The following is a 57,671-nucleotide window of genomic DNA, read 5'->3' as shown; positions in this document are numbered from 1 at the left end:
CACGGCCGGCACACCCTTGAACAAAGGAGATCGACCATGTGGTATTTCGCCTGGATTCTCGGCGCCGGCCTCGCCTCGACGGTGGCCATCCTCAACGGCATGTGGTTCGAAGCCCGCGAGCAGAACCGTATCGAGAAAGAAAATCGTCGCTGAGCTGTAAAAAAACCTTGCCGCCTTGGCCTTCACACGGTATCTTAGGCGGCTCCTTCGGGGTGTAGCTCAGTCTGGTAGAGCGCTACGTTCGGGACGTAGAGGTCGCAGGTTCGAATCCTGTCTCCCCGACCACTCAAGTGGTCGCATTGAAGCCTGGTGAAGTCGTCCAGGCTTTTTTGTTCCCTGAAGTGGCACTGCTTCGGCAGTGTGAAGAAAACAACATTCACCCCTTGCCGCCATCGGGGTGAATCGCTAGAATAGGCGGCTCCCTTCGGGGTGTAGCTCAGTCTGGTAGAGCGCTACGTTCGGGACGTAGAGGTCGCAGGTTCGAATCCTGTCTCCCCGACCACTTCGGTGGTCACCAAGAAGCCTGGAAGACATCACTGTCCTCCGGGTTTTTTTGTGCCAAGCGCCGGGCCACCCGCATGACGGGACCTTGCCCGGCAGCGCACGTACAATGGCCGCGCTGCCGGCCCACCTGCAGCCCCCACCCCCACCTGCCGCTTCGGCGTAGACCGATGCCGGCGCTGCATGCCGTTGCTGCGGCGTGCGACACCTGCAAGGACCACCGATGAGTTCCTCCACTTCCGATTCGCCGTCGCTGCTGCACGGTCGCGTCCTCGCGTTTGCCGCGATCCTGCTGGCAGCGGTCAACCTGCGCACGGCGGTCACCTCGATCACCCCGCTGCTGGACGTGCTCGGCCAGCAGTTCGGCTTCGGCACCACCATGACCGGCGTGCTGGGCATGCTGCCGACCGCCTCGTTCGCGCTGTTCGGCGTGGCTACGCCGGCACTGGCGCGGCGCCTCGGCCTGGAGCGCACCACCCTGCTGGCGATGGTGATGGCGATGGCCGGCCTGCTGCTGCGCTCCAGCGCCGGCAACGTCGGCACGCTGTTGCTGGGTTCGGTGCTGGCGCTGGCCGGCATGGGCATCGGCAACGTGGTCGTGCCGCCGCTGGTGAAGCGTTACTTCGCCAACAAGGTCGGCACCATGAGTACGCTCTACATCAGTGTGCTGCAGCTGGGCACGATGCTGCCGGCGCTGCTCGCGGTGCCGATGGCCAACGCTGCCGGCTGGCGCGTGTCGCTGGGCATGTGGGCGCTGCTGGCACTGGCCGCCGCACTGCCCTGGCTGGTGCTGGCCAAGCGCGCGCCGAAGCCGCAGGCCGACGCCACCGACCCCACCGCGCAGCCGCATGGCAAGGTCTGGCGCACGTCGCTGGGCTGGAGCATGACGCTCATGTTCGGCATGACCTCGCTGATGACCTACTCGATGTTCACCTGGCTGCCGCGCATCGTGGTCGAGGCCGGTGGCACGCCCGCGTTCGGCGGCGTGATGGTGGCCGTGTTCTCGGCACTGGGCCTGCTACCGTCGCTGGTCATCCCGTCGATGGCGGTGCGCCTGCAGAACCCGTTCCCGCTGGTGCTGATCGGCTTCTTCTCGTTCGTGATCGCCTTCACCGGCCTGCTGCTGGCACCGATGAAGGCCCCGCTGCTGTGGGCCTGCCTGCTCGGCGTCGGTCCGTCCACCTTCCCGCTGGCGCTGACCCTGATCAACCTGCGCACCCGCACCCCCACCGGCTCGGCGGCGCTGTCCGGGTTCATGCAGGGTGTGGGCTACAGCTTCAGCTGCCTGGGGCCGTTCCTGGTCGGCTGGCTGCACACCGTCAGCGACGGCTGGACGATCCCGTTCAGCTTCCTGTTCGGCTGCGCCACCCTGATGCTGTGCGCTTCCTGGGTGGCCTGCAAGCCGCGCAAGCTGGAAGACCTCTGGTAAGCCGCATGGGGCCAGCAACCGGCCCCACCTACCGCTCGTCAGCCCGTTTGCGCATTTTGACGCCGGGCTGACAATTCCGGGCGGATAGTGCCCACGAATGCCCATCCTTGCCGCGTGCCGGCATCGGGCATGGGGGCGGCAGCGCCGCCCAGGCCACCACTCGGTGCGCGGGGGACTCTCGTTTCAGACAAGACATTGCAGGTCGCTGTCCTGGTTCCGCCCATCCCTGCTGGATGGGAGTTCGCGAGGGGAGTGACGCAGGCCACGGCCACCCCAAAATCTGGCATGTGATGTGCGTCACATTTTTCAGGTTGTCTGGTTCGGAAGCCAAGGGGGTCCCCAATGGTTGTCCACCGCCGGCTGGCGCTCTGCGTCGGCCTTGCCTGTACCGCCCTGGCCTGGGCCAGCAGTGCTGCCCCGCCCGACCGCGAGGCGGCCCTGGCCGAGATCGGCCGCTACCGCGACCAGGCCCGCTGGCTGGATGCCCTCGGCGCCATCGAGCGCGCCAGCCAGCAGCAGCCCAACGACGATCTGCTGTTCAAGCTGCGCGTACTGACCCTGGGCGACATCGGCAATGCGTGGCGCGCCTGGGCGCTGTACCAGCAGCGCCCGCAGCTGTTCGACGCTGCACAGAAGCAGCGCATCGAAGGCGACTACCTGGCCAAGCTGGTGGTCTGGAGCCTGGCCTACAGCAGCAGCGAAGACAGCCGGCTGGAAGAGGCCGAATCAACCCTGGCGCGCATGCAGCGCTACCTGGGCGCCGAAGGCACTCCACCCGCGCAGGCGCCACTGCGCATCCGCATGGACCGGCTGATCCTGCTCAACCGGCTGGGCCGCCATGCGCAGGTGCGCGAGGAAGCCCGCGCACTGCAGACCGAAGGCCATGCCCTGCCCGACTATGTGCTGCCCGCAGTGGGCGATTCGCTGATGGGCACCCTGCACCCGGAGGAAGCCATTCCGGTGCTGCAGGCAGCGGTCGCTGGCGATCCAACGCGCGACGCCTCGCATTCGGAACTGGCATACGCCTACCTGGAAAGCGAGCAGCAGGAAAAGGCCGTCGACCTGCTGCAGGCGTGGCGCGACAAGGAACCTGCCTGGCGCTGGAGCAATGGGAAGTCGCCGTATCCAAACTGGTCGCGCTACGAGGCCGACCTCAACCTGGCGATGGTGCGCGCCTACAGCGGTGACCTGCCCACCGCGCAGCGCGATCTGGAATCGATGGTCGACATCGCACCGGGCAACGGCGGCCTGCAGAGTGCGCTGGGCAGTGTCTACATGATGCGCGGCTGGCCACGCAGGGCGCTGCAGCGGCAACAGATGGCGCATGCGCTGGACCCGCGCGACATCGAGCCACGGCTGGGCATGCAGGAAGCCTACGTCGCTCTGCAGCGTGATGACCTGGCGCGACCGCTGCACGACGATCTGGTCGCACGCTACCCCACCCAGCCCGCCGTCGAACGCATGGACCAGGCCTGGCGCGCGCATCGCGGTTGGCAGCTGAAGGCATGGACCGACATCGGACGCAGTTCCGGCGGTGGTGGCACCTCGCCGCTGGGCAACGATGATCGCCGCTATGGCATGGAGGTCCAGACACCCGTACTCGACGATCGCTGGCGGCTGTTCGCCTTCGCCGACCGGCGCTCGGTCGATTTCCAGGACCAGCGCATCGACCCGCTGTGGCTGGGCGCGGGCGTACGCTACCGCTTCGGCCGGCTGGATGCGGAAGCGGCCGTGCTGCGCGCCAACGACCACATTGGCGATACCGGCCTGCGCGTCGGCGTGGGCTGGCAGTTCAACGACTACTGGCATGCCGGACTGATTGCCGCACGCAATGATCCGGAGGCATCGATGCAGGCGCGCGTGGCCGGCATCACCGCTGACAGCGTCAGTGCGCAGGTCGACTATCGGCGCAGCGAACGCACGCACTGGGTGTTCGGCGCCAGTCGCTTCCGTTACGACGATGGCAACCATCGCGAACTGTTCAGCACCGCACTTGAACAGCGCCTGCTGACCCGCCCACGGTGGCTGATCGATGGCCTGGCCAGTGCCTACACCAGTCGTGGCAGCCGCGACGATGCCCCCTACTTCAACCCGAAGCGCGACCGCATGGTCGAGATCGGCCTGCGCATCGACCAGCAACTGTGGCGCCACTACGAACGCCACTTCCGGCACCGGCTGACCGTCTCGCTGGGTGACTACTGGCAGGACGGCTTCGGCAGTGCGCTGGTGCCGTCGGTGTCGTACATGCACGAGTGGCAGCTGGGCCAGGGCCGCGTGTTCGAGTATGGCGTGCGCTGGTCGCGGCCGGTCTACGACGGCCATCGCGAACGCCATATCGGCTTCGAAGCCGCACTGCGCTGGGGAGACTGACATGACCCGCATCCTGCGCCTGATCGTGCTCCTGCTGCTGTCGGCTGCGCCGCCGACCTTCGCGCAGCAGGCCCTGCATCTCGATGCGATCGACAACGGCCTGCTGATCCTCAGCTACCACGACATCCGCGACCAGGTCGCAGCCAAGGGGGATGCCGATACCTATGCGGTGAGCACGCAGAACTTCGCCGCCCACCTGGACTGGCTGGGGGCACACGGTTACCACCCGGTGTCGCTGTCGCAGGTGATCGCGGCCTCGCAGGGGCGCGCCACGCTGCCTCCAAAACCGGTACTGCTGACCTTCGATGACGGCCTGCGCAGCGTCTACGACAAGGCCTTCCCGCTGCTGCAGGCCTACCGCTATCCGGCGCTGGTGGCGGTGATCACCGACTACGTGGACATGGCACCGGGCCGCACCATCGACTATGGCTACCGCCCGTTCGGCCGCGACGACTTCATCACCTGGGCACAGCTGAAGCAGATGCACGACAGCGGCCTGATCGAGGTGGCCAGCCATACCGACGATCTGCACCACGGGGTGCTTGCCAACCCGCAGGGAAATTCCACCCCTGCTGTCGTGACCCGCATCTACCGACCTGCCACGCACAGCTACGAGAGCGAGCCACAGTACGAGCAGCGCCTGCGCGCCGATCTCGGCCGCAGCGTGCAACGCATCCAGCAGCACCTGGGCGTGCGCCCGCGCGCCATCGTCTGGCCCTATGCCGCCTACAACCAGCTGAGCAACGACATTGCCGAGCAGCTGGGCATGCCAGTGTCCTTCGATCTGGAAGGCCGCAGCACGCCGGTGGCCAGCGACCTGCATGGCCTGGCGCGCTTCCTGGTCAGCGACAACCCGACCGTGGAGGCGCTGGCCTACGAACTGCGCCGCGACGTCGCGCTCGATGGCATCCGTGCCCTGCAGATCGACCTGGATGATGTGTACGACCCCGACCCCGCACAGCAGGCGCGCAATCTGGATGCGCTGATCGAGCGGGTCAAGCGCGTCGCGCCGACGCACGTCTACCTGCAGGCGTTCGCCGATCCGGACGGCAACAACACCGCCGATGCACTGTACTTCCCGAACCGCCACATGCCGATGCGCGCGGACCTGTTCAGCCGCGTTGCCTGGCAGCTGAAATCGCGTGCGGGGGTGAAGGTCTACGCATGGCTGCCGGTGCTCGGCTTCGAGCTGCCCGACCCGGCGCAGCGCAAGGCGCTGGCGATCCGCAACGGCGATGCCGATGGCATGTACCGGCTGGATTTCACCAACCCGCGAGCGCGCCAGATCATGCTCGACATCTACGAGGACCTGGCGGTCAACTCGTACCTCGAGGGCCTGCTGTTCCATGACGATGGCTATCTGCGCGACACCGAGCTGCCCACGCTGGCGGCCGGCGATGGAGGCAGCGCACGCACGCAGGCATTGATCGACTTCACCCTGGCACTGCGCAACAGCGCGCAGCACTGGCGGCCGAAGCTGGCCACGGTGCGCAACCTGTACGCCGAACCGGTGCTGCGCCCACAGAGCGAAGCCTGGTTCGCGCAGCGCCTGGACCTGTTCAACAAGGCCTACGACCAGACCGCACTGATGGCGATGCCGTGGATGGAAGGCAGCAAGCATCCGGAACGCTGGCTCGACCAGCTGTTGGGCGCGGTGCGTGCGCATGATCCACAGCTGCAGCACACCCTGTTCGAACTGCAGACCGTCGACTGGCGCAGCGGGCAACCGATTCCCGCCGAGCGCCTGCGCGCGCAGATCCGCCAGCTGCAGGCGCAGGGCGTGCACCACTTCGCCTGGTACCCGGACGACTTCATCGCCGACCAGCCCTCCACCCGCGATGCCCGCGCGGCGATGTCCGCCGGCAACTTCCCGTACCCGGAGAAGTGACATGGACATGCATCCGTTGCTGCAGGTCCTGTTCCAGTTCGCCTTCTACTACCCGATGGTGATGGCGTTCTTCTGGATGTCGGGCGGCCTGTATTACTACTTCCGGCGCGAACGCCATTCGCGTCCACGCAACGACCCGCCGCTGATGGTCGATCCACCGTTCGCGAGCCTGCTGATTCCCTGTCACAACGAGTCCGCGAACCTCGACGACACGCTCGGCGCGGCGCTGGCACAGCGCTACCCGGCCGACTACGAAGTGATCGCCATCGACGACGGCAGCAGCGACGACACCGGTGCGCGGCTGGACGCCCTGGCGGCAAATCACCCACGGCTGCGCGTGCTGCACCTGGACCGCAACCTGGGCAAGGCCAATGCGCTGCGCATGGGTGCACTCGCCGCGCGTTCGGAGTACCTGGTGTGCATCGACGGCGACGCGATGCTGGAGGAGCACGCGCTGCACTGGATGATCTGGCACCTGGTAAGCGGCAACCGGGTCGGCGCGGTGACCGGCAATCCGCGCATCCGCAACCGCTCCACCCTGCTCGGACGCCTGCAGGTGGCCGAGTTCTCCTCGATCATCGGCATGATCAAGCGCGCGCAGCGGGTATACGGGCGCATATTCACCATCTCCGGCGTGATCGCCGGCTTCCGTCGTACCGCGCTGCACCAGGTCGGCTGGTGGTCGGACGACATGGTGACCGAAGACATCGACATCAGCTGGCGCCTGCAGCGGGCGCACTGGGACATTCGCTACGAACCCAACGCACTGTGCTTCATCCTGATGCCGGAAACGCTGAAGGGGCTGTGGAGGCAGCGGCTGCGCTGGGCCCAGGGTGGCGTGGAGGTGATGCTGCGCCACGCCCGCTCGCTGCTGCACTGGAAGGAGCGGCGCATGTGGGGCGTACTGCTGGAGTACGTGCTGAGCGTGATCTGGGCTTACACCATGTTGTTCATCGTGGTGCTGTGGGCGCTGGGCAAGTTCATCGAACTGCCGCCGCAGCTGCATATCGCCAGCCTGCTGCCGGAATGGCACGGCGTGATCCTGGCCCTGGTCTGCCTGCTGCAGTTCGCCAGCAGCCTGATCATCGACCGTCGTTACGAAACACAGATTGGACGCAACTACTTCTGGGTCATCTGGTACCCGATGGCGTACTGGTTGATCAGCCTTTCCACCACCCTGGTGGCGTTGCCGAAAACCCTGCTGCGCCGTCGCAGCAAGCGCGCCACCTGGACCAGTCCCGATCGGGGGATCCGATGAACGCACAACGCCCGTCCAACCGCTACGACTCGCGGATGATCCGCAAGCCGCATCGCCAACCACGCTTCCAGCGCACTGCCTGGGGCTTCGTCACCCTCGCGTTCTGGGGGTTCTACTTCTACCTGTGGGCACCGTTGGTGACCCTGCTCTCGTGGCTGATCGGCGGGCAGATGGCCTGGCAGCAGCTGTACGAGCGCAAGAACCAGTTCGACCCCTATGTGCTGGTGGCGCTGCCGCTGATGCTGCTGTGTGCCAGCGTGCTGCTGATCGGCTGGGCCGAGTACAACCGCGCGCGCTTCCGCGGCCACGACCGGCGCCTGCCGCGCCCGCTGGCCAGCCTCAACGAAGTGGCCGCCGACCTGGGGGCCAGCACCGGGCTGGCCGAGCGCCTGCTCGGCTGCAAGGCCGCCACGCTGCACATGGACGATCACGCGCGGCCGATCGGCATCCGCCGCGAGGTGGTGTAACCCGACAACCCGGTGGGTGCCGACCCTGGTCGGCACTTGCTTTGGTAGATGCCGACCCTGGTCGGCACCGGGGTCTACCGCGAAGAGCATCCACGCACGGCGTGGATCTACGTGCGCGTCTGCCCTTCACCGCGCACGACGAACCGTTCGACGGTGAGTGCTTCCAGGCCCATCGGGCCGTAGGCGTGCAGGCGCGTGGTGGAAATACCGATCTCGCTGCCCAGGCCCAACTGCCCACCATCGGAAAAGCGCGATGAGGCATTCACCATCACCACCGCCGAACGCAGCGCGTTGACGAAGCGCTCGGCGTGGACCGCGTCTTCGGTCGCAATCACTTCGGTATGGTCGGAGGTATAACGGCGGATGTGCGCGATGGCCGCATCGAGGTCATCCACCACCCGCACGGCCAGCACCAGATCCAGGAACTCGGCGGCGTAATCCGCATCGGTGGCTGCGTTGCTACCCGGCAGCAACGGCTGCGCAGCCGCGTCGGCGCGCAGCTCCACGCCGCGCTCGCCGAGCGCCTGTGCCACGCGCGGCAGGAACGCTTCGGCCACATCGCGGTGCACCAGCAGGGTCTCCAGCGAATTGCAGGCCGACGGACGACTGCACTTTCCGTCCACCAGCAGATCGATGGCTTTGCCGAGGTCGGCGCTGGCATCCACGAACAGGTGGCAGACACCCTTGTAGTGCTTGATCACCGGCACCCGCGCATGTTCGGCAACGAAGCGGATCAGGCCTTCGCCGCCGCGCGGAATCGCCAGATCGATCAGTTCATGCAGCTGCAGCAGTTCCAGCATCGCTTCGCGGCGCAGGTCGGTCAGCACGGTCACCGCCGCCGGTGGCACGCTATTGGTCTTAAGCGCGCCCGCCAACGCCTGGGCGATGGCTGTGTTGGAATGGATCGCTTCGGAGCCACCGCGCAGGATCACGCCATTGCCGGCCTTCAGGCACAGCGCAGCCGCTTCGGCGGTCACGTTCGGGCGCGCCTCATAGATCATTGCGATCACACCCAGCGGCACGCGTACCTTCTGCACGCGGATGCCGTTTGGACGCACATCGTCGCGGGTGATCTGGCCGACGGGATCGGGCAGCGCGGCGACCTCACGCACGGCTTCGGCCATCGCGAACAGGCGTGCCGGGTCCAGCGCCAGGCGGTCGAGCATGGCGCTGCCAACGCCCTTGTCGCGCGCGGCGGCGAGGTCACGTGCATTACCGGCAAGGATCAGCCCGGCATTCACTTCCAGCGCCTGTGCCATGGCCAGCAGCAGCGTGCGGCGGGCCGCACTGTCGAGGCCGGCAACGTTCTGGGCCGCGTCACGGCAGGCACGCGCCTGCGTTTCGATGTCGCTCATCGGGGAGTCCTTCAAACCGGTCATGGCAGCACCAGATCGTCGCGATGGACGACGCTGCCGCCGTAGTTGTAGCCCAGCACGGCCTCGATGTCGCGCGAATGGCGGCCGGCGATCCGGCGCACATCATCGGCCGCGTACTGGCTGACGCCGCGCGCGACGCAGACACGGCCCTGCGGCGCGTTCCAGCACACCTGCACCATGTCGCCACGGCGGAACACGCCCTCCGCGCCGGTGATGCCACCGGGCAGCAGCGAGGCGCCCTTCTCGCGCATGGCCTGCGCCGCGCCGGCATCGATCACGATCGCGCCCTCGACCAGCGGCGCGTGCCGCAGCCAGTGCTTGCGTGCGGCCTCGCGGCTGCGTGCGGCGTGGATACGGGTACCGAACAGGCGATCCTGCGCCAGCGCGCGCACCACGTCGCCACTGCGGCCATTGAACAGATAGGTTTCTATGCCGAGGCGACCGGCCTTCGCCGCCGCCTCCAGCTTGGTGCGCATGCCGCCGGTACCAGCGCGCGAGCCGGCGCCACCGGCCATCGCCAGCACCTCGTCACTCAGTTCCGGCACGTCGTGCAATGGCCGCGCGTCGGCCACGGTGCGCGGGTCGGCGCTGTACAGGCCGTCAATGTCAGTGGCGATGAACAGTGCATCGGCATCGACCAGCGCCGCCACGGTCGCGGCCAGGTTGTCGTTGTCGCCGAGCTTGAGCTCGTCCACCGACACGGTGTCGTTCTCGTTGACCACCGGCAACGCACCCAGCCGCAGCAGTTCGTTGAGGGTAGCGCGTGCGTTGAGGTAGCGGCGGCGGTTGCGCAGGTCGTCGTGGGTCAGCAGCACCTGCGCCACCGGGCGCTCGAAGAAGCGCTGCCAGAGCCCGATCAGCTGGGCCTGGCCGAGCGCGGCCAGCGCCTGCCGCGCCGCCATCGCCGCGCCGGGCTCATCGGCCCGCGGCAGGATCGCGCGCCCGGCAGCGACCGCGCCGGACGATACGATCACTACCTCACGCCCGGCCAGTACATTGGCAGAGACGAACTGTGCCAGGCCCAGCGCGTGGCGTGGCGACAGGCCGCCGCCATCGGCTGCCAGCAGGCTGCTGCCGACCTTCAGCACTGCACGCCGCCATGGTGGCAGCGCTTGTTCGGGGAACGGCGAGGCGACGTGGGCAGCGTGCTGGATCATCGGTCAGGCTCTCAGCGAGTGTTCCATTCGTGCACGGTCAGGTCGGAGGCCTGCATCGTCACCAGCGGATCGGTGGCGACGATGGCCTGTGCCTGCGCCAGGCTGTCCACGTTGCACAGCACATAGGCGCCACCGCTGCCATCGGCGAAGCCGCCGGTCAGCTGCAGCTTTCCCTGCGCCTGCAACGCATCGAGGAAGTCACGATGCGGCTGCACGGCGGCGGCATTGAAACCGGGCCGGCGCATGGCCAACACCAGGTAGACCGTGCCCGCCATCAGGACAGCGCCTGCCAGCGCGCGCGCAGTTCATCCAGGCGCAGGTCGGCTGCCGAACCCGGCGACACGCGAGCGGCCAGGCTGCCTTCCGGCGTGCGCCCCTGCCCTGCACTATCGGCACCGGCCGCAGCGGCCTTGTAGGCCTCGCGGAACGGCACACCAGCCACGGCCGCTTCCACGGCAACGTCGGTGGCATACATGCCCGAGTCGATCGCTGCGCGCAGCCTGTCGTCACGCCACTCCAGATTGGCCAGCAGCGCCGGCAGCAGCTCCAGCGCGGCCAGGCCACGGCCGAAGCCATGGAAGATGGCGCCCTTGGACGACTGCAGGTCGCGATGGTAGCCCGACGGCAGCGACAGCAGCTGCTCGATCTCGGTGCGCGCGGCGGCGACGCTGGCATGGGTGGCGCGCATCAGCTCGATCACATCCGGGTTGCGCTTGTTGGGCATGATCGAGCTGCCGGTGGTGTACTGCGCCGGCAGTGCGACGAAGCCGAACTCGGCGCTGGTGAACAGCGACAGGTCCCAGGCGATGCGGCGCAGGTCCAGGGTGGCACCACCCAGTGCTTCCAGCGCGGCCAGCTCGAACTTGCCCCGCGACAGCTGCGCGTAGATCGGCGAGATCTGCATGCGCGCGAAACCGAGCGCAGCCGTGGTGTGTTCGCGGTCCAGCGGCAGATTGACGCCATAACCGGCGGCGGTGCCCAGCGGGTTGGCATCGATCAGTGCATGGGTGTCACGGGCGCGGATGGCATTGTCGATGAAGGCCTCGGACCAGCCCGCCCACCACATGCCGGCCGAGGACACCACGGCACGCTGGATGTGGGTATAGCCGGGTATCGGCAGGTCCTTCTCGGCCTGCGCACGGTCCAGCGCGACCTTGGCCACTTCGGCGCTGAGCTGCGCCACGCGCTGCAGCTTCTCTTTCAGCCACAGGCGGGTGGCCACCAGGATCTGGTCGTTGCGGCTGCGGCCGGTGTGGATCTTGCGGCCGGCGTCGCCGAGGCGTTCGGTCAACCGCGCTTCGATCGCCGAGTGGCCATCTTCGTACTGCGTATCCAGCACGAAGCGGCCTTCGCGGAAGTCCTGCGCCAGGATCTCCAGTTCGCGCAGCAGGCCTTCCAGCTCGTCGGCGCTGAGGATGCCGATGTGCTGCAGGCCTTGTGCATGCGCGGCGCTGGCGGCGATGTCGTGCAGGAAGAATTCGCGATCGAGGATCACGTCGTCGCCGGCGAGGAAGGTCTGGATCTGGGCGTCGACGGCGACGCCGGGCTTCTGCCAAAGAAGGTCTGCCATGGGGGCTCCGGAATACGTGTTCAGTGCGGGATCGACGTCAGTTCGTCGATGCCCAGCGCGAGGTTGAGGTTCTGCATGGCCTGGGTGGCCGCGCCCTTGAGCAGGTTGTCCAGGGTCGCCACCACCACGACCCGCTTGCCGCCCGGGGCCAGGGTGAAGCCACCGACCTGGGCACCGTGGCGACCGGCAATGCGGCTGACCCACGGCGCTTCATCCACCACTTCGATCAAGGGTTCGCCGGCATAGGCCTGCTGGAAGCGCTCGACGATCTGCTCGCGGGTCTGCACCCGGTTCAGCCACAGATTGGCGGTGAGCGTGATGCCACGGAAATGCGGCGCGACGTGCGGCATGAACTCGACCGCCACGCCCAGCTGCACGGACACTTCGCGCTCGTGCACGTGGTTGGTCAGCGCATACGGCATCAGGTTGTCGGCCAGCAGTTCAACGTTGTTCTTGTCCGACGGCGTGGTACCGGCACCGGAGTAGCCGGAGACACCGAAGCACTGCGGCGGACCGGCCAGCAGGTCCAGCAGCGGATGCACCGCCAGCTGCATTGCCGTGGCATAGCAGCCCGGGTTGCTGATGTGCTTCTGGCCGTTGTAGCGGCCGCGGGTCAGCTCCGGCAGGCCGTAGTACCAGCTGTTGTCGAAGCGGTAGTCGGCCGAGAGATCGACGATGACAGTGTCCGGCTTCGCGGTTTCAAGCGCGGCCACGAACGGCGCGGCCAGGCCATTGGGCAGGGCCAGGATCACCGCATCCACGCCCTTGGCGGCCACCGCGTCGGCGTCCAGGTTCTCGTACTGCAGGTCACCCTGGAATTCCGGATGGTGATCGGACAGGCGCTGCCCGGCGCGCTCGCGCGAGGAGACGAAAGCCAGTTTCAGCCGCGGATGGGCGGCCACCAGCTTGATCAGCTCGGCACCGGTATGGCCGCGGGCACCGACGATACCCAGGGTAAAAGTCGAATCGTTCATGCGTGACTGTCCAGGCGGTACTGCAGATGGCGCTTCACGCCCTGCCATTCCGCATCGATGATGGAGAAGATGACGGTGTCGCGCGGCGTGCCGTCGGCATGCCGCTTGTGGTTGCGCAGCACGCCGTCCTGCTTGGCGCCGAGGCGGGCGATGGCGGTACGCGAAGTAAAGTTGAACCAGCTGGTTTCCAGCACCACGCTGATGCAGCCCATGGCCTCGAAGGCGTGCTGCAGCAGCAACAGCTTGGCTTCGGTGTTGGCGCCGGTGCGCTGCACACGCGGCGCATACCAGGTGTAGCCGAGACTGAGCTTGGGCACGCCGGCATCCATGTCGTAGAAGCGCGTGCTGCCGATGATCTCACCCGCCGCATCGCGGATCACGAAGGGCAGCACCTTGCGTTCAGCCTGCGCCTGCAGCGCGGCCTGCACATAGTGCTCGACCCGCTGCGGTGACGGCACCTGGGTGTACCAGAGCTGGTCCAGGCCGCTGCCTTCAAGCGCATCGCGCAGGCCCGGCACGTGCTCCATCTGCAGCGGCTGCAGGGTTACGTGCTGGCCGCGCAGGGTGGGAACCGTGTTCCAGGCATCGAGGTTGCTCATCGCTCAGCCCTGCAGGCTCGGGGTGCGCTGCGCGCAATGATCGACATAGGTCTTGATCCGGTCGATGCCATCGGCACCGAACCAGAACACCTTCCACTGATCCTGCTTGTAGCAGCCATCGGACTCGGCGTAGTAGAAGTGATTGATCGGGTTGCCGTGGCGCGAGCGCCAGAACAGCTGCGGGGTTTCCTCCAGCATCACGTTCCATACTGCGCGGCCCAGGCCCTCGCCCTGCGCGTCGTCGAGCACGGCGAACTTGTCCAGGTACACGCCCTCTGCCTCGTCGGTGAGGATCACCGCGGTGCGGTAGTTCTCGCTGACATAGGCACGCAACAGTTTGGTCTTCTCGAAGTAGTCCGGCACCAGGGTGCGGCCGAAACTGGATTCGATCAGGCCCTTCAGGCGCGGCAGGTCCAGTTCGTCCCAGGCGGTGGCGCGCAGTACTTTCTCGCCCTTGCGTACCAGCGTGCCCGAGCCCTTGTGGGTGAACAGTTCCTTGGCCAGGTCGGCCGGACGGGTGATCGACACCGACGATTCCAGCGGCAGGCGATCAAGCAGATCCTTGATCTGTTCGATCTTCACCTTCATGCCGCCGTGGATCCACGGCTGCGCGATCAGGTGGTCGTACTCGGTGGACAGGTTGATCGAGTCGATCACGTTGCCCTGCTCGTCCAGCAGGCCGCCGGTGCCGGTCAGGAAGATGATCTTGTACGGCTGCAGTTCCTGCACCAGCTCGTTGGCGGCGAAGTCGGCGTTGACGTTGAGGATCTGGCCGCCGGCGGTCTCACCCAGGCTGGTGATGACCGGGATCGAACCGGCGCGCAGGCTGGCCTCGATTGGCGCCAGGTTGACCTTCTTCACCTCGCCGACCAGGCCGTAGGTGTCCACGTCCAGGTACTCGGCCTCGAACACACCACCGGTGATCGAGGTGGCGCGCGCGCCGTTCTGCTGCAGCGCCTCGACCAGGCGCAGGTTGGACTGCTGGAACACCCGGCGCACGATCGCCAGCGCTTCCGGCGAGGTCACGCGCAGGCCGTTCACGGTCTGCTTCTCGATGCCAGCGGCCGACAGCTCGGCATCCAGCTGCGGGCCGGCGCCGTGCAGCACGATCGGGGTCAGACCGACCTCCTGCAGGAACGACAGCGAGGAGGTCAGCGCGTCGAGGTCGTCGCGCAGCACCGCGCCGCCGACCTTGACCACGGCGAAGCGCTTGGCATCCAGCTGCGAAAAGCGCTTGAGGTACTGGCTGATCTCCTTCGCGCTGGCCATGCTGGAAAGCAGGCGCACGATGGTCTGGCGGGTCTGGCGGTGGGGCTGGAGGGCAGGAGACATTTCGGTTTCGTCGGAAAGGGAAGAATCAGGCGCCGGCGGCGATGATGCGGTGCACGGCGTCGGTGTAGCGCTGCAGCTGCTCCAGCGTCACGAACTCGTCGGCGGTGTGGGCCTGGGCGATGTCGCCCGGGCCGAACACCAGCGTGGTGTAGCCACCGGCCGAGAACAGCGAGGCCTCGGTCCAGAAGTCCACCGCGTTGCCGATCGGCAGGTCCAGCGCATCGGCCACGTCGCGCGCCAGCAGGCGGCGGTTCTCGGCTTCGGCGATGTCACCGGCCGGCAGGCTGGGGCCACGGAAGGTTTCGGTGAACAGTGCCGCCTGCGGCTCGGCGAAGCCGGCAAAGGTCGCCAGCAACGCATCGATATCCATCGACGGCAGCGGACGGAAACCGAAGCGCACTTCGGCAGCGGGCGCGATCATGTTGGCCTTGATGCCACCTTCGACGCGACCGATGTTGAAGCGCAGTCCGGTCAGCCCGCCGAAGCGCGCCGACGCCAGCGATTCCACGTGATCCAGCGCGCGGTTGCCCCAGCGCATGGCCTGATGCAGCGCGCTGGCGGCTGCATCCTGCTTGCCCGAGGCATGCCCCGCGCGGCCAGCGAACTGCATCAGCACCGAGCTGATGCCACGGTGCGCCAGCACCGCCTCGCTCATGGTCGGCTCGGCCACCAGCACCGCTTCATACGGCAGGCCACGGGCCAGGAACGCAGCGATGCAGCGCGGATCGTTGGCTTCTTCATCGCTGGAGAACAGGAAGGCTGCATCACCGTCGCTGGCATTGGCTGCGGCCACCAGTGCGGCGGCCGCGCCCTTGATGTCACACACGCCCAGACCGACCACGCGGTCGTCCAGGCGGCGCATCACGTGCGGGTCGGCACTCCAGTGCGGCGAATCCGGCACGGTATCCAGGTGTACGTTGAACAGGTACTTCGGCGTCCCGCGCACGGCGTACAGGCTGACCGCACCGGCGCCGTGGTCGATCACCTCGACGTTGAAGCCGGGCAGGTTCGCGCGCAGGTAATCGAAGATGCCACCGGTGGTGATCGCACGCGGCGGGTTGCGGGTGTCGAAGGACACCAGCGCCTGCAGGTGATCGAGCGTCTGTTCAAGCATGAATCAACAATCCTGTGGAATTCCGCCGGGCATGGCCCGGCGCTACCGGAATGCGTCTGGTGGAGAGCCCCCTTCTTGTTGAAGGGGGCGCGCCAACGGCGCAGGGTTGAGGTGGAATGCGTGGTCAACCGCTCAGCGGTTGACTTGCGCGTAAAGCGTCGAGCTCATGCCGAACAGCTTGATGAAGCCCTCGGCCTCTTCCACGCCCCAGTCGGCCGACTGCGCGTAGGTGGCACCCTTGGTGTTGAGCAGGTGCGGCGACTTCACCGCCACTGCATCGACGCGGCCACCACGGGTCTCCAGCACCACTTCACCGTTGACCTTGGCCTGCGAGGACTTCAGGAACGCTTCGATGTCGGTCTTCAGCGGGTCGTGGTAGAAGCCTTCGTACACCAGCTCCACCCACTTGCGCGCCACATCCGGCTTGAAGCGGTTCTGCTGCTTGGTCAGCACCGCATCTTCCAGCGCGCGGTGTGCGGCCAGCAGCGAAACCAGGCCCGGGGCCTCGAACACGATGCGGCCCTTCAGGCCGATCACGGTATCGCCGGTGTAGACGCCGCGGCCAACGCCGTACGGGGCGAACAGCTTGTTCAGCTGGGCCAGGATCTGGTCGCCCGGCAGCGCCTTGCCGTTCAGTTCAACCGCTTCGCCTTCGACGAACTTCAGGGTGACCGTCAGCGTCTGCTCCGGCCACTCGCTGCGCGGTGCGCACCAGCCACGGGCGCCCTCGCCCGGGGCTTCCCAGCGGTCGATCTCGCCGCCGGACATGGTCAGGCCCAGCAGGTTCTCGTTGATGGTGTAGGCCTGCTGCTTGGCGCGCACGCCGAAGCCGCGCTCTTCCAGGTACTTCTGCTCGTAGGCGCGGGTCTGGGTGTGTTCCTTCTGGATCTCGCGGATCGGCGCGATGATCTGGTAGTCGCCCAGTGCCTTCACGGCCAGGTCGAAGCGGACCTGGTCGTTGCCCATGCCGGTGCAGCCGTGGGCGATGATGTGGGTGCCCAGTTCGGCGGCACGCTTCAGCGCCGCATCGACGATCAGGTAACGGTCCGACACCAGCAGCGGGTACTGGCCCTGGTAGCCTTCACCGGCCCACACGAACGGCTTGACGAAGCCTTCCCAGATGGCCGGGCCACCGTTGACGGTAACGTGGCTGGTCACGCCCAGCTCGGCGGCGCGCTTTTCGATGAAATCGCGCTCTTCATCATCCACGCCGCCGGTGTCGGCGAACACGGTGTGCACGTTGTAGCCACGCTCCTGCAGGTACGGCACGCAGAAGCTGGTATCCAGGCCGCCGGAGAAGGCGAGAACGACGTCTTTGTTGCTCATGGGGAGGGTATGTCCTGGTAGCGCCGGGCCGTGCCCGGCGGAAATGATTGAATCGGAAAAAATCAGCGCCCGGCAACCGCGGCCATGATCGCCTTCTGCACGTGCAGGCGGTTCTCGGCTTCGTTGATGGCGATGCATTGCGGCGAATCCATCACGCCGTCGGTGGCCTTCACGTTGCGGCGCAGCGGCAGGCAGTGGCTGAACACACCGTTGTTGGTCAGCGCCATCTTCCGCTCGTCCACGATGAAGTGCTTGAACTGGTCGCGGATCGGCTTTTCCGGCTCCCAGTTGCCGAAGAACGGCAGCGCCCCCCAGCTCTTGGCGTAGACCACGTCGGCGCCGGCGTAGGCGCTGTCGATGTCATGGCTGATCTTCAGCGAACCGCCGCTCTCGGCCACGTTCTGCTCGGCCCAGCCCATGTAGCGGTCGTCGAGGATGTAGTCGGCGGTCGGGCACAGCAGGGTCACGTCCATCCCCATGCGGGTGGCGATGGTCAGCGCCGAGTTGGCCACGGCGGTGTTCAGCGGCTTGGGGTGGTAGGTCCAGGTCAGCACGTACTTCTTGCCACGCAGGTCCTGGGTGCCGAAGTGCTCCTGCAGGGCCATCACGTGGGCCAGTTCCTGGCACGGGTGGGTGATGGTCTCCATGTTGATGACCGGCACCGGCGAGTACTTGGCGAAGCTGTTGAGGACGATGTCCTGGCGGTCGTAGGCCCAGTCGATGAACTTGGGGAACGCGCGCACGGCGATGATGTCGCAGTAACGGCCCAGCACCTTGGCCACTTCAGCGATGTGCTCTTCGGTATCGCCGTCCATCACCGTGCCGAGGTTGAACTCGATCGGCCACGCATCCTTGCCCGGCTGCAGCACCACCGCGTGGGCGCCGAGCTGGAACGCGCCCAGTTCGAAGCTGGTGCGGGTGCGCATGGACGGATTGAAGAACACCAGCGCGATCGACTTGCCCTTGAGCTGGTCGCCGAGCTTGTTGCGCTTGAACAGCGCGGCCTGGGTCAGCAGCGCGTCAAGTTCGCTGCGGCTCCAGTCCTGGGTGTTCAGGAAGTGCTTGGGGGACATCATCTTTCCTTGCGTGGCGGCGCCGGGTTCGACGCGGTGGAAGGGAAAACAGGAAGCAAAGGTGGAACGAAAAGGTTGCAGTTGCAGCTTTCAGAACGCAGAAACGAAAAAACCCAGCCGGGCGGCTGGGTTTTTTTCGGACGAACAGCAAAAAGCTCCGGTTACCCAGCGAGGATGTGGGGTTCCGGTCGACGCGCACGCGAGGTCATGCCCGACGCCTGTCGGGCTGCGCTGCTGTCGTGCTGGAAGTCGGTGAGCTTCATGGTCAACCATCTTTGCATGCGGCCGGGGCCGACGCAAGGGGCCGGGGTCGCAGAATCAGGGATTGCCCGTGGCGCCCTGCTCGGGGCCGACCCAAGGGGTGATAGACACCCGGATCTTGAGCCGGTTGCCGGGGTCTTCCGGCAGCCGTGAGCGGTACTTGGTGCCCTTGTAGACGTAATCCACGTCGTAGGCGATGGGCCTGCGGAATTCACGCCCCACCGGCACGATACGGCAGTCACGGGTCAGCATCGGGCCATTGTTGGCCGGTGCCGGCGCCGGGGCGGGTGACTCGGCGGCGGCGTCCTCGGAGACCTCTTCATCGCTGCGCTTGAACATCGAGCGCACCGAGTCCCAGAAGCGGCTGATCCGGCCCTTGTCCTCGACCGGCTCCTCGCCGGTGACATTGACCGGCGCCAGAGTCCGGGTCGAGACCGGCTCGCAGTGTTCTTCGGTGCGGGTCGCGCGCAGGGTCTGGAACACGGGCTCGACGTTCAGCACCTGCGCGTAGTCGAACTTCACGTTCTCCACGATCACCACCCGGTTGCGGGGCTCGGCCTCCTGCGCCTGGGCCACGGCGGCCAGCGCCGACAGGCAGGCCAGGGTCAGCAACGCGGTGGATTTCATTGGCGAAGGGAGCAAGGACACGGCAATAGTGTAGGCAGTGGCGAGCGCAAGGGGCTGAACATTACCCGTCCACGCTGCTCCTGCCCACCCCACCTTGGACGGACCCGGCGTCCACCGGTGGCAGGCGGTGCCCCCAAAGGGGGCCGACACGTTCTAAAATCACAGGCTTGTCCCCCAGCCACAGCCCCATGACCCTGCGCCTGCACAACAACCTGACTCGCCAGCTCGAACCGTTCATCCCGCTCGACCCGGCCTGTCCGACCCTGTATGTGTGCGGCCCCACGGTCTACAACTACGTGCACATCGGCAACGCCCGTGGCCCGGTGGTGTTCGGCGTGCTGGCCGACCTGCTGCGGCGCCGTTTCGGTGGCCTGCGCTACGCGCGCAACATCACCGACGTGGACGACAAGATCAACACCGCCGCGCGCGAGCAGGAGGTGCCGATCAGCACCATCACCGACAGGTTCGCTGCCGCCTACCGTGAAGACATGGCCGCCCTGGGCGTGGTGCCGCCGGACATCGAACCGGAAGTGACGGCGCACATGCCGCAGATCGTCACCATGATCGAGCAGCTGATCGCCAACGGCCATGCCTATGCCGCCGAGGGCCATGTGCTGTTCGCGGTGGCCAGCTTCGACGGCTACGGCAAGCTCTCGCGCCGCGACCCGGAAGAGATGCTGGCCGGCGCCCGTGTCGATGTCGCCCCCTACAAGCGCGATCCCGGCGATTTCGTGCTGTGGAAGCCGTCCAGCGACGACCTGCCCGGCTGGGAATCGCCGTGGGGCCGTGGCCGCCCGGGCTGGCACATCGAATGCTCGGCGATGGCCGCCGCCCATCTGGGCGAGACCATCGACATCCATGCCGGCGGCGTCGACCTGCAGTTCCCGCACCACGAGAACGAGATCGCGCAGAGCGAATGCGCCCACGGCGGCAGGATCTTCGCCCGTTTCTGGCTGCACAACGGCATGCTCAACTTCGGCGGCGCCAAGATGAGCAAGTCGCTGGGCAACATCGAGCGCGTGCACGACCTGGTGCGCCAGCATCCGCCGGAAGCGCTGCGCCTGGCGCTGCTGTCGGCCCACTACCGGCAGCCGCTGGACTGGTCCGATGGCCTGATCGAGCAGTCGGTGCGCACCTTGGATCGCCTGTACGGCACCCTGCGCGAACTGGCGTCGGTCGACGCGGTCGTGGCGATCCCGGCCACGGTCGAGGCGACCCTGGATGACGACCTGAACACCCCGCAGGCGCTGGCCGAAGTGGCCCGCATCGCTGCCGATGCACGCCGGGCCACCGACCCGGCCGAACAGGCGCGCCTGAAGGGCGAGCTGCTCGGTGCCGGCCTGGCGCTGGGCCTGCTGCAGGCCGACCCGGCGCAGTGGTTCGGTACCGCCGCTGGCGATGACGGCGACGACGCCCGTATCCAGAGCCTGATCGACGAGCGTGCCGCTGCCAAGAAGGCCCGCGACTTCGCCCGTTCCGACGCCATCCGCGACCAGCTGGCCGCCGAAGGCATCGTGTTGGAAGACACCCCGCAGGGCGTGCGCTGGTCGCGCAAGCGCGGCTGACCTGCCCTGCCCCGTGGCCGGTACGCCGGCCACGCCCCACCGTAGAGACTGTTGTGACCGACTCCCCGTTCCCGCTTGAACCCACCGCCGCCGAGGCCCAGACCGCCATCGCCGAGGAATTCGGCTTCTTCGGCGACTGGTCCGAGCGCTATCAGTACCTGATCGACCTCGGCCGCAAGCTGCCGGCCTTCCCGGAAGAATGGAAGACCGAAGAGCATCGCCTGCTCGGCTGCCAGTCGATGGTCTGGATCGTGCCGGAAGGCAATGCGCAGTCGCTGCGCTTCCATGCCATCAGTGATTCGGCCATCGTCTCCGGCCTGATCTTCCTGGCCCTGCGCGTGTACTCCGGGCGCTCGGCGCAGGAGATCCTGGCCACCGAACCGAGCTATATCCAGGACATCGGCCTGGCCCGCCACCTGTCTCCGACCCGCAGCAATGGTGTGGCAGCGATGCTGGCCTTCATCCGCGAGACCGCGCAGGCCCAGCTGCAGCGCGATCCGTCGTGAGCGAGCCTGCCACAGCCGAGGACACCGCGCTGGGCCTGCTGTCCCGACCCGGCTTCGCCAAGCTGCTGGCCTACCGCATCTTCGCGATGCTGTCCTACCAGGTGGTGGCAGTCACCGTCGGCTGGCACATCTACGAAGTCACCCGCAATCCGTTCTCGCTGGGCCTGATCGGCCTGGCCGAGGTGCTGCCGTTCTTCTGCGTGGCGCCATTCGCCGGCTACCTGGTCGACCATCTGCCGCGGCGCCGGTTGGGCATGGCGGCCTGTTCCGGGCTGATCGCCACCGCGCTGGTACTGACCAGCGTGGCCAAGGGCTGGCTGCCGTTTGAAGGCGTGTGGCCCATCTATGCAGCCATTGCCCTGACCGGCATGGTCCGCGCCTTCCTGTCGCCGATCTACAACGCGCTGTTCGCCCGCGTGCTGGCCCGCGATCAGTTCGCGCGCGGCGCAGGCCTCGGCGCGGTGGTGTTCCAGGCCGGCATGGTGGCTGGTCCGGCTCTGGGTGGCGTGCTGGTCGGCTTCGGCGGCAAGGGCCTCTCCTACGCGGTGGCTACGGCCTTTGCGCTGGTGGCGATGGCCTGCCTGGCTACATTGAAGGTGGAAGAACCGGTGCACACCGGTCCCGCCGCGCCGATCTTCAAGAGCATCGCCGAAGGCGCGCGCTTCGTGGTCGGCAACCGGATCATGGTCGGGGCGATGGCGCTGGACATGTTCTCGGTCCTGCTCGGCGGCGTGGTGGCGATGCTGCCGGCGTTCCTGCACGAAATCCTGCACCACGGCCCGGAAGGCCTGGGCATCCTGCGCGCGATGCCGGCGCTCGGTTCGGTGTGCGTGGGCCTGTGGCTGGCCCGCCACCCGCTGCACCGCAATGCCGGCCGCGTACTGCTGTTCGCGGTGGCCGGTTTCGGCCTGTGCGTGATCGGCTTCGGCCTGTCGCAGCACTTCTGGCTGTCGGCGCTGATCCTGCTGTTCTACGGGGCCTTCGATGGCGTCTCGGTGGTGATCCGATCGACCATCCTGCAGTTGGCCACGCCGGAAGAGATGCGCGGACGGGTGTCTTCGATCAACGGCATCTTCATCAGTTCGTCCAACGAGCTGGGCGCGTTCTATGCCGGCACGATGGCCAAGCTGCTCGGCCTGGTGCCGGCCGTGGTGCTGGGTGGGTTCGCGGTGCTGAGCGTGGCCGGGATCACCGCGTGGAAGAACCCGACATTGCGGAAATTGAATTTGCGTGATCTGCAGTAGCGTCGGCTCGTCGTTTCCGTGACAGCCGCTTTACGTGCGCCGACGCATTGGTAGCGCCGGGCCATGCCCGGCGGCCCTTTTCCGCGACCGCGGCGGGGTGTCACTTTCTTTTCGCGAAAAGAAAGTAACCAAAGAAACGCTCCGCCATCCGCGAGCCGCCGCTGCGCGCCGGTGCCCTGTGCTCCTCGGTGAATCAGGGGACGGCGCCGAACTCGCTGCGCTCAAACAGCGGCGCCTCTTCGCCCCTGATTCCCCTGCGGTGCTCGGCTCGCGACAAGGCGGACTCAAGTCAAGAGCCGCAGCCGCGCACGCAGGCTTCGGTAGCGCCGGGCCATGCCCGGCGAGCGAAGTGGCGGTCTTTGCTCTCATCCTCCCTCCAAGCCCGCGCCTTCGGCCCGAGCCGAGCATGGGCTCGGCTCTACATCGGCCGCGCACGCAGGAAACCGTCGAGAGCCTGCGGGTGGGTCCGGGCGGGACCGTCCGCGGCATGGATGCCGCGGCCGAGCTTACAGGGATGTACTTGCAGCGTGTCCTGCCCGGCCCCACCCGCAGGCTCCACCCGATACCCGGAAGGCGCTGCTCTACACAGCCAACTCGAACCCAACAAAAAACCCGGCCGAGGCCGGGTTTTTCGCATGACCATACAACGAGCAGGAATCAGTCGCCCTGCTGCTTCTGCAGGTGCTCCCAACGCTCCTGGGCGTCGATGGTGCGTTCGGCGGTCAGGCGCGCTTCCAGGCGCTCCAGGCCGATTTCTTCACCGGTGTCGACGCAGTAACCGTAGTCGCCCGCTTCCAGGCGCTTCAGGGTGCTGTCGATCTTGCCGATCAGCTTGCGGTAGCGGTCGCGGGTACGCAGTTCCAGCGAGTTCTCGGTCTCGCGGGTCGCGCGCTCGGCTTCGTCGCCGATGTCACGCACTTCCTCACGAAGATTCTCGATGGTCTGCTTGGACTCTTCCACCAGGTCCGCGCGCCAGTTCTGCAGACGCTGACGGAAGTACTCCTGCTGCAGCGGGCTCATGTATTCCTCTTCCGAGGACGGCTTGTAGCCAGTCGGCAGGATCGGGCGGCCAGTGGCCTCGTCGGTCTTGTACTCGACCACCTTGTACTTGCTGCGCGGGGCCGGTGCAGCCGAGCGGGCGGCGACGGCCACGGCAACCTTGCCGACAGGGCGCGACACGGTCTTCGGGGCGGAATCGGATTTCACGGCGGTTTTGGCAGGCGATTTCGAAACGGGCACGGGATTCTTGGATTGCGGGGCCTTCGAAGCGGCAGGAGCGGCGGCCGGGGCCGGCTTGGAAGCCGGTTGGGCTGCTGCCACTGCCACGGTCTTGACCGGGACAGGCTTGGCCGGAGCCGGCTTGGCAGCAGGCTTCGGTGCGGACTTCACTACTGGGGCCGGGGCCGGCTTCACGGCCGGCACGGCAACATTCTTGGCAACCTTCTTTACAGCGGCAGGCGTGGCAACCGGTTTAGCCGCAGCGACCTTCTTGGCCGCGGGCTTGGCGACCGGCTTGGCTGCAGCCTTCTTCACCACCGCCTTCGGCGCCGGCTTGGCTGCGGCCTTCTTCGCCACCGGCTTGGCGGCGGCCTTCTTCACCGGCGCGGCCTTGCTGGCGGCCTTCTTCATCACCGGCGCCTTCTTGCTGGCAGCGGCAGGCTTGGCCTTGGCGGGCGCAGCAGCCTTCTTCGCCACCGGCTTGGTTGCCTTGACCGGCGTTTTCTTTGCGGTGGCCTTCCTGGCCGCCGGTTGCGAGGACGCTGCCTTGGTCGCCGGCTTGCTGGCCGGTTTCTTGGCAACGGGCTTTGCCGCCAACTTCTTCACAACAGGCTTGGCGGTTTTCTTGGCGGCCGTTGCGGCCTTCTTTGCAGTTTTTTTAGCAGCCACGAAACGCTCTTCCTTGGATTCCCCGGGGCCCGGGAAAGCGGGCCTTTATAGCCTACCCGACCCGCAGCAGCAACCTCGACCCCCTGCTCCATTCAGTCCTGGAGTCAAGGCGCCCTTGGAGGCAGTCCGACGAACACGGACCGCCTTGCGCGGTACGGAACCTGGCCAGCACCCGAAGGTGCTGGTACCGGTCGCAGGCCATCGGCGACATGCGACCAACGGCCCATCCTGCACAAATGCGGCCTTCATGCCAACTGGCATAAGATGACTGGGTGATCTCGCGCCTGCTCATTGCCCTGCTGCGCTTCTACAAGCGCTTCATCAGCCCCCTGCTGGGGCCACGCTGCCGTTTCGTGCCGAGCTGTTCTGAATACGCGATGGACGCCATCTCGCGGCACGGCCCGCTGCGCGGCAGCTGGCTGGCTGCGCGCCGGCTGGGCCGCTGCCACCCGTTCCACCCCGGCGGCTTCGACCCGGTGCCCGAATCCAACCACGCCCCCTCTTGCCGTTGCACAGGAAAACACTGACATGTCCTCCACCCTCATCACCAACGCCCGGATGGTCAACGAAGGCCGCACCTTCGACGGCGACCTGCGCATCGAGAACGGCCGCATCGCGCAGATCGGCAATGGGCTGGCGCCGCGCGACGGCGAGCAGGTGGTGGACGCGGCCGGACGCTGGCTGCTGCCTGGCATGATCGATGACCAGGTGCACTTCCGCGAACCGGGCCTGACCCACAAGGGCGACATCGCCAGCGAATCGGCGGCGGCCGTGGCCGGTGGCCTGACCAGCTTCATGGACATGCCCAACACCAACCCGCCGACGCTGGATTCGACCATCCTGGAAGCCAAGTACGAACTCGCGCGCGGCCGCGCCTGGGCCAACTACGGCTTCTACCACGGCGCCAGCAATGACAACCTCGAAGCGATCCGTGCGCTGGACCCGAAGAAGGCCCCGGGCGTGAAGGTGTTCATGGGCGCCTCTACCGGCAACATGCTGGTGGACAACCCGGAAACGCTGGATGCGATCTTCCGCGAATGCCCGACCCCGATCATCACGCACTGCGAAGACACGCCGATGATCGATGCCAACCTGAAGGCCTTCCAGGAAAAGTACGGCGACGCGCTGACCCCGGACATGCATCCGGATATCCGTTCGCGCGAGGCCTGCATCAAGTCGACCCGGCTGGCGATGTCGCTGGCGCGCAAGCACGGCACCCGCCTGCATGTACTGCACATCTCCACCGCCGACGAACTGGCGCTGTTCGAGAAGGGCCCGCTGATCCGCGCCGATGGCAGCCGCAAGCAGATCACCGCTGAAACCTGCGTGCACTTCCTGCACTTCGCGCGCCCGGATTACGCGACCAAGGGCAACCTGATCAAGTGCAACCCGGCGATCAAGGAAGTGTCCGACCGCGAGGCGATCACCGCTGCGCTGGCCGACGACGTGCTGGACGTGCTGGCCACCGACCATGCGCCGCACACCTGGGAAGAGAAGCAGAAGCCCTACGCGCAGGCGCCGTCGGGCCTACCGCTGGTGCAGTACGCACTGGTGGCCGCGCTGGAGCGCGTGCACGAAGGCAAGCTGACCCGCGAGCAGGTGGTGCAGAAATTCGCACACGCACCGGCACAGCTGTTCGACGTGGAAGAACGCGGCTTCCTGCGCGAAGGCTACTTCGCCGACCTGGTGCTGGTGGAAGACGTGCCATTCACCGTCAAGCGCGAGGACGTGCTGTCCAAGTGCGGCTGGTCGCCGTTCGAAGGCACCACCTTCCGTTCGCGCGTGGCCTCGACCTGGGTCAACGGCCAATTGGTGTGGGACGGCAGCAAACTGGTGGGTGAACCGGCCGGCCAGCGCATGACCTACGACCGCTGATGCGCAAGGTATTTCTGTTCGGGGCGCTGCTGCTGGCCGCGCCCCTGTTCACCGCACCGGCGGCGCAGGCGCAGGATGGCATCGGCAGCCTGATCGACAGTCGCGTGGTGTTTCCGGCCAGCGCGTCGCAGGGCGCGCTGGTGATCGGCAAGGTGCCCGCCGGCAGCCGCGTGCAGTACGCCGGCCGCCAACTGCGGGTGAGCGGCTATGGCAGTGTGGTGTTCGGCATCGGTCGCGACGAGAAGGGCCCGTTGCGCGTGCAGGTACAGCGCCCCGATGGTGGCAGCGAGACGGCGACCATTGCGGTGACGCCGCGCGACTGGCCCACCGAGCGGGTCAACGGCGTGCCGCCGAAAACGGTGAACCCGTCGCCGGCGATTGCCGAGCGGATCAAGCGCGAACAGGCGCAGGTGACCGCGGCACGTGCCCGCGATGACGACCGCACTGATTTCACCCAGACCTTCATCTGGCCGGTGCAGGGCCGCATCAGTGGCCGCTTCGGCAATGCGCGTGTCTACAACGGTCAACCTGGTGCCGGTCATTCCGGCATGGACATCGCGGTGCCGACCGGCACCCCGGTGAAGGCACCGGCCGCCGGCATCGTCACCTTCGCCGGCCCGGACCTGTACCTGACCGGTGGCACGCTGCTGCTCGACCACGGCTTCGGGGTCAGCTCCAACTTCCTGCACCTGTCGCGCATCGACGTGAAGGTCGGCGACCGGGTGAAACAGGGCCAGGTGATCGCCGCGGTCGGCGCCACCGGTCGCGCCACCGGCCCGCACCTGCACTGGGGCATGAACTGGTTCGATACCCGCATCGACCCGTTGCTGGTGCTGGAACATAAATAACGCGCGCAACGCGCTGTGGTAGGTGCCGACCTTGGTCGGCACAACCTCATGGAGCGTGCGGACCAAGGTCCGCACCCACCAGAATCGATCAACCGCGGGCAGCCCACCACACGCGCAGCAGGGTGCGCACCGGGGTGGCTTCGATCGGCTTGCCTGCGGCCTGCGCCGCCACGCGTGCGCGCGCCAGGCTGGACCACACACGGCGCGGGCGCGGGCCGGGCACGCGACTGCCCCACCCCTTCAGCAGGTACTGCGCCCAGCGCTGCGCAGCCGTGCTGGAATCCTCATCCAGCAGGCTGCGCGGTACACCGGCCACGCCGGCATCCTGCAGGCGCTGGGCAAGGGTCTGCAGCTGCACCGCACGACCAGCGCCGGTGCGCGGCTTGTCGTTGAACAGCGCCGCTTCCACCGCGGCAACCGCGTCGGCGTAATTGGCCAGCGCACGCTCGGCACCGGCCGCATCCAGCGCGACCGTGCGCGCTTCAACCAGATCGGGCAGCGCTTCGGCCAGCTGCGCCCACGGCGCACGCACCGGTTCCAGCAAGCGACCCAACGGGTGGCGCGACCTGTGCGCAGCCCAGCTGCGCAGCTCCTCGCCCCACCAAGCCAGCTTGGCGTCGGCCGGCAACGGATCGCCGCCGGTATTGAGCATGTCGTCGAACTCCTGCAGCAGCGCAAACCACGCCACTGCAAGCTCGCGTTGCGATTCGGCCACGAACGGGGCGGCCACCGACCATTCCGGCCAACGGCTGCGCCACTTGTCGAGGAAACTGTCCAGCGCGGTACTGCTCACTACGTCATTCCTTACGGCTGGGCCGGGGCTGCCGGCCGGGTCGGCCAGAGACTGGCCAGTTGCAGAAGTCCGGCGTTCTCGACCAGCACGTCGGCCTGCCAGGCCAGCGGGTCGTCGCTGTGCAGGCGATAGCCCCACAATGCCGCCACCGACGGCATGGCCGCGGCACGCGCGGCGATGATGTCGCGCTCGTCGTCGCCCACGTACACGCAGTCTTCGGCGGCAACGGCGATCGCCTGCGCCGCGTGCAGCAGCGGCAGCGGATGCGGCTTGCGCTCGGCCAGGCTGTCACCGCCCACCAGCACCGCACAGCGCTGCTGCCAGCCATGCTGCGGCAGGATCAGACGCGCCAGGTACTCGGGCTTGTTGGTGACGATGCCCCACACCGTGCCGGCGTCGTCCAACGCGGCGAGCATGCCGGCCACGCCATCGAACAGCACCGCGTGCTGGCCGATCAATGCTTCATAGCGCTGCAGGAATTCCGGGATCAATGCATCGCGCGCAGCGGCATCCAGGTCCGGGAATGCCGCACCGACCATCGCGCGCGAGCCCTTGGACACCACCGGGCGCAGCAGTGCCGGATCGATCGGCGCACGGCCACGTTCGGCCAGCATCGCATCGCAGGTGGCAACGAAGTCCGGCGCGCTATCCAGCAGGGTGCCGTCCAGATCGAACAGCACCGCGCGCGGGAAGCGGGCAGAGGTCATGCCGGCTTGACCGCGTAGGCCAGGTAGTTGATGTCGGTGCGGCTGCTCAGGCGGGCGTGGTTGCGCCACGGCTCGTAGGCCATGCCACTGACATCCACCAGCTGCAGGTCGGCTTCGCGCAGCCAGCGTGCCAGCTCGGCCGGCTTGATGAATTCCTGGTAGTGATGCGTGCCCTTGGGCAGCAATCGCGCCACGTACTCGGCACCGACAATCGCCACCGCGAATGCGGCAGCGGTGCGGTTGATGGTCGACAGGAACAGGTGGCCGCCTGGCTTCAGCAGGCGCTTGCAGGCCTCGATGATCGCGCCCGGATCCGGCACGTGCTCGAGCATTTCCATGCAGGTGACCACATCGAAACTGCCCGGCTGCTCGGCAGCCAGGTCCTCGGCGGCCTGGACGCGATAATCCACCTTGGCACCGCTTTCCAGCGCGTGCAGGCGCGCGACCTTGACCAGTTCCGGGGCCAGGTCGATGGCGGTGACGTCGGCACCGGACTGCGCCAGCGCCTCGCTCAGCAGGCCGCCACCACAGCCGATGTCCAGCACGCGCGCACCGCGCAGCGGCACGCGGTCGGCCACATACTTCAGCCGCACCGGGTTCAGCGCATGCAGCGGCTTCTGCGGGCCATCAGCGTCCCACCAGCGGTTGGCCAGCGCGGCGAACTTGTCCAGCTCGGCCTGATCGAAATTGGAGGATGCGTGGGGGGCAGTCATGAGGGTGTCCTTGCGGCGCCAGGGTTCAGGCGCGGATATGGCGGATGCGCTCGCGCCACTGGCGCGCGTTGGCGATGATGCCCGGCAGGTCCATGCCGACCAGCTCGCGCTGCACCAGCTTCGGCTTGCCGGCAATCCAGACATCGCTGACCTGCTGGCGGCCGGTGGCGTACACCAGCTGCGACAGCACGTTGTGCAGCGGCTGGGTTTCCAGCGCGGACAGGTCGACGCAGACCAGGTCGGCCTGCTTGCCGACCTCGATCGAACCGATGCGGTCACCGAAGCCCAGCGCGCGGGCGCCGCCCAGCGTGGAGGCACGCAGCGTGGTGGCTGCATCCAGCGCGGTGGCGTCGTCGGCCACGGCCTTGGCCAGAATCGCCGCGGTGCGGTTCTCGCTGAACATGTCCAGGTCGTTGTTGCTGGCGCAGCCGTCGGTGCCGATCGCCAGGTTCACGCCAGCACGCTGCAGGGCGCAGGCCGGGCAGAACCCGGAGGCCAGCTTCAGGTTCGATTCCGGGCAATGCACCACGCTGACACCACGCTCGGCGCACAGGTGGATTTCCGCATCGGTCAGCTGGGTCATGTGCACCGCGATCAGGCGGTCGTTGACCAGACCGAGCCGATCCAGCCGCGCCAGCGGGCGCTGGCCGTGCAGCTTGATCGAATCGGTGATTTCCTGCGCGGTCTCGTGGGTGTGCAGGTGCACCTGCATGTCGAGCTGGTCGGACAGCATCCGCACCCGCTCGAAGTTGGCATCGTTGACAGTGTACGGCGCATGCGGCGCGAACGCGGTGCCGATCAGCGGATCGGTGCGCCACTGGTCATGCAGTTCACCGGCCTTGGCGAAGTACTCGTCGTCGGTCTTGGCCCAGGCGGTGGGGAAATCGATGATGACCGCGCCAACCAGCGCGCGGAAACCGTGCTTCTTGTAGACCGCGGCCTGCACATCGCCGAAGAAATAGTTCTCGTTGGCGCAGGTGGTGCCACCGCGCAGCATCTCGGCGATGGCCAGGGTGGTGCCGTCGGCAACGAATTCGGGGCCGATTACCGCGGCTTCCACCGGCCAGATGTGCTGCTGCAGCCAGGTCATCAGCGGCAGGTCGTCGGCGACGCCGCGCAGCAGGGTCATCGGGTTGTGCGTGTGCGCGTTGACCAGGCCCGGCATCAGCGCGGCCTCGGGGCGGCTGACCACCTGGGCGGCGCGGAAACGCGCGCGCGCCTCGGCACGCGGCAGGATCGCGATGATCTCGCTGCCACGCACGGCCACGGCGTAGTCTTCCAGCACCACCGCATGCGGCTCGATCGGAACGACGTAACCGGCTTCGATGAGCAGGTCGCAGGCTTCGGGGAGGTGCGGGCTATCGCTCATGCGGGCTCACTGGCTATTGAAGAAGGGCCTGGCGGGAGGCGGTAGCGCCGGGCCATGCCCGGCGGCTGTCCGCTGTGGCGCCATGGGCGCCAGCAACGGGTCCGGGCGGTGCCCGGAAAGCCGAGCACGGGCTCGGCTCTACAGTATGGTCGGCCTGCGGCCGGAACCTTACTTGACGCGTGCGGAGTACTCGCCCGAACGGGTGTCGACGCGGATCACTTCGTCCTGGTTGACGAACAGCGGCACGCGGACCACGGCACCGGTTTCCAGGGTGGCCGGCTTGCCGCCGCCGCCCGAGGTGTCGCCACGGACGCCCGGATCGGTTTCAGTGATCTTCAGTTCAACGAAGTTCGGCGGCTGCACGAAGATCGGCTCACCATTCCAGAGGGTGACCACGCAGGACTCTTCGCCCTTCAGCCACTTCTCGGCGCCGCCCATGCCGGCCTTGGTGGCCTGGACCTGCTCGAAGGATTCCGGGTCCATGAAGTGCCAGTACTCGCCGTCGCTGTACATGAAGTTCATGTCGGTATCGACGACGTCGGCTGCATCCAGCGAGTCGGTCGACTTCATGGTCACTTCCTGGGTACGGCCGTCCTTGATCAGGCGGTACTTCACGCGGGTGAAGGCCTGGCCCTTGCCCGGCTTGACGTATTCGGTGTCGATGATGACGGCCGGTTGGTTGTTGACCAGGATCTTCATCCCGTTCTTGACGTCGTTCATGCCGTAGCTGGCCATGCGTAAACTCCTGAGTGGCAAAAACGCCGCGGGTGCGGCGAGCCGTTAGAATGGAAAGCCCACCGGATGCCGGTGGGCGACTGTTTTTCTGCCCCCATGATAACCGCAGGCCCCCTCTCCATGCAGCTTTCCGCCTTCCCACGGCCCCAGTCGCCAGGTGCGCCCGCGCGCTGGCAGCAGCTCTGGCGCCAGGCGCTGCGCGACCCGCACGCGCTGCTGGCCCGGCTGCAGCTGGACCCGGCCGCGCTGGGCGTCTCGGAGGCGGCCATGGCCCAGTTCGCGCTACGCGTGCCGGAAGGCTTCGTGGCCCGCATGCGCCCTGGCGATGCGGCCGACCCGCTACTGCGCCAGGTGCTGCCGATCGACGAGGAAATGCGCCCGGTGCCCGGGTTCAGCTTCGATGCGGTGGGCGACGGTGCCGCCAAGAAGGCCACCGGCGTCATCCAGAAGTACCGTGGCCGTGCCCTGCTGGTCGCCACCGGCAGCTGCGCGATCAACTGCCGCTACTGCTTCCGCCGCCACTTCGACTATGGGGCGGAGAACGCTGCCAAGGGCGGCTGGCACGAGGCCGTAGCCGCCATCGCGGCCGACCCGGACATCGATGAGGTGATCCTGTCCGGCGGTGACCCGTTGTCACTGGCCACGCACAAGCTGGTCGAGCTGACCGACACCCTGCGCGCGATTCCGCATATCCGCCGCCTGCGCATCCATACCCGGCTGCCGATCGTGCTGCCGGAGCGCGTGGACGATGAACTGGTCTCCTGGCTGGGCAGCCTGCCCTGGCCGCTGGCGATCGTGGTCCACGCCAACCATGCCAATGAATTCGATGCCAGCGTGGACGCGGCGATGGCCCGCCTGCGCGGCATCGGCGCCCAGCTGCTGAACCAGGCGGTGTTGCTGCGCGGGGTCAACGACAGCGTGCAGGCCCTGCAGGACCTGAGCGAGCGCAGCTTCGCCGCCGGCGTGCTGCCCTACTACCTGCACCAGCTGGACCGGGTCGAGGGCGTGGCCCATTTCGAAGTGGACGATGCCCAGGCCAAGGCACTGATTGCCGGCCTGACCGCACGCCTGTCCGGCTACCTGATCCCCAAGCTGGTGCGCGAACTGCCCGGCGATCCGAGCAAGCGCCCGGTGTAGGAGCACTGCAGGGGTCAGATCCCTTTTCCGACGGAAAAGGGATCTGACCCCAGCACAACGTCAGTCGGTCAGATGCCCGATTCGATCATCCGCACCACTTCGGTGGCGGTCACCGGGTGGCTCAGCCAATAGCCCTGGCCAAGGTCGCAGCCGCGCTGCGCCAGCAGCTCGAACTGCGCCTGCTGCTCGATGCCTTCGGCCACTACGGTGATGCCCAGCGCGTGGGCCATGGCAATGATCGCCGTGGTCAGCGCGAGGTCATCGGGGTCACGCTGCATGTCGGCCACGAAACTCTTGTCGATCTTCACGCCGTCCACGGGTACCTGGCGCAGATGACTGAGCCCGGAGAAGCCGGTCCCGAAATCATCCAACCAGACCTTCACGCCGGTGCGGTGCAGCTTGTCCAGCAGCTGCGCGGCAACCATCTCGTCGCCGATCACGGCGGTTTCGGTCAGCTCCAGATGCAGGCGCGACGCCGGCAGCCCGGACTCATGCAGGCACTGCGCGACCAGTGCCGGCAGCTCACCGCCGCGCAACTGCCGTGGCGACACGTTGACCGACACGAACAGGTCGTCCCCGGCCGCCCCGCGCGGCCACTGCGAGGCCTCCATGCAGGCCGCACGCAGGACCTTCGGGCCGATGATCTCGATCAGCCCACTCTGCTCGGCTACCTCGATGAACACCGAGGGCGGAATCGTGCCCAGGGTCGGGTGCTGCCAGCGCAACAGTACTTCAACGCCGACCATCCGGCGGTCGCGCATGCGGAAGATCGGCTGGTAGGCCAGGCGCAATTCGCCGCGCTCCCAGGCACCGCGCAGCTCCTGTTCCATATGCACGCGACGCTCGACCGCATGGTCCATCGCCCGGCTGTAATAGCGATAGCAGTTCTTGCCGGCCATCTTCGCCTGGTACATGGCGATGTCGCCGTTCTTCAGCAGGGTGGTCGCATCGGCTGCATCGTCGGGGAACAGGGTCACGCCGATCGAGGTGCCCAGGAACAGTTCCCTGCCCTGCACCACCAGCGGCTTGCCCAGCTCGCGCACCAGCACTTCGGCCAGCAGCCGCGCGTTGGCGGCCACATCACCGTCGCCCACCAGGATCACGAACTCGTCTCCGCCGAAGCGCGCCAGCAGGGTTTCATCGCCCCCGGCCTCGGTGACCGCGCGGCCGATGCGCTGGGCGAACTGCAGCAATGCCTCATCGCCGGCCTCGTGGCCAAGGGTGTCATTGACCCGCTTGAAGTCGTCGATATCGGCGAACAGCAGGCCCAACCGGTGATTGGCGGCACGGGCGGCCATCAACCGATGATCAAGCGCCTCGCGGAATGCCAGCCGGTTGGTCAGCCCGGTCAGCGCGTCGGTATAGGCCATGCGCCGCACTTCGCGGTCATGGCGGGCGATCGCATCGCGCATCCGGGCGAAACCACGTACCAGTTCGCCGACCTCGTCGTCGCGGGTGTTCTCGGCCAGGGGCGTCTGGTAGTCACCGGCCTCGATGCGACGCGCGGCGACGGCAAGATCACGGATCGGCGCGACCAGGGTGCGCTGCACGTACAGGATCACCACCACGCCGATCACCACCAGCAGGCCCAGCATCAGCAGCAGCCAGCCCAGGTGACGGCTGCCGACCTGCTGCAGGCGCTCGCCCAGGGTGGCGTTGGCCGCCTGCTCGCGCTGCTGCACCTCATCCAGCGCCATGCCGACCCGGACGCCGCCAATGCGCTGGTTGCCGATCATGATCGGCATGGTGTTGTCGAGCACCTTCGGCGATTCCTGCACGACCAGCATCTGCGCGGCTGCAGCCTTGGGTGCCAGGGGATCGGCCATCGGCTGGCCGAATCCGGACACCTCGACCGAGCCGTCGTGTACCAGCCGGCCGCGTTCGTCGAACACCAGTACATAGCGCACCACGGGCTGGCGCGCGGTACTGCGTACCAGTACGCCGACCTGGTCCAGATCGCGGTAGTACAACGGGTTGGCCAGGGCGTCGGACAACTCACGCGCCATCGCCTCGCCGCGGCTGCGCACGCTGCGGTCGAACAGTTCATGGATGACGCCGCCGCTGAGGTTGCGCACCTCGCTCTGCATCGCCGTCTGCCGCCCCAACAACACTGCAAGGATCGCGATCACCACGACCATCGCCCCGCCCATCGCGAGCAGGAACCGGGCCTGCATCCCCGAGCCAAGCCACTTCATTCCACTTCCATCCGCACGCGCGTCAATCCTTGTTTCAATTCATCCAACCGCTGCTGCGCATGCGCATCGACGCGGTGGAACCCGGAAGTGCCAAAAAACCGATGCAGCGCCCCCTGCGCCTGCGGGTCGCTGGCTGCCTGCAGCAGCACTTCCTGCAGGCGATCGCGCACGCGTGGATCCAGGTCGGCGCGGACCATCTCCACCGCACGCGGGTAGGGTTCGGTGCGCAGCAGCTCGCGGAAGTCGCGCCGGAACGCTGCCGGCATCCGCCGCTCGTCATTCCAGTCCACGCTGCTCACCGCTCCCACGTCAACCACCCCCTTGTGCACGAACGTCGCGATGTTCAGCTCGCTGCGTGCAAATACGTAACCCACACTGTCCCGGCCCGGCATGTCCCATGCACCGGCCAGGATCTGCGGCGACAGGCCCTCCTGCAGCAACGTCATCACCGGCACCAGATAGGCACTGGTGGACGCCGTGTTCTGCAGGGCCAGGCGATGGCCCCGCAGATCCTGTACGCGCTGGATCGGGCTGTCGCGGCGCACGAAGAACACCGTCTGGTAATCACGCACGCCGTTGCGCTCGGTCAGCAGCAGTGGGCGGGCGCCACTGCGCTGGCCCAGCGCCACCGCAGTACCCGAGGTTTCGGTGACCCAGTCGACCCTGCCCCGCCGCAGATAGCTGGCCATCTGCTGCGGGTCGCGTGCCATCAGGATCCTCCCCTCCTTGATGCCAACGTCGTGCATGCGCGCCACCACGTAGTCCAGCAAGGGCTGCAGCTGTTCGTAATGCGCCTTGGGATCATCGCTGATCCGGCCCAGCACCAGTACCGGGTCCGGTGCTGCACGCACCGTCCCGGCCAGCAGGACCATGGCCAGGCTCAGCAGTCCCCCCTGCATTGCCTTTCGCAGACCCGACACAGGCTTCATCCCCCCTGGGTATCCAGACAGACTACCCGAAAAAATGAGAACGTCGTCAGCTGTCCTTGTTGCCCGCTTGTGCCAGTCGCGCCATGCGCTGGGTGTCGGCGAGGATGCCGCGCAACAGGCGCACTTCCTGCTCGCTGGGTTCGCTGCGCAGGAACAGGCGGCGCAGCTTGCGCATCGCCGATTCCGGGGCGCGGCCCTTGTGGAAATCGATCTCATCCAGCGTGTCGCCAAGCTGGGCGAAGAAGCTCTCCATCTGCTCGTGGCTGGCCGCCTGTTCGCGGAAGCCCGGCTCGGCGTCGGCTGCAGGCTGCGCACCCAGCAGCTGCATGCGCGTTTCATAGGCCAGCACCTGCACGGCAGCAGCCAGGTTGAGCGAGCTGAACTCCGGGTCGGACGGGATGTGCACCGCTGCATGGCACAGCTGCAGTTCCTCGTTGGTCAGGCCGGTGCGCTCACGGCCGAACACCAGCGCCACCTCGGCACCCTCGCCGGCCTTGGCCACCGCGCGGGCAGCGGCATCGGCCGGCAGGTACTCCTCCAGCTGGACACGGCGGGCACGGGCGGTGCAGCCCAGCACCAGGCGGCAGTCAGCCACGGCCTCGGCCAGAGTCGCCACCACCGGGGCGTCCCCCAGTACGTCTTCGGCACCGGCCGAGCGCCGGAAGGCCTCCTCGTCCAGCGGCTTTTCGGGAGCGACCAGTACCAGGCGGGCCAGGCCCATGGTCTTCAGGGCACGGGCGGCGGCCCCCATGTTGCCGGGGTGCTGGGTACCGACCAGGACGAATCGGAGGCGGGTGGCGGCGGGAAACTGGGACATGAACAGGGAAAAGGTCGAGCTGGACGATGACCAATGGTAAACTGTGCGGCCGGCCACTGCGCCGGACCCGCTCTTTTCCCCCGCCAGTCCATCTCTTCTGCCTTTCCGGGAGCCCACGCCATGCAGAAACCCGCCGTAACCGTCATGGTCAAGGCCGCCCGCCTCGCCGGCAACGTCCTGTTGCGCAACATCAACAAGCTCGAGGCACTGAACGTGGTGCAGAAGGGCCGGATGGACTACGCCAGCGAAGTGGATGCGGACGCGGAAAAGGTCATCGTCAAGGAACTCAAGCGCGCCTACCCGGACTACGGCATCTTCGGTGAAGAAGGTGGCGTGCAGGGCGAGCGCCGCCAGATGTGGGTCATCGACCCGCTGGACGGCACCAGCAACTACCTGCGCGGCGTGCCGCACTACTGCGTGTCGATCGCCCTGGTCGAAAACGGCGAGCCGACCGATGCGGTCATCTTCGACCCGCTGCGCAATGAACTGTTCACCGCCAGCCGGGGCGCGGGTGCCGTGCTGAACGACCGCCGCATCCGCGTGGCCGACCGCAAGGATCTGGAAGGCACGATGATCCACACCGGCTTCGCCCCGCGCGAGCGTTCCCGCGCCAGCGCCCAGCTCAAGGCAGTCGACGCCCTGCTGGTGCACGGCGAGGACATCCGCCGTACCGGTTCGGCGGCACTGGACCTGGCCTACGTGGCCTGCGGCCGCGCCGACGCCTACTTCGAAGCCGGCGTGAAGGCATGGGACATCGCTGCCGGCCTGCTGCTGGTCCGCGAGGCCGGCGGCAAGGTCTGCGACTTCAAGGGCGCGACCCTGGGCCGCATGGACAACCGCGGCCCGGAGACCCACCAGATCGTGGCCGGCAACCTGAAGGTGGCCGAGTCGCTGCAGAAGGTGCTGGTGAACACCGGCTACGCGGCGGAGTTCGACGCGAAGTTCTGAGATTCCGTGTAAAAGCGATTCATGGAGACGGCACCTGCGAAGGTGCCGTTTTCGTATCCGCGGTGATCGTGCTTGTCACTTTCTTTGCGCGCAAAGAAAGTAACCAAAGAAACGCTCCGCCGGCCGCGAGCCGACGCGCTGCGCACGCCGGTGCCCTGCGCTCCTCGGCCCGCCGAGGGACGGTGCGGGAACTCGCTGCGCTCAGACACCCACACCTCTTCGCCCTCGCCGGACCTGCGGTGCTCGGCTCGCTTGAAGGCGGACTGGAAGGTCAAGATCAAGAGCAACAGCATCCACGCATGGCGTGAATCTACGGGGTGCAGCTGTAGCATTTGACCTTGGGTCCGCCTTGAGCGAGCCGAGCATCGCAGGGGAATCAGGGGCGAAGAGGCGCCGATGTTTGAGCGAAGCGAGTTCGGCGCCGCCCCCTGATTCGCCGAGAAGCGCAGGGTACCGTCGCGTAGCGACGGCTCGCGCCCCGGCGGCGTGTTTCTTTGGTTACTTTCTTTGCACGAGCAAAGAAAGTGACACCTCTCCGCAGGCGCGGAAACGATACGCCGGGCATGGCCCGGCGCCACCAATGCGTCGGCGCGCAAACAAAAACGCCCGGCGCGAGGCCAGGCGTTCCTGCACTACCTTGAAAGCAGAAGCTTACGCCACCGTCGAAGCCCGCAGCGCGGCGATGCGCTCTTCCAGCGGCGGGTGGCTCATGAACAGCTTCTTCGCCGTCGAACCGGCAATACCGAACGCCGCGATCTGGGTCGGCAGCGTGCTCTGGCCGTGGTTGAGCTGCAGGCGCTCCAGCGCGGCGATCATCTTCTGACGACCGGCCAGCGAGGCACCACCCGCATCGGCGCGGAACTCGCGGTGGCGCGAGAACCACATCGCGATCATCGTGGCGAACAGGCCGAACACCATCTCCAGTACGAACACGATGATGTAGTAGGCGAAGCCGCGGCCGCCACCTTCGCGGTTGCCCGACAGCGCGCTGTCGATGATGCCGCCGACCACGCGGGCCAGCACGATCACGAAGGTGTTCAGCACACCCTGCAGCAGCGCCATGGTGATCATGTCACCGTTGGCGACGTGGGCGATCTCGTGGCCCAGCACCGCTTCGGCCTCGTCCTCGCTCATGTTGTGCAGCAGGCCGGTGGACACCGCCACCAGCGCATTGTTGCGGTTGGCGCCGGTGGCGAAGGCGTTGATCTCCGGGCCTTCGTACACGGCCACTTCGGGCATGCCGATGCCCGCCGCCTTGGCCTGGCGCTCGACCGTGGCCAGCAGCCAGCGCTCGGTCTGGTTGCGCGGCTCGGTGATCACCACCGCACCGGTGGAGCGCTTGGCCATCCACTTGGACAGCAGCAGCGAGATGAAGGACCCACCGAAACCAAAGATCGCGGCCATGACCAGCAGGCCGCTCATTTGGTTCGAATTGACCCCCAGCAACGACATCACGATGCTGGCGAGGATCAGGACCGCGAAATTGGTCGCCAGGAACAGGGCAATGCGGGTAAACATGGGAAAATCCGGCTCGGAAGGGGTCGATACCGGTCAATTTGCGGTGTGGTCAGCTTGAATTCAAGCGCCAACCTGACCGACGATTCAGCCTGCATGACCGCCAATGTTCCCTGCGGCCGCTTCGCGCCCTCGCCGACCGGCCTGCTCCACCCCGGATCCCTGCTCGCCGCCTTCGGCAGCTGGCTGCTCGCGCGCCATCACGGCGGCCTGTGGCGGCTGCGCATCGAAGACGTCGACCCGCCGCGCACCGTGCCCGGTGCCGCCGAGTCACAACTGCAGGCACTGACGGCGTTCGGTCTGGCCCACGATGGCCCGATCTTCTGGCAGAGCGCGCGTGGCGAGGCCTACCAGGCTGCGCTGGACATACTGCTCGCCAGCGACCAGGCCTTTGTCTGCCACTGCAGCCGCGGCGACCTGGCCGCCAGCGGCGGCATCCACCATCACTGCGTCGCCCGGCAACCGCGACCGGACCCCGCCGTCCGTTTCCGCGTGCCACCGGGCAGCATCGTGCACTTCGACGATGGCCTGCGCGGCCCGCAGCAGCAGGACGTGCATGCCGAGGTCGGCGACTTCGTGCTGCGCCGTGCCGATGGCTGCTGGGCCTACCAGCTGGCGGTGGTGGTCGATGACGCCGCGCAGGGGGTGACCGAAGTGGTGCGCGGTGCCGACCTGCTCGACTCCACGGCACGGCAGATCCTGCTGCAGCAGGCCTTGGGGCTGGCGGTACCGCGCTACTGGCACCTGCCGCTGCTGCTCGATGCCCCGGGCCACAAGCTGTCCAAGTCGCTGGCCGCGCTGCCGGTGGACAGTTCGCGCCCGCTGCCCGTGCTGCGCCAGCTCTGGCAACTGCTCGGCCAGGCACCTGAAGCGCTGGAACCTGCGCACGATCTGGACACGCTGCTGGCGGCCGCTCGGAATGCCTTCGACCCAGCGCGGCTGCCACGTACCGACATCCTGCTGCCAGCCGGCGCACTTTCCGCGCCGATGTTGCAGAATCACCCTTCCCCCACCTGATACCCGGACAGCACTCCATGACATCTCGCGTCGCACTGGTCACCGGCGGAACCGGCGGCATCGGTACCGCCATCTGCCAACGCCTGGCCGACCAGGGCCACCGGGTCGCCACCAACTACCGCGACGAGGCCAAGGCCCGCGCCTGGCAGCAGGCGATGACCGAACGCGGCTACAGCGTGTCGATCTTCCCGGGCGATGTCTCCGATCCGGGCAGCGCCGAAGCGCTGGTGCGTGCGGTCGAAGCCGCGCTGGGCCCGGTCGAGATCCTGGTCAACAACGCCGGCATCACCCGCGATACCACGTTCCATCGCATGCGCGCGGACCAGTGGCACGATGTGATCAATACCAACCTCAATTCGGTGTTCAACGTCACCCGTCCGGTCATCGAGGGCATGCGCCGCCGCGGCTGGGGCCGGGTCATCCAGATCAGCTCGATCAACGGCCTGAAGGGCCAGTACGGCCAGGCCAACTACGCGGCGGCCAAGGCCGGCATGCACGGTTTCACCATCTCGCTGGCGCGCGAGAACGCCGGCTTCGGCATTACCGTCAACACCATTTCGCCCGGCTACGTCGCCACCGACATGGTGATGGCGGTTCCGGAGGAAGTGCGCGCCAAGATCATCGCCGATATCCCCACCGGACGCCTCGGCAAGCCGGAGGAAATCGCCTACGGCGTCTCGTTCCTGGTTGCCGACGAAGCCTCGTGGATCACCGGTAGCAACCTGGACATCAACGGCGGCCACCATATGGGTTGGTAAGCCGCGCAGGGGACCCTCGCGGCGATCGCCGCCGGGCCCCTGCCAAGAGTCATGCTGCGCAGCACGCAAACCCTTGTTGCGCAACATGATCGCCGCCGAAAGCCAAGCCTGGCGGGGGCTGAGGCGGTTGCAACGGCTGCTGCACTGCGCCATGCTGCGCGTCTACTGTGACGAGTACCGCTTCATGGCTGCGACCCGCATCATCAAGAAGTATCCGAACCGCCGTCTCTACGACACCGAGATCTCCAGCTACATCACCATCGAGGACGTGCGCCAGCTGATCCTGGACGGTGAAGACTTCGAAGTCCGCGACGCCAAGAGCGGCGACGACCTCACGCGATCAGTCCTGCTGCAGATCATCGCCGACCAGGAACAGGACGGCGAACCGATGCTGTCCACCCAGCTGCTGAGCCAGTTGATCCGCTTCTACGGCGACTCCCTGCAGGGCTTCATGGGCAATTACCTGGAGCGCAGCATGCAGGTCTTCCTCGACCAGCAGCAGCAGTTCCGCCAGCAGATGGGCAACCTGCTGGGGCAGACCCCGTGGGCGATGATGAACCAGCTGACCGAGCGCAACCTGGAGCTGTGGCAGGAATTCCAGCGCAACATGGGCACGGGCTTCGGTGGCCCGCGCCCGGGCGGCACCGGAACGGGAACCGGGGCAGGTACCGGCAACAAGCCGAACGAACCGGGCGCCGGCACCGGCGGCAAGACCCGCCGCTGAGCTGCAGCAACGGTTGATACGAAAACGGCGCGCCCCTGGCGCGCCGTTTTGTTTGAATCGCGTCGGCGATACATCAGCGTTTCGCCTTGCACCCCGTGCATACGCGCTCGACCTTGTAACCCTTCGCCTTCAGCTTCTCGACCACGCCGTCGTTGCCCAGCAGGTGCAGCGTGCCCACCACCACCAGCGTGCCGCCCTGCCCGGCCTGCAGGTACGGCAGCAGCTTCGGCACCCAGGCGTCATTGCGGCCGGTATTGATGCGCTGGTAAAGCTGTGGATACTGCTGGCGCATTTCCGCCGCCATCCTGGTCCACAACAGGCGCTCGTCACCCCGGCGCCAGGCATCATGCAGCTGGCGTGCCTGCTCGTCGGCCTTGCCAGCCTGGTCCAGCGCTTCGGCCAGCATCTGCCGCTGTTCCTGCAGCGTCATTCCGTCGAGCATGCCGATCTGGGTATCGATGTCTTCCAGTCCCGCGGTCTTGCGCCCGGTCTTCTGCGCACGCTCCATGAAGTGACGATCCAGGCCCAGTGCGGGGTCCAGGCCCAGCTTCTGCATCTGCCCGACCGAAATGCTCAGGCCGACAAACCACGGCTTCATGCCCTGCATCTGCGCCAGCGGCAGCTTGTTCTCGGTGGCGAACACCTGCAGCTTCTGCCAGGTCGCAGCATCCAGGTCACGCTTGAGCTCGCTGCCATCGGTGCGGACCGCTGCCTGCACCATGCGGCTGGCCAGCTGTGGCGACTGCATGTCTTCCGGCGACAGTTCGAACACGACCCGCTGCGAGGCCTCGAACGCCTGTTCGACATCGGGCGACAACGGGTAGTCCTGCGGCTTCAGCAGGTGGAAGGAACCGAGCAGGTAGAGGCGCGAGTCGCCCGGTCCAGTCACTTTCCACAGCAACGGCACCGGCGGCTTGGCCACCGCTGCGCCAGCGATGTCGGCTTGCGTGGTACGCGCTGCAACCAGCGGTGCCAGCGCGCAGGCCGCCAGTACAACGGCGGTACGCAACAGGGATCTGATCGGCATATCAGCCTTCTCCTTCAGGCAGGTGGTAAGCCTTCTCGCCCGCTTCCACGCGCAGGTCCAGCCGGTTTTCCGGCGGCGCCAACGGGCAGGTCGCGTAGGCGGTGAACGCACACGGCGGGTTGTAGGCATGGTTGAAATCGATGCGTACCGTGCCATCGGCTGCCGGCGCATCGGTATCCAGGTAACGCCCCGCCGGATAGCTGCCGCGGCCACTGGTGCGGTCGGCAAAGATCAGGAACAGCGGTTGACCGGGCGCACCAATCGCCTCCAGCCGCCAACTGCGGCCATCACGCTGGAACTCGACCGCGCCTGCGTTGGGCATCTCGGTGGTCAGGCCAGTGATATCGACGATCGGCAGGGTTTTGCCCGGCGAGTGCGCGATGAAGCGCGCCTGCACCTGCCAGTCAGGACCACCCGGCCAGTACTCCAGTCCTGCAAAATCTCGGCGTGCCGGCGCATCGGCATGCTTGACCCGCAGCGCATCGCGCGGGCCGCGGCGGATGATGCTGAGCTGCCCCTTGCCACCATCGAAGGCCAGCAGCGTCGGCTGCGGATCCTTGTCGGTGTCGACACGGATGCGGCCGCGCACCGGCTGCCCGTCATGGCTGACGTCAACGCCGGCCTCAGGTGTGAACCACCATTGGCTGCCTTCGCGGCGCAGCAGGCCCAGCTTGTCCGGCCCAACCGCCAGGCGGATGCCATTGGTCGCGCCGCTGCCGACGAAGTGCGATTTGTTCTGCAGCCAGTGCAGGCCGACCAGCGCTGTCCAACCGTCCGGCCGGGTCAGATCCTGGTAGCGCGCTACCCGCCACTGCTGCTGCGTGGCCGCGTAGGCCGGATCTTCAGTGACCTTCGGCGCCGGCGGTGTCGCCGGGCTGCAGGCAACCAACACCAGAGCGGCCAGCAGGCCGCCCACTCCCCGATAACGCATCGATGCTCCCCTCAACGTCCGCGCAGGAACCAGCGGTCGATCTCCGCCAGCGAAAAACGGGCCCAGGTCGGTCGGCCGTGGTTGCACTGGCCAGACCGCTCGGTGATTTCCATGTCGCGCAGCAGCGCGTTCATCTCCGGCACGGTCAGGCGCCGGTTGGCGCGCACCGCACCATGGCAGGCCATGGTCGACAGCAGTTCATCGCGCGCACTGGCCACGCGCCGGCTCTGGCCGTGTTCGCGCAGGTCGGTCAGCACGTCGCGCAGCAACCCTTCCGGTTCGGCATGCGCCAACAGCGCTGGAATGCTGCGCACATGCAGGGATCCGGGGCCGGCGCGGGTCACCTCGAAGCCGAGCGCCGCCAGTGTGTCGGCTTCGCTTTCGGCAGTGTCGGCCTCACGCTCGCCCACTGCCAGCGTGATCGGCACCAGCAGCGGCTGCGACTGCAGGCCGATACCGTCGTGCGCGTTCTTCAGGCGCTCGTAACCGATGCGCTCGTGCGCGGCATGCATATCGACCACGATCAAGCCTTCTGCATTCTCGGCCAGGATGTAGATGCCATGCAGCTGCGCGATCGCGTAGCCCAGCGGCGGCACGCCTGCGTCGGCACTGGTGACCGGCAGTCCGTTCTCGGTCGGCATTGGCGGCAGCGCAGCACCGCGCTCGGCGCCGGCTGGTGCGGCATACAGCGCGGCATAGGCAGCCGGAGCATCGGCCACCTGCAGCCCCAGCGGTTGCTGCGGGCGCCAACCAGAGAATCCACCACCGCCGCCACTCGAACCGGCACCCGGTGCGGCACCGCGGACCAGACCGAAACCGGAGGCGCCCGCACTGGAGACCATCGATGCCGCACCTGCATCCGCCGGATGCGCGGAGCCGGCACCGATGTCCTGCGCCGACATGCCGGCACGGGTATCGGCCAGCGCATCCTTCAGCGTGCGGTAGACAAAATCATGCACCAGCCGCGAATCACGGAAACGCACCTCGTGCTTGGCCGGGTGCACGTTGACATCAACGCGGGTCGGGTCGAGCTCAAGGAACAGCACATAGGCCGGCTGGCGACCGTGGTACAACACGTCGCCGTAAGCCATCTTCACCGCATGGGCGACGCTGCGGTCGCGCACCGAACGGCCGTTGACGTACAGGTACTGCTGGTCGGCGCTGGCGCGCGAATAATGCGGTTGCGCGATCCAGCCGTGCAGGCGCAGGCCGGCACCACTGTGGTCGACGCGCACGGCCTGGTTGGCGAAATCCTCGCCCAGCGTTTCAGCCAATCGCGCATCGGAATACAGATCGCCCGGCTTGTAGCGGCGCGAGGCCTTGCCGTTGTGCGACACGCGCAGCTCGACATCCGGCCGCGCCAGCGCCAGCGAACGCAGCCATTCTTCGATATGGCCCAGCTCGGTACGCTCGGCGCGCAGGAACTTGCGCCGCGCCGGTACGTTGTAGAACAGCTCGCGCACTTCTACCGTGGTGCCCGGCGCATGCGCGCGCGGGGTCACTTCGCCGATCTTGCCGCCTTCGATCTGCAGCGCCGAACCGTGTTCGTCATGTGCGCGACGCGAGGACAGGGTGAAACGGCTGACCGAGGCGATCGACGGCAGCGCTTCACCCCGGAAGCCGAGCGTGGCCACCGATTCGAGGTCGTCCAGATCGGCGATCTTGCTGGTGGCATGGCGCGATACCGCCAGCGGCAGCTGTTCCGGTGCGATGCCACTGCCGTTGTCGCGGATGCGGATCAGGCGTACACCGCCCTCTTCAAGATCGATATCAACGCGGCTGGCACCGGCGTCGATCGCGTTCTCGACCAGCTCCTTGACCACCGACGCGGGACGTTCGACCACTTCGCCGGCGGCGATCTGGTTGATGAGGATCTCCGGCAACGGCCGGATCGGGCGCGGATGGGTAGCAGACGTCATGCGGGGATGATAACGGAGCGGCCGAGGGTAGAGTCGAGCCATGCTCGACTGACGGGCTACCGGCAAGGCCCAGTCGGGCATGAATCATCCCGCGTGCCCAGCGGCAGGGTTCGCGCGCATGGCGTTGCGTTCATCAGAAGGGCGCCCATCGGTCATGGGGCGCGGCTCGACTCTACAGAAAGCAGTAACCCGCCTTCGGCGGGTTACTTGCTGCCGCCGGCCATGGTGCCGGCTGCGTCGATCTCGGCCTGGGCGCGGGCGGCATACAACGTGCCCGGTGGCGGCTGGCGGCTGAAGAAGGTATGCACACCGTCCAGCACGGCACCGGCGATCTTGCGCTGGTAGGCCGGGTCGATCAGGCGGCGCTCTTCATCCGGGTTGGAGATGAACGCGGTTTCCACCAGCATCGCCGGCATGTCCGAGGTGCGCAGCACCGCGAAGTTGGCGCGCTCGATGTTCGGCTTGTGGTTGTTGCCGATCCGCTTCAGGCCGCCCAGCACGTGGCCGGCCGCGTCCTCGGACGCCTTCATGTAGCCGCTCTGGGCCAGATCCAGCAGCACGTTGGCAAGCGTGCCTTCGGTCTGCTGCAGGCGCACGCCACCGACCAGGTCGGCCGCGTTTTCCTTGTCCGCCAGCCAGCGGGCGCGCTGCGAAGAGGCGCCCTTGGTCGACAGCACGTACACCGACGAACCGGTGGCCGAACGGTTTTCGGCCGCGTCGGCATGGATCGAAATGAAGATGTCGGCCTTGTTCGCACGCGCCTTCTGTGCGCGCATCGGCAGCGGGATGAACACGTCGCTGTCGCGGGTGAGGTACGCCTTCAGGCCCGGCGTCGCATTGACCTGGCGGGCCAGTTCACGCGCCACCGCCAGGGTGACATCCTTTTCGCGCTTGCCGGTCGGGCCGATCGCGCCCGGATCCTGGCCGCCGTGACCCGGATCGATGGCCACCACCAGATGACGCATGCCAGCCTGCATGCGGATGCGCGACGCATCGCTGGGCATGGCCGGACGCGGCGGTTCCACTGGCGTCGGTGCCGGTGCAGGCACCGTAGCCGGCGGCGTGGTCACCACCGCTGCGGTGCGCTGTCCAGCCAGGATCGCGGCCGGCGACGAAGAAGGCGAGCTGCTGGCCACGGTACCGGCCGCCGCGACCTGGGCCGGTGCAGTGGACGGCGCCGGGGTGGGCGTGGCCGGCGCGGCGGCAGTGGCACTGGCCTGCTGGCGAACCTGGGCAGTCAGCAGCGCGGTGGCACGCGCAGCATCGGAACGCGACTGCGCGCTCTCCGTCGGCGTCGGCGTCGGTGCAGGCGTGTTGACCGGTGCCTGTGGCTGCACCGCCGGCGTCACTGCAGGACGGCTGGCGGCCACGGCCGGGCCATCGCCCGGCCATTCGATCACCAGCTTGGATTCATTCCCCTCGCGCTGCATCTGTGGGCGGAACGGCGCCACCGATTCAGCAAGGTCGAAAACGACACGGAAGGTGCCCGGCACCGGCTGTCCGGTACGCACCGCCGTAACCACGCCCTGCGCAGCCGGCATTTTCAGGTTGCGTATGGCGCTGGAGTCGGGGAAATCGACCACCAGGCGGTTCGGACCGGCCAGAGAAAGCGTCTTGTAGCCGCCACTGCCGACCAGCGAGATTTCGGCACGGGTGCCGGTAGCGCCGGTATTCAGCAGGACCTGGCGGACTTCACCGGCCCACGCACTGACGCTCGCCAGACCCAGTCCGACGGCGGCACAGATGGCGATGAGACGGTTCCCCGGGCGCATGGCTCAGGATTCAATCACCGCGCTGAACGGAATGCAACACCTTTTTCCTTAATAATCCGTAACCTGCCGGTCTTTGTTCTCGTCAGCCGACAGAAATGGCCTGCAAGTCACCCCCTTGGGGAAGCCGCTTCAGCCATTCATGTCCGACGTCGCTTACTCCAGTGAGACGCGCGCGACGCCCCTGCCCCTCGATCTCCAGCGCCACCACCAGGTCGGTCGGCGGTAGCGCGCCGGCGCCCCGTTCCGGCCATTCCACCAGCCACAGCACCGCGCTGCCCTCGTCCAGGCCGAGGAAATCCAGCTCACCGGCCTGGCCGATGCGGTACAGGTCCAAGTGCCACGCCTCACCGCCACTGGCCAGCGGATAGCGCTCGACCAGGGTGTAGGTGGGGCTGCGGATCGCGCCCTGCACGCCCAGCGCGCGCAGCAGTGCGCGGGCGGTGGTGGATTTGCCGGCGCCCAGGTCGCCGCGCAGTTCAACCAGCGCCTGCGGCGGCCGGGTGGCCGCCAGCCATTGCCCGAGCAGTTCAGTGGCATCGCTGTCGGCAAGGAAGAAATCGATCATCGAGAGAGTTCCGGGTTGGCCAGTCGCCGCAACGGCGACAGCAGATCAGTAGGAAGCAGGCCGCGCACGCCATCGGCGGCCGCGGCGTCGCCCGCGAGCGCATGCAGCAGTGCACCAGCGGCGGCAGCGTCGAAGGCGGCCAGCCCCTGCGCGCGCAGGCTGGCAATGATGCCGGTGAGCAGGTCGCCCATGCCTCCCACGGCCATGCCGGGATTGCCTGCACCGATCAGCCGTGGCGCCTGCCCGGGGGCCGTCACGATGCTGCCTGCGCCCTTCAGCACCACCACGGCGTGGAAGCGTTCGGCCAACGCCTGCGCACAGCGGTAGCGATCAGCCTGGATGTCAGCGGTACTGCAGCCGAGCAGGCGCGCGGCCTCGCCCGGATGTGGCGTAAGGATGGCGTCCGGTAGCGCGCGCGGATCCTGCGCCAGCAGGTTCAGCGCATCGGCGTCGACCACCAGCGGCTTGGCGCTGGCCAGCACCCGCGCAAACAGTGCACGCGCCCATTCGTCCTGGCCCAGACCGGGGCCAATCGCGACCACCCTGGCCTTGTCCAGCAGCGCCGGCAGCACATCGCCGTCTTCCAGCGCGTGGGTCATCGCCTCCGGCAGGCGCGCCAGCAACGGACCGACGTGATCGCGGCGGGTACCCAGGCTCAGCAATCCCGCGCCCGCACGCAAAGCGGCCTCGGCCGCCATGGCGATGGCGCCGCCGCTGCCATGGTTGCCGCCGACGCACAGCACGTGCCCGGATTCGCCCTTGTGGGTGTTGGCGCGGCGCGGCGGCAGCAGTGCCGGCAAGCAGGCCTGGGTCCAGTGCTCCGCGGCGGGTGACACGCCCTGCCGTGCGGCCGCGGGCAGCTGCAGCGGCGCCAGCGCCTTCTGGCCGCAATGATCCAGCGCGTCGCCGGTATACAGCCCGCGATGCGGCACGATGAACTGCAGGGTCAAAGCGGCCTTCACGGCCACGCCCGGTACGGCACCGCGATCGGCATCGACGCCACTGGGGACGTCCAGCGCCAATACCGGTACCGCCTGCGCGTTGAGCGCGACAATCAGCGCCTGCGCCACGCCTTCCGGCGCGCGATCGCAGCCCAGACCGAACAGGGCATCAACCCAGATATCGGCCTCGGGCAGCACGCCGTCGAAATCGGTGATGGTGCCGCCGCCGGACTTGAATTCCGATGCTGCACGCTGTGCCAGCACGGTTGACGGTGACTTCCCCGGCAAGGCGATCACCATCACCTCACGCCCGGCCTGCAGCGCGTGGCGGGCCAGCACATGGCCATCGCCACCGTTGTTGCCCGCTCCGACCACCACGCCGATCCGCCGCGCCTGCGGCCAGTGCTGCAGCAGGCACTGCCAGGCAGCCTGGCCGGCCTGCGCCATCAGGCCCCAGCCGCCCTCGGCAGCCAGTGCCGAGGCCTGCGCATCGAGCGCACGCGCGGCAGCAGAATCGAACAGATCGGCGAGGTTGGCCATGCAGGGATTTTATACTGGTGCACATGTCCCCTGCCCCCACCCCTGTCGATCCGGCCCAGGCCGTGCAGCGCATCCGCGAACTGGCCCGTGCGCATGGCTTCCAGCGCTGCGGCATCGCCGGCATCGAGCTGGGCGAGGATGAAGCGCACCTGGCCGACTGGCTGGGCCAGGGCCTGTACGGCACGATGGACTGGATGGCGCGCCACGGCACCCTGCGCGCGCGCCCGGCGGAGCTGCTGCCCGGCACCGTACGGGTGATCTCGGTGGGCATGGACTACAGCCACAAGGACGACACCGAAGCCTGGGCGACCCTGGCCGACCCGGGACGTGCCTACGTGGCGCGCTACGCGCTGGGCCGCGACTACCACAAGCTGATGCGCAACCGCCTGCAGAAGCTGGCCACGCAGATCAACGATGAAGTGGCACCGCTGGGCTACCGCGTGTTCGTCGATTCGGCCCCCGTGCTGGAACGCGCACTGGCGCGCAATGCCGGTCTCGGCTGGATCGGCAAGCACACCTGCCTGATCGATCGTCATGGCGGCTCATGGTTCTTCATCGGCGAGATCTACATCGATATCCCGCTGCCGATCGATGCCCCGGCCACTGCACATTGCGGTACCTGCACGCGCTGCATCGATGTCTGCCCGACCCAGGCCATCACCGGCCCGCAGCGTCTGGATGCACGACGCTGTATCTCCTACCTGACCATCGAGCACGACGGCGCCATTCCCGAAGACATGCGCCCGTTGATCGGCAACCGCATCTACGGCTGTGACGACTGCCAACTGGTCTGCCCTTGGAACAAGTTCGCCAAGCGTACCGACGAGGCCGATTTCCGCGCACGCAACAACCTCGATACCGCGCGGCTTGACCAGCTGTTCGCCTGGGATGAAGCCGAGTTCCTGCGCCGCACCGAAGGCAGCCCGATCCGGCGCAGCGGCCATGAGCGCTGGCTGCGCAACATCGCCGTGGCGCTGGGCAATGCACCGTCCTCGGCCGAAGCGCTGGCCGCGTTGCAGACCCGCGTCGATGATCCCTCGCCGCTGGTGCGTGAACACGTGCAGTGGGGACTGGGCCAGCACACGGCGCGCTGACGTGCGATCCTGAGCACCCGCTCCACCCGCAGCACGCCGTTCCCATGCAGCCACGCAACAACGACATCCTCACCCCCAGCCAGCTCAACACCCTGGCCCGCGACCTGCTGGAAGGCAGCTTCCCGGCGATCTGGGTCGAGGCCGAGCTGGGCAGCGTGGCCCGTCCTTCCTCCGGGCACCTGTATTTCACCCTGAAGGACGCACGCGCGCAGCTGCGCGCGGCGATGTTCCGGATGAAGGCGCAGTACCTGAAGTTCGTGCCGCGCGAAGGCATGCGCGTGCTGGTGCGTGGCAAGGTGACCCTGTATGACGCTCGTGGCGAGTACCAGATGGTGCTGGACCACATGGAGGAAGCCGGCGAAGGCGCATTGCGCCGCGCCTTCGAAGAGCTGAAGGCACGCCTGGAGGCCGAGGGCCTGTTCGACCCGGCGCGCAAGCGGCCGCTGCCCGCGCACGTGCAGCGCCTGGCAGTGATCACCTCGCCCACCGGCGCCGCCGTGCGCGACGTGCTGAGCGTGCTGGCCCGCCGCTTCCCGCTGCTGGAAGTGGACTTGCTGCCGACCCTGGTGCAGGGCAGCAGCGCCGCTGCACAGATCACCCGCCTGCTGCAGGCCGCCGATGCCAGTGGTCGCTACGACGTGATCCTGCTGACCCGCGGCGGCGGTTCACTGGAAGACCTGTGGGCCTTCAACGATGAAGCACTGGCCCGTGCGATCGCCGCCAGCCGCACCCCGGTGGTGTCGGCGGTGGGCCACGAAACCGACTTCAGCTTGAGCGACTTCGCCGCCGACCTGCGCGCGCCGACACCGTCGGTGGCGGCCGAACTGCTGGTGCCGGACCAGCGCGAACTGGCGTTGCGCCTGCGCCGCACAGCGGCACGCATGGTGCAGCTGCAGCGGCACACGATGCAGCAGGCGATGCAGCGTGCCGACCGTGCGCTGCTGCGCCTCAACGCGCAGAGCCCGCAGGCCAGGCTGGATCTGCTGCGTCGCCGCCAGCTGGACCTGGGCCGGCGCCTGCATGCCGCGTTCAATCAGCAGCAGGAACGCCGTGCCGCACGCCTGCGCCATGCAGCGGCGGTGTTGCGCGGGCACCATCCGCAGCGCCAGCTCGACGCGATGCAGCGCCGCCTCGCCGCCCTGCGTGGGCGTCCGCAGGCTGCAATGCAGCGCCTGCTGGAACGCGATGCACTGCGCCTGCGCGGGCTGGCGCGTTCGCTGGAAGCGGTCAGCCCGCTGGCGACCGTGGCCCGCGGCTACAGCATCCTCACCCGCAGCGACGACGGCACTCTGGTGCGGAAGGTCGATCAGGTGCAGCCTGGCGATGCGCTGCAGGCGCGCGTCGGCGACGGCGTGATCGACGTGCAGGTCAAGTAGAGGGTTGTTCGGCAGGGCTGCGCCCTGCACCCACAGAGGCTTCAAGCCAAGGCAACGTCAACGTCAAAAGCAGGCATTCCGTGGGATGGCGGGGCGATGTCGGAGTGCGGGGACGCCGCAAGTACGTCCTTGTAGGCTTGGCAGCCGCATCCATGCGGCTGACACCCCGCACTCCGACACCGCCCCACCTCTGACAGATTCCGGTGGCTGTTGGTAGGTGTCGACCTTGGTCGACACGGTAGATCCACGCATGTGTGGATGAATCTCCATCGGAATCGAATATTTCGAATCGAGATCGAAAAGCATCCGCGCATGGCGTGGATCTACTGCAGGTCGCAGAAATCTGTCGAAGGCGGGGTGGGTCCGGTTGCGGGAGTGTCCGCGGCATGGATGCCGCGGCCAAGCCCCCATGGACGGGTTTACGGCGTCTCCCGCAACCGGACCCACCCCGCCATCCCACGGATAGCCAGCCTTTGCTTCGGCGGTTGCTGTTGCTCTGGCTTCGGCAGGTGCAGGGCTGCAAGCCCTGCCGAACACCCTCTACTTTGCCTGCTCGCAGAACTTCTGCCGGTACTCGAGTGCCTTCGGCATTAGCGCCTGCAGGTTCTGGATGCGGGTGCCCGGGTTCGGGTGGGTCGAGGAAAACTCCGGTGGTGACTGGCCACCACTGGCCTGGCCCATGCGCTGCCACAGCGGCACCGCCTCGCGTGGGTCGAAGCACGCCGCCGCCGCCAGCATCAGGCCCACTTCGTCGGCCTGTGTCTCGTGGCTGCGTGCATACGGCAACAGGTAACCGTAGCCCATCGCTGACATCATCATCTGTTGCTGCTGCGCATCCATGCCGCTGGCGGCGCCGGCCACCTGCCCGATCTGGGTCAGCTTCTGCTGGGCCATGCGCTGTGCACCATGGCGCAGCAGCGCATGCGCGATCTCGTGGCCCATCACCACCGCCATCGCATCGCGGGTGCGCGCCACCGGCACCAGCCCGGTGTAGACCGCCATCTTGCCGCCCGGCAGGCAGAACGCATTGGCCTGGTCGGACGGAATCACGTTCACTTCCCACTGGAAATCCCGCGCGAAGTGCGCCGGCTGCACGCCATGCTCCTGGGCCAGCGCGGTCTCCACCACATCGACCTTGGCGATCAGGCGCTGGGCGATGTCACGCACATCACGCGCGATCGGTGCATTGGGGTCCATCGGCCGTTCCTGCGACAGGATCTGCTGGTAGGCCTGCAGCCCCAAAGCAGTCTCCTGGCGCGCGTCCAGGCTGCTGTCGATCATCACCTTCTCGCCGGTATAGGGATCCACCGTGCGGTTGGAAAACCAGTAGAAGACCGCGTAGCCGGCGGCCAGCAGCAGCACCCACCAGCGGATGTTGCCGAACAGGCCGCGGCGCTGCGAGCCTTGTGGCGGGCGGGAAAAGGGATCGTTGCGCATCGGGTCGGCTTCCAGCAGGCCCCGCCGGCCGGCGGGCACGGCGCAATCTTAGTGCGCCGATGCCAGCAACGGGTGAAGCCGGCTGCCGATCAGATGCCGCGTACCAGGCGGAAGCCGATGCGCGCGTTGGTGGTATCCGAGTCCTGGGATTGCCGCCAGGCGGCGCGGGTCTGCTCCGGCGCATTGGCCCAGTTGCCCCCCCGGATCACCCGTGCGCGACAGCCCGGGTTGAACCAGGCGGCGCCATCGGAGGGCGCGCGCCGGTAGCTGGCATGCCAGCAATCGGCCACCCATTCGCTGAGATTGCCGCCCATATCGTGCAGGCCGAAGGCATTGGCCTGGAAACTCCCTACCGGTGCCGGCCCCCACCAGCCATCGCCATAGCCGATGAAGGCGTTGTGCCAATGCCGCCCGGACGGCGACACATCCTTGCTGCCGGTGAAATTGCCGCTGCCCGGCGGCGGCGTGCCCGCATCGCCCCAAGGGTAGCGACCACTGTTGCCGCCGCGCAGCGCGTACTCGAACTCTGCTTCACTGGGCAACCGGTAGCTGCGCCCGGTCTGCTCGGACAACCACGCCGCATAGTTTTCGGCATCGCGGATGCTGACGTGCATCACCGGCGAATTGGCCATCGCGCGGCCACCGTCGTAATCCGAGCGCCAGTCCACGCCGCTGCGGCGGATGAAATTGCCGCTGCGTTCGTCATAGACCACCGAATGGCCACGCCGCGTCGCCCGGGGGCGCGCGTTGGTCGCCTTCACGTAGCGCTGGAAATCGCTGACCGTGACCTCGGTGATCGCCATCGCGAAGCCTCGATCAAAGCGCACATAGTGCGATGGTCGCTCAGCATCGCTCGAACCCGGTTCGGCATCACCGGCGCCCATCTGGAAACCGCCATGCGGCACCACCACCATCTGCGGACCGCGTCCGCCATCACGCATGGCGTCGCTGAACACCTGTCCCGGGCGGAAGCTGCCGTAGTGGGTGGCCAGGTCGATGCGCTCACGCAGCTGGGCCACCACCGCGTCTCCCGGCAGGGCGATGCGCAGGGCCTCGGCCAGTTTCTCGCGTGCCGGCTTCAGGCCCTGCGGCGTGGACAGGTCGCGCAGGCCGTCATCGCGCAACTGCAGCAATGCCGCCGCACGGATCTGCTCAATGCGCTCGAACGCGTCGGCAATGGTCGGCGACGAGTCGCGCACCTTGCTGGCTTCGGCCAGCCAGGTGCCCGCGCTGGCGAAATCGCGCGTGCGAGCAGCGTCCTCGGCACGACGGATCAACCCGCTTTCGGCCGCGGCCAGTCCCTGCCGTGCACGGCTGTTGTTCTCGTCCAGTGCCAGCGCCTCGCGGAAGTTGCCGATGGCGCCATCCCCGTCCTCGCCGATCCGGTCCGCGCGCAGGTCGTCTTCACCGGCGCGGTTGTAAGCGACCACCCGCTGGGCAAGCTCCACCCGACCCTGCAGTGCGCGTACCTTCTCGTCCTTGGGCGCCAGGGTCAGCAGCACCAGCGCCTGGCGGCCGGCCTCGGCCAGCGCCTCGCGCTGCTTCAGCGGCCGCACCAGCAACGCATCCGCCTGCTGCTGCAGGCGCTGGCGGGCACGCTGCAGGCCCTGGCGGGCCTGGCGGTCATCCGGGTCCTCTTCCTGTACTGCCAGCCACAGCGGAATGGCGGCATCGGCATCCTCATACAGCCGCCCCTCAGTGAAGGCCTGCCCGGCCGCGCGGCGCAACTGGGCCAGGCTGCGGCCCTGGCGGTCCACCCGCGGCGGCGTCCACTGCTGTACATCCTCGGCGGCATCCTCACCGGCGATGGTCACGCTGCCCTGCCCGGCCTGCGGGCGCTCGTCGCTGTCTGCGTTCGCGGACGGGCGCGCCTCCTCCCCGGCACTCCGGTCCACTGCCGTGGGGGGCGACGGCGTGCAGCCTGCCAGGGCCATGGCCAGGGCGGTGCACAGCGCGGACGACAACGGAAAACGCAAGCGGAGCCTCCTTCGGCACGGACGCGCACCGACGTTAGGCTATTCTCCCCTGCCTGAGCAAACCCGAGTAGTAGGCCCTGAACCGTGGCAACCTGGATCACCACCCCCGCCGAGCTGGATGCGTACTTCCAGCAGCGCCCGACCCGCATCGGCCTGGACACCGAATTCATCCGTGAACGCACCTTCTGGCCGCAGCTGGCCCTGGTGCAGATGGCGGTCGGGCAGGACATCCTGCTGATCGACCCGCTGATTCCCGGCATGACCGAGGCGCTGGCACCGTGGCTGGCCGATGAATCCATCACCAAGGTGATGCACAGCGCCAGCGAAGACCTGGTCGCCTTCAAGTGGGCGTGCGGCGTGCTGCCGCGACCACTGTTCGACACCCAGATCGGTGCCGCGCTGGCCGGCATCGGCGGCGGCATGGGCTACCAGAAGCTGGTGGCGGAAATCACCGGCGTCGCCCTGGCCAAGGGCGAAACCCGTTCGGACTGGATGCGCCGCCCGCTTTCGGAGTCGCAGCTGCAGTATGCCGCCGACGATGTCGAGCACCTGTTCGCGCTGCATGACGCCATTGATGCCAGGCTGCAGGCGCTCGGCCGCCAGCAGTGGCTGCACGACGATGGCGAGCGCCTGCTGGCCAGCGTCGCCAACGATGAGGACCGCTGGCCGCATCTGGCGATGCGCTCGGCGCAGTTCCTCGACGCCGCCGCACAGCACCGCCTGCTGCGCCTGCTGCGCTGGCGTGATGTGCAGGCACGCAGCAGCGACCGCCCGCGAAGCTGGATCCTGGACAACGAACTGGCCGCCACCCTGGCGCGCACGCCACCGGCCGACGAGACTGCGCTGGGCAGGCTGTTCGAGCAGTTCCCGAAGGCACCGCGCAAGCTGGCAGGCGCGGTCTGGCAGGCACTGTCCACGCCGCTGGCCGATGAGGCCGAGGCACCGCTGGCACTGCCCGCCAACGACAGCAACAAGCAGGTAGTGAAGAAGCTGCAGGACGCGGTGGCCGAACGCAGCCGCGAGCTGGGCCTGCCGGATGGCGTGCTGGCCTCCCGCAAGCATCTGGAAAGCTATCTGGAACGCCGCCAATGGCCGGCCGCACTGGCCGGCTGGCGCCAGCAGGAACTGGAGTCGCGGCTGCAGGCGTTGCTGCCGGCGAACTAGCGACCCGCATCGGCCGCCTCACGGGGCGGCCTTGCCAATGCTCGACAAGGACGTTACTGCATGCCTGCATGGCCCTTTTCCGGCATGTCACGATGGATGATCGGCTCGCTGCTGCTGGTCGGCAGCACCGCCACGGTCAGAGCAGCGTACCCGGCGTCCTGTCCATCCTCCTCTGGAGTTCCTGTAGTGCAGACACTCGAGTACATGCACGATGCGCTGTCGCGTGGCGATCGTGAGGCCGCCATCGAAGTGATGCGGGAACCACAGCGCTACCGTGCGCTGTTCAAGGATCCACAAGGGGCAGAACGTTACCTCGCTCTCGCGCAGCAGGTCGCCGATGACGCGCAGCAGCACCCCTGCATCGATCGCAGCAGCCAGCTCAACGCCTACGCGGCACTGACCGGCGGACTGGATCTCGCCCGTTCGGTTCACTACCTCGCGCTGTCGGCACGCCTGATCGAACAGGACCCCGCTGCCAGCGAGCAGGACAAGCTCGAACCCTGGCTGCATCCGCATGCCCTGATGCACGGCTATTTCGAAGCTGGTGGCGGGCTGGCCCTGGACCGCGCCGTGCCCGGCGTGGATCGCGCCGGAATCGAGGCGTGGCGACAGGGCCAGGGCACCCTCTCCTACCGGCCCGAGCTGCTGCTTGCATTTCCGCTGCACATGGACGATCCGCAACGCGAACGCCTGTTCCGGGTGACGGGGTTCGCCTTGCTGCCGCCCTCCCAATGGCACGACCGCACCGCGCTGCGCACACTCATCCACAGCGACGCCTATCTTGACTGGCTGGATGCGCGCCCGCTGCATCTCGCCTCGCGGCTGTCGATGGCACTGGAGGAAATGGCGACGCCGCCCTGGCCGGAACATCTGCGTGCAGCGGGCTATCAGGTCCACGGAGAAGCCTTGCACGATGAGGAAACCGATACGGATTGAATCTCTGCCTCAAGCAAGGCTCCTGCTGAATGCCACCGACACGGCAGCCGCATGTCCTGCTTGCCGCCGGTAACGACCGTGCTTCTAATGTCCCGCCTCGTACTCGCTGGATTGCATCAATGACAAACGGATTTGCAAAAGACGGACTTTCCCCCGAAGACCTCTCTTGGCGCGTGCAGGCGCGTACCGCACTGCAGGAGCGGCGCTATGCCGAACTGGATGCGTTGCTTGCTCCGCATGAGCTGGCCTGGCTGCAGGGAAAGAATGCGTTGCCCGGCATCCGCTGGCGGCTGCGCAACCTGCACGACGCCACGCTGACGCTGGAAGCGCGCCTGCAACAGGCCCAGCAGTGGGCCTCGGCCGCCCCCGGCAGCTACTACGCCTGGCTG

Annotated in this window: 51 protein-coding genes and 2 tRNA genes (1 of these 53 running past the window's edge); 24 read left to right on the top strand and 29 right to left on the bottom strand. The window is 67.3% G+C overall.

Translation table 11 applies throughout. From position 1 onward, the window contains the following. Positions 1-36 precede the first annotated feature (36 nt). From cydX to pgaD, 8 genes are all read left to right on the top strand, one after another. Positions 37-153, top strand: a complete 117-nt coding sequence (gene cydX, locus RI032_RS15875; RefSeq protein ID WP_005410354.1) for a cytochrome bd-I oxidase subunit CydX — start codon at positions 37-39, stop codon at positions 151-153. 55 nt (positions 154-208) lie between these two features. Next, positions 209-285 (top strand) — tRNA-Pro (locus RI032_RS15870). Positions 286-425: 140 nt separating this feature from the next. Then, a tRNA-Pro gene (locus RI032_RS15865) sits at positions 426-502 on the top strand. 222 nt (positions 503-724) lie between these two features. Next, on the top strand, positions 725-1,930 hold the full coding sequence (locus RI032_RS15860) for a CynX/NimT family MFS transporter (protein WP_043400972.1): 1,206 nt from the start codon (positions 725-727) through the stop codon (positions 1,928-1,930). Positions 1,931-2,272: 342 nt separating this feature from the next. Next, positions 2,273-4,300 (top strand): poly-beta-1,6 N-acetyl-D-glucosamine export porin PgaA, encoded by a 2,028-nt coding sequence (gene pgaA, locus RI032_RS15855; RefSeq protein ID WP_322547296.1) that lies wholly within the window; start codon positions 2,273-2,275, stop codon positions 4,298-4,300. A 1-nt stretch (position 4,301) separates the two neighbouring features. Next, positions 4,302-6,188 (top strand): poly-beta-1,6-N-acetyl-D-glucosamine N-deacetylase PgaB, encoded by a 1,887-nt coding sequence (pgaB, locus tag RI032_RS15850; RefSeq protein ID WP_322547295.1) that lies wholly within the window; start codon positions 4,302-4,304, stop codon positions 6,186-6,188. Position 6,189: 1 nt separating this feature from the next. Beyond that, entirely contained in the window at positions 6,190-7,446 is a 1,257-nt protein-coding gene (gene pgaC / locus RI032_RS15845) for a poly-beta-1,6-N-acetyl-D-glucosamine synthase (RefSeq protein WP_109813566.1), read from the top strand. Further along, positions 7,443-7,913, top strand: coding sequence for a poly-beta-1,6-N-acetyl-D-glucosamine biosynthesis protein PgaD (gene pgaD, locus RI032_RS15840; protein WP_322547294.1), 471 nt, complete (start codon positions 7,443-7,445; stop codon positions 7,911-7,913). Before pgaC ends, pgaD begins: the two co-directional genes overlap by 4 nt. Positions 7,914-8,020: 107 nt before the next feature. Here the strand turns inward: pgaD and RI032_RS15835 are convergent, their stop codons facing one another. The 11 genes from RI032_RS15835 to RI032_RS15785 form a co-directional block, all read right to left on the bottom strand. Then, positions 8,021-9,292, bottom strand: coding sequence for a glutamate-5-semialdehyde dehydrogenase (locus tag RI032_RS15835; RefSeq protein WP_322547293.1), 1,272 nt, complete (start codon positions 9,290-9,292; stop codon positions 8,021-8,023). Then, complete coding sequence (proB, locus tag RI032_RS15830; RefSeq protein ID WP_057503879.1) at positions 9,289-10,446, bottom strand: glutamate 5-kinase; 1,158 nt, start codon at positions 10,444-10,446, stop codon at positions 9,289-9,291. The genes RI032_RS15835 and proB overlap by 4 nt, the downstream gene beginning before the upstream one ends. 11 nt (positions 10,447-10,457) lie before the next feature. Further along, on the bottom strand, positions 10,458-10,721 hold the full coding sequence (locus RI032_RS15825) for a YciI family protein (protein WP_010486652.1): 264 nt from the start codon (positions 10,719-10,721) through the stop codon (positions 10,458-10,460). After that, complete coding sequence (gene argH / locus RI032_RS15820; RefSeq protein ID WP_019336646.1) at positions 10,721-12,016, bottom strand: argininosuccinate lyase; 1,296 nt, start codon at positions 12,014-12,016, stop codon at positions 10,721-10,723. The genes RI032_RS15825 and argH overlap by 1 nt, the downstream gene beginning before the upstream one ends. A gap of 20 nt (positions 12,017-12,036) precedes the next feature. Continuing rightward, a complete protein-coding gene (gene argC, locus RI032_RS15815) occupies positions 12,037-12,990 on the bottom strand; it encodes an N-acetyl-gamma-glutamyl-phosphate reductase (RefSeq protein WP_043400943.1) in 954 nt (317 codons plus the stop codon). Beyond that, positions 12,987-13,589 (bottom strand): GNAT family N-acetyltransferase, encoded by a 603-nt coding sequence (locus tag RI032_RS15810; RefSeq protein ID WP_322547292.1) that lies wholly within the window; start codon positions 13,587-13,589, stop codon positions 12,987-12,989. Before RI032_RS15810 ends, argC begins: the two co-directional genes overlap by 4 nt. Positions 13,590-13,592: 3 nt before the next feature. After that, positions 13,593-14,921, bottom strand: coding sequence for an acetylglutamate kinase (locus tag RI032_RS15805; RefSeq protein ID WP_010486643.1), 1,329 nt, complete (start codon positions 14,919-14,921; stop codon positions 13,593-13,595). Positions 14,922-14,946: 25 nt separating this feature from the next. After that, a complete protein-coding gene (locus RI032_RS15800) occupies positions 14,947-16,035 on the bottom strand; it encodes an acetylornithine deacetylase (protein ID WP_010486641.1) in 1,089 nt (362 codons plus the stop codon). Positions 16,036-16,167: 132 nt separating this feature from the next. Next, complete coding sequence (locus RI032_RS15795) at positions 16,168-17,361, bottom strand: argininosuccinate synthase (RefSeq protein ID WP_322547291.1); 1,194 nt, start codon at positions 17,359-17,361, stop codon at positions 16,168-16,170. A 62-nt stretch (positions 17,362-17,423) separates the two neighbouring features. Beyond that, complete coding sequence (locus RI032_RS15790) at positions 17,424-18,434, bottom strand: N-acetylornithine carbamoyltransferase (protein WP_054172186.1); 1,011 nt, start codon at positions 18,432-18,434, stop codon at positions 17,424-17,426. 318 nt (positions 18,435-18,752) lie between these two features. Further along, entirely contained in the window at positions 18,753-19,322 is a 570-nt protein-coding gene (locus RI032_RS15785; protein WP_019336652.1) for a glycine zipper 2TM domain-containing protein, read from the bottom strand. 188 nt (positions 19,323-19,510) lie between these two features. Here RI032_RS15785 and cysS point away from each other — a divergent pair, with 188 nt between their 5' ends. The 3 genes from cysS to RI032_RS15770 are packed head-to-tail and all read left to right on the top strand — an operon-like array spanning position 19,511 to position 22,637. After that, a complete protein-coding gene (gene cysS, locus RI032_RS15780) occupies positions 19,511-20,887 on the top strand; it encodes a cysteine--tRNA ligase (protein WP_322547290.1) in 1,377 nt (458 codons plus the stop codon). A gap of 53 nt (positions 20,888-20,940) precedes the next feature. Beyond that, positions 20,941-21,393: a SufE family protein gene (locus RI032_RS15775; protein ID WP_010486631.1), complete on the top strand. Its 453-nt coding sequence runs from the start codon at positions 20,941-20,943 to the stop codon at positions 21,391-21,393. Beyond that, a complete protein-coding gene (locus tag RI032_RS15770; protein ID WP_049482302.1) occupies positions 21,390-22,637 on the top strand; it encodes an MFS transporter in 1,248 nt (415 codons plus the stop codon). Before RI032_RS15775 ends, RI032_RS15770 begins: the two co-directional genes overlap by 4 nt. Positions 22,638-23,294: 657 nt before the next feature. Here the strand turns inward: RI032_RS15770 and dksA are convergent. Continuing rightward, complete coding sequence (dksA, locus tag RI032_RS15765; protein ID WP_029380091.1) at positions 23,295-24,524, bottom strand: RNA polymerase-binding protein DksA; 1,230 nt, start codon at positions 24,522-24,524, stop codon at positions 23,295-23,297. Between the two features lie 272 nt (positions 24,525-24,796). On the opposite strand from dksA, the gene yidD reads away from it, so the two are divergent. From yidD to RI032_RS15750, 3 genes are read left to right on the top strand one after another with little or no spacing between them, the layout of a single operon-like run. Then, positions 24,797-25,051 (top strand): membrane protein insertion efficiency factor YidD, encoded by a 255-nt coding sequence (gene yidD, locus RI032_RS15760; protein ID WP_134958656.1) that lies wholly within the window; start codon positions 24,797-24,799, stop codon positions 25,049-25,051. Between the two features lies 1 nt (position 25,052). Then, entirely contained in the window at positions 25,053-26,399 is a 1,347-nt protein-coding gene (locus RI032_RS15755) for a dihydroorotase (protein ID WP_005417725.1), read from the top strand. Further along, on the top strand, positions 26,399-27,247 hold the full coding sequence (locus RI032_RS15750) for a M23 family metallopeptidase (RefSeq protein WP_322547289.1): 849 nt from the start codon (positions 26,399-26,401) through the stop codon (positions 27,245-27,247). The genes RI032_RS15755 and RI032_RS15750 overlap by 1 nt, the downstream gene beginning before the upstream one ends. Positions 27,248-27,335: 88 nt before the next feature. On the opposite strand, the gene RI032_RS15745 is transcribed toward RI032_RS15750, so the two are convergent. The 5 genes from RI032_RS15745 to efp all read right to left on the bottom strand — a co-directional run bounded on the left by RI032_RS15745 (position 27,336) and on the right by efp (position 31,564). Continuing rightward, positions 27,336-28,040: a squalene/phytoene synthase family protein gene (locus tag RI032_RS15745; RefSeq protein WP_053443313.1), complete on the bottom strand. Its 705-nt coding sequence runs from the start codon at positions 28,038-28,040 to the stop codon at positions 27,336-27,338. 11 nt (positions 28,041-28,051) lie between these two features. Then, a complete protein-coding gene (locus RI032_RS15740) occupies positions 28,052-28,747 on the bottom strand; it encodes a phosphoglycolate phosphatase (protein ID WP_019336837.1) in 696 nt (231 codons plus the stop codon). Then, on the bottom strand, positions 28,744-29,460 hold the full coding sequence (ubiG, locus tag RI032_RS15735; protein WP_305730271.1) for a bifunctional 2-polyprenyl-6-hydroxyphenol methylase/3-demethylubiquinol 3-O-methyltransferase UbiG: 717 nt from the start codon (positions 29,458-29,460) through the stop codon (positions 28,744-28,746). The genes RI032_RS15740 and ubiG overlap by 4 nt, the downstream gene beginning before the upstream one ends. Positions 29,461-29,485: 25 nt before the next feature. Beyond that, positions 29,486-30,829 (bottom strand): TRZ/ATZ family hydrolase, encoded by a 1,344-nt coding sequence (locus RI032_RS15730; protein WP_312250911.1) that lies wholly within the window; start codon positions 30,827-30,829, stop codon positions 29,486-29,488. 168 nt (positions 30,830-30,997) lie between these two features. Next, positions 30,998-31,564, bottom strand: coding sequence for an elongation factor P (gene efp, locus RI032_RS15725; RefSeq protein WP_005410381.1), 567 nt, complete (start codon positions 31,562-31,564; stop codon positions 30,998-31,000). Between the two features lie 120 nt (positions 31,565-31,684). On the opposite strand from efp, the gene epmB reads away from it, so the two are divergent. After that, complete coding sequence (gene epmB / locus RI032_RS15720; RefSeq protein ID WP_322547288.1) at positions 31,685-32,701, top strand: EF-P beta-lysylation protein EpmB; 1,017 nt, start codon at positions 31,685-31,687, stop codon at positions 32,699-32,701. A 68-nt stretch (positions 32,702-32,769) separates the two neighbouring features. On the opposite strand, the gene RI032_RS15715 is transcribed toward epmB, so the two are convergent. The 3 genes from RI032_RS15715 to RI032_RS15705 all read right to left on the bottom strand — a co-directional run bounded on the left by RI032_RS15715 (position 32,770) and on the right by RI032_RS15705 (position 36,642). Next, positions 32,770-34,896 (bottom strand): putative bifunctional diguanylate cyclase/phosphodiesterase, encoded by a 2,127-nt coding sequence (locus tag RI032_RS15715; protein WP_049482288.1) that lies wholly within the window; start codon positions 34,894-34,896, stop codon positions 32,770-32,772. Beyond that, positions 34,893-35,795 carry a phosphate/phosphite/phosphonate ABC transporter substrate-binding protein gene (locus tag RI032_RS15710; RefSeq protein ID WP_032952775.1) on the bottom strand — a complete coding sequence of 301 codons (903 nt, stop codon included), beginning with the start codon at positions 35,793-35,795 and terminating at the stop codon, positions 34,893-34,895. Before RI032_RS15710 ends, RI032_RS15715 begins: the two co-directional genes overlap by 4 nt. A gap of 76 nt (positions 35,796-35,871) precedes the next feature. Continuing rightward, positions 35,872-36,642, bottom strand: a complete 771-nt coding sequence (locus tag RI032_RS15705; protein ID WP_010486603.1) for an RNA methyltransferase — start codon at positions 36,640-36,642, stop codon at positions 35,872-35,874. A 120-nt stretch (positions 36,643-36,762) separates the two neighbouring features. Between RI032_RS15705 and RI032_RS15700 the strand changes: the two genes are divergently transcribed. Then, complete coding sequence (locus RI032_RS15700) at positions 36,763-37,590, top strand: inositol monophosphatase family protein (protein ID WP_005417749.1); 828 nt, start codon at positions 36,763-36,765, stop codon at positions 37,588-37,590. 651 nt (positions 37,591-38,241) lie between these two features. On the opposite strand, the gene htpX is transcribed toward RI032_RS15700, so the two are convergent. Then, positions 38,242-39,108 carry a protease HtpX gene (htpX, locus tag RI032_RS15695; protein ID WP_322547287.1) on the bottom strand — a complete coding sequence of 289 codons (867 nt, stop codon included), beginning with the start codon at positions 39,106-39,108 and terminating at the stop codon, positions 38,242-38,244. A gap of 93 nt (positions 39,109-39,201) precedes the next feature. Here htpX and gluQRS point away from each other — a divergent pair, with 93 nt between their 5' ends. The 3 genes from gluQRS to phaR all read left to right on the top strand — a co-directional run bounded on the left by gluQRS (position 39,202) and on the right by phaR (position 41,604). Further along, positions 39,202-40,122 (top strand): tRNA glutamyl-Q(34) synthetase GluQRS, encoded by a 921-nt coding sequence (gene gluQRS, locus RI032_RS15690; protein ID WP_053443317.1) that lies wholly within the window; start codon positions 39,202-39,204, stop codon positions 40,120-40,122. A gap of 17 nt (positions 40,123-40,139) precedes the next feature. After that, positions 40,140-40,880 (top strand): acetoacetyl-CoA reductase, encoded by a 741-nt coding sequence (gene phbB / locus RI032_RS15685; RefSeq protein WP_010486596.1) that lies wholly within the window; start codon positions 40,140-40,142, stop codon positions 40,878-40,880. Between the two features lie 184 nt (positions 40,881-41,064). Further along, on the top strand, positions 41,065-41,604 hold the full coding sequence (gene phaR / locus RI032_RS15680; protein WP_010486594.1) for a polyhydroxyalkanoate synthesis repressor PhaR: 540 nt from the start codon (positions 41,065-41,067) through the stop codon (positions 41,602-41,604). 73 nt (positions 41,605-41,677) lie between these two features. On the opposite strand, the gene RI032_RS15675 is transcribed toward phaR, so the two are convergent. The 6 genes from RI032_RS15675 to RI032_RS15650 form a co-directional block, all read right to left on the bottom strand. After that, entirely contained in the window at positions 41,678-42,631 is a 954-nt protein-coding gene (locus RI032_RS15675; RefSeq protein WP_322547286.1) for a TraB/GumN family protein, read from the bottom strand. A 1-nt stretch (position 42,632) separates the two neighbouring features. Next, a complete protein-coding gene (locus tag RI032_RS15670; protein WP_043400900.1) occupies positions 42,633-43,562 on the bottom strand; it encodes a DUF1684 domain-containing protein in 930 nt (309 codons plus the stop codon). Between the two features lie 11 nt (positions 43,563-43,573). Then, positions 43,574-45,481: a DNA mismatch repair endonuclease MutL gene (mutL, locus tag RI032_RS15665; protein WP_019336846.1), complete on the bottom strand. Its 1,908-nt coding sequence runs from the start codon at positions 45,479-45,481 to the stop codon at positions 43,574-43,576. Positions 45,482-45,684: 203 nt separating this feature from the next. Further along, positions 45,685-47,253: an N-acetylmuramoyl-L-alanine amidase gene (locus tag RI032_RS15660; protein ID WP_322547285.1), complete on the bottom strand. Its 1,569-nt coding sequence runs from the start codon at positions 47,251-47,253 to the stop codon at positions 45,685-45,687. An 82-nt stretch (positions 47,254-47,335) separates the two neighbouring features. Beyond that, positions 47,336-47,818, bottom strand: a complete 483-nt coding sequence (tsaE, locus tag RI032_RS15655; RefSeq protein WP_043400894.1) for a tRNA (adenosine(37)-N6)-threonylcarbamoyltransferase complex ATPase subunit type 1 TsaE — start codon at positions 47,816-47,818, stop codon at positions 47,336-47,338. After that, the gene (locus RI032_RS15650; protein ID WP_322547284.1) at positions 47,815-49,299 is read right to left on the bottom strand and encodes an NAD(P)H-hydrate dehydratase; all 1,485 of its coding nucleotides are present in this window, start codon (positions 49,297-49,299) and stop codon (positions 47,815-47,817) included. Before RI032_RS15650 ends, tsaE begins: the two co-directional genes overlap by 4 nt. Before the next feature lie 23 nt (positions 49,300-49,322). Here RI032_RS15650 and queG point away from each other — a divergent pair, with 23 nt between their 5' ends. Next, complete coding sequence (queG, locus tag RI032_RS15645) at positions 49,323-50,393, top strand: tRNA epoxyqueuosine(34) reductase QueG (protein ID WP_010486580.1); 1,071 nt, start codon at positions 49,323-49,325, stop codon at positions 50,391-50,393. 44 nt (positions 50,394-50,437) lie between these two features. After that, a complete protein-coding gene (xseA, locus tag RI032_RS15640; RefSeq protein WP_322547283.1) occupies positions 50,438-51,769 on the top strand; it encodes an exodeoxyribonuclease VII large subunit in 1,332 nt (443 codons plus the stop codon). A 540-nt stretch (positions 51,770-52,309) separates the two neighbouring features. On the opposite strand, the gene RI032_RS15635 is transcribed toward xseA, so the two are convergent. Next, on the bottom strand, positions 52,310-53,206 hold the full coding sequence (locus tag RI032_RS15635; protein ID WP_019336850.1) for a M48 family metallopeptidase: 897 nt from the start codon (positions 53,204-53,206) through the stop codon (positions 52,310-52,312). Positions 53,207-53,295: 89 nt separating this feature from the next. Next, complete coding sequence (locus RI032_RS15630; protein WP_322547282.1) at positions 53,296-55,182, bottom strand: formylglycine-generating enzyme family protein; 1,887 nt, start codon at positions 55,180-55,182, stop codon at positions 53,296-53,298. Positions 55,183-55,266: 84 nt separating this feature from the next. On the opposite strand from RI032_RS15630, the gene rnd reads away from it, so the two are divergent. From rnd to RI032_RS15615, 3 genes are all read left to right on the top strand, one after another. Beyond that, complete coding sequence (gene rnd / locus RI032_RS15625; protein ID WP_322547281.1) at positions 55,267-56,346, top strand: ribonuclease D; 1,080 nt, start codon at positions 55,267-55,269, stop codon at positions 56,344-56,346. A 204-nt stretch (positions 56,347-56,550) separates the two neighbouring features. Further along, positions 56,551-57,282 (top strand): hypothetical protein, encoded by a 732-nt coding sequence (locus tag RI032_RS15620; RefSeq protein ID WP_322547280.1) that lies wholly within the window; start codon positions 56,551-56,553, stop codon positions 57,280-57,282. A 119-nt stretch (positions 57,283-57,401) separates the two neighbouring features. Then, positions 57,402-57,671, top strand: the start of a protein-coding gene (locus RI032_RS15615; RefSeq protein ID WP_322547279.1) for a DUF4034 domain-containing protein. 1,803 nt of this gene lie beyond the right edge of the window; only the first 270 of its 2,073 coding nucleotides appear in the window; the start codon lies at positions 57,402-57,404; the stop codon falls past the right edge of the window.

Origin of the sequence: Stenotrophomonas geniculata (genome assembly GCF_034508895.1) — a bacterium.
GTDB lineage: Bacteria > Pseudomonadota > Gammaproteobacteria > Xanthomonadales > Xanthomonadaceae > Stenotrophomonas > Stenotrophomonas geniculata.
The sequence above is the reverse complement of the archived record's forward strand: the minus strand, read 5'-3'. Positions and strand labels throughout refer to the sequence as shown.

Coding starts and splice junctions, on each gene's coding strand:
- cydX (WP_005410354.1), top strand. CDS start 37: ATGTGGTATTTCGCCTGGATTCTCGGCGCCGGCCTCGCCTCGACGGTG.
- RI032_RS15860 (WP_043400972.1), top strand. CDS start 725: ATGAGTTCCTCCACTTCCGATTCGCCGTCGCTGCTGCACGGTCGCGTC.
- pgaA (WP_322547296.1), top strand. CDS start 2,273: ATGGTTGTCCACCGCCGGCTGGCGCTCTGCGTCGGCCTTGCCTGTACC.
- pgaB (WP_322547295.1), top strand. CDS start 4,302: ATGACCCGCATCCTGCGCCTGATCGTGCTCCTGCTGCTGTCGGCTGCG.
- pgaC (WP_109813566.1), top strand. CDS start 6,190: ATGGACATGCATCCGTTGCTGCAGGTCCTGTTCCAGTTCGCCTTCTAC.
- pgaD (WP_322547294.1), top strand. CDS start 7,443: ATGAACGCACAACGCCCGTCCAACCGCTACGACTCGCGGATGATCCGC.
- RI032_RS15835 (WP_322547293.1), bottom strand. CDS start 9,292: ATGACCGGTTTGAAGGACTCCCCGATGAGCGACATCGAAACGCAGGCG.
- proB (WP_057503879.1), bottom strand. CDS start 10,446: ATGATCCAGCACGCTGCCCACGTCGCCTCGCCGTTCCCCGAACAAGCG.
- RI032_RS15825 (WP_010486652.1), bottom strand. CDS start 10,721: ATGGCGGGCACGGTCTACCTGGTGTTGGCCATGCGCCGGCCCGGTTTC.
- argH (WP_019336646.1), bottom strand. CDS start 12,016: ATGGCAGACCTTCTTTGGCAGAAGCCCGGCGTCGCCGTCGACGCCCAG.
- argC (WP_043400943.1), bottom strand. CDS start 12,990: ATGAACGATTCGACTTTTACCCTGGGTATCGTCGGTGCCCGCGGCCAT.
- RI032_RS15810 (WP_322547292.1), bottom strand. CDS start 13,589: ATGAGCAACCTCGATGCCTGGAACACGGTTCCCACCCTGCGCGGCCAG.
- RI032_RS15805 (WP_010486643.1), bottom strand. CDS start 14,921: ATGTCTCCTGCCCTCCAGCCCCACCGCCAGACCCGCCAGACCATCGTG.
- RI032_RS15800 (WP_010486641.1), bottom strand. CDS start 16,035: ATGCTTGAACAGACGCTCGATCACCTGCAGGCGCTGGTGTCCTTCGAC.
- RI032_RS15795 (WP_322547291.1), bottom strand. CDS start 17,361: ATGAGCAACAAAGACGTCGTTCTCGCCTTCTCCGGCGGCCTGGATACC.
- RI032_RS15790 (WP_054172186.1), bottom strand. CDS start 18,434: ATGTCCCCCAAGCACTTCCTGAACACCCAGGACTGGAGCCGCAGCGAA.
- RI032_RS15785 (WP_019336652.1), bottom strand. CDS start 19,322: ATGAAATCCACCGCGTTGCTGACCCTGGCCTGCCTGTCGGCGCTGGCC.
- cysS (WP_322547290.1), top strand. CDS start 19,511: ATGACCCTGCGCCTGCACAACAACCTGACTCGCCAGCTCGAACCGTTC.
- RI032_RS15755 (WP_005417725.1), top strand. CDS start 25,053: ATGTCCTCCACCCTCATCACCAACGCCCGGATGGTCAACGAAGGCCGC.
- RI032_RS15750 (WP_322547289.1), top strand. CDS start 26,399: ATGCGCAAGGTATTTCTGTTCGGGGCGCTGCTGCTGGCCGCGCCCCTG.
- RI032_RS15740 (WP_019336837.1), bottom strand. CDS start 28,747: ATGACCTCTGCCCGCTTCCCGCGCGCGGTGCTGTTCGATCTGGACGGC.
- ubiG (WP_305730271.1), bottom strand. CDS start 29,460: ATGACTGCCCCCCACGCATCCTCCAATTTCGATCAGGCCGAGCTGGAC.
- RI032_RS15730 (WP_312250911.1), bottom strand. CDS start 30,829: ATGAGCGATAGCCCGCACCTCCCCGAAGCCTGCGACCTGCTCATCGAA.
- efp (WP_005410381.1), bottom strand. CDS start 31,564: ATGGCCAGCTACGGCATGAACGACGTCAAGAACGGGATGAAGATCCTG.
- epmB (WP_322547288.1), top strand. CDS start 31,685: ATGCAGCTTTCCGCCTTCCCACGGCCCCAGTCGCCAGGTGCGCCCGCG.
- RI032_RS15715 (WP_049482288.1), bottom strand. CDS start 34,896: ATGAAGTGGCTTGGCTCGGGGATGCAGGCCCGGTTCCTGCTCGCGATG.
- RI032_RS15710 (WP_032952775.1), bottom strand. CDS start 35,795: ATGCAGGGGGGACTGCTGAGCCTGGCCATGGTCCTGCTGGCCGGGACG.
- RI032_RS15705 (WP_010486603.1), bottom strand. CDS start 36,642: ATGTCCCAGTTTCCCGCCGCCACCCGCCTCCGATTCGTCCTGGTCGGT.
- RI032_RS15700 (WP_005417749.1), top strand. CDS start 36,763: ATGCAGAAACCCGCCGTAACCGTCATGGTCAAGGCCGCCCGCCTCGCC.
- htpX (WP_322547287.1), bottom strand. CDS start 39,108: ATGTTTACCCGCATTGCCCTGTTCCTGGCGACCAATTTCGCGGTCCTG.
- gluQRS (WP_053443317.1), top strand. CDS start 39,202: ATGACCGCCAATGTTCCCTGCGGCCGCTTCGCGCCCTCGCCGACCGGC.
- phbB (WP_010486596.1), top strand. CDS start 40,140: ATGACATCTCGCGTCGCACTGGTCACCGGCGGAACCGGCGGCATCGGT.
- phaR (WP_010486594.1), top strand. CDS start 41,065: ATGGCTGCGACCCGCATCATCAAGAAGTATCCGAACCGCCGTCTCTAC.
- RI032_RS15675 (WP_322547286.1), bottom strand. CDS start 42,631: ATGCCGATCAGATCCCTGTTGCGTACCGCCGTTGTACTGGCGGCCTGC.
- RI032_RS15670 (WP_043400900.1), bottom strand. CDS start 43,562: ATGCGTTATCGGGGAGTGGGCGGCCTGCTGGCCGCTCTGGTGTTGGTT.
- mutL (WP_019336846.1), bottom strand. CDS start 45,481: ATGACGTCTGCTACCCATCCGCGCCCGATCCGGCCGTTGCCGGAGATC.
- RI032_RS15660 (WP_322547285.1), bottom strand. CDS start 47,253: ATGCGCCCGGGGAACCGTCTCATCGCCATCTGTGCCGCCGTCGGACTG.
- tsaE (WP_043400894.1), bottom strand. CDS start 47,818: ATGATCGATTTCTTCCTTGCCGACAGCGATGCCACTGAACTGCTCGGG.
- RI032_RS15650 (WP_322547284.1), bottom strand. CDS start 49,299: ATGGCCAACCTCGCCGATCTGTTCGATTCTGCTGCCGCGCGTGCGCTC.
- queG (WP_010486580.1), top strand. CDS start 49,323: ATGTCCCCTGCCCCCACCCCTGTCGATCCGGCCCAGGCCGTGCAGCGC.
- xseA (WP_322547283.1), top strand. CDS start 50,438: ATGCAGCCACGCAACAACGACATCCTCACCCCCAGCCAGCTCAACACC.
- RI032_RS15635 (WP_019336850.1), bottom strand. CDS start 53,206: ATGCGCAACGATCCCTTTTCCCGCCCGCCACAAGGCTCGCAGCGCCGC.
- RI032_RS15620 (WP_322547280.1), top strand. CDS start 56,551: ATGCACGATGCGCTGTCGCGTGGCGATCGTGAGGCCGCCATCGAAGTG.